Raw genomic sequence first — 57671 nt, forward strand, 5'->3', positions numbered from 1 at the left:
TTCCCTAATAGGCCGTGTCTGCCCATTGCTATACCATGGTCTGCCGTAAAGATGATATACGTATTATCCATCTTCCCAGAATTTTTAAGTGCTTCAATGATGTTGCCAATTTGCGCATCTACATGCGTGATGCTCGCGTAATATTCTTTCTTATGTGTTTTTATGGCCAATTCTGTTCTTGGAAACGGAGCCAGTGCCTCGTCTCTTAAATCATCACCATTAGCAATATCATGTCTGTAGGGGTACTCAGGTAGGAAGCTTTTGGGTACAGATAGATTTTTTAGCGCATACATGTCTTGATATTCTTGTGGAGCCTGTCTTGGATCATGTGGGGCGTTAAAGGCTAGGTACATGAAAAAAGGCTTTTCACTAGTTTTAGCCGTATTTATGAATCTAATCGCATCATCTTTTAGAACTTCACTCCAGTGTTGGCCATCTTTCCAGTAACCACCTTTAGTAGTGTCCGTAGGATTCCAGGTAGTGTCCGTTAAGGATAGTGGACGGTTATAGCCATTAGGCATAATGCTTTCTGATGTAGCATTAGGAATTTTTGAGAGCGAATCAAATTTAGCAACCATCGTGGCATGATCCCATGCATCTTTTGGCATGCCCGGTCTAATATGTGTGGTGTGTTCAAAAACTTTATGGGCCGGAGCATCTACATGCCATTTTCCGGTCATATAGGTTTCGTAGCCATTACTTTCAAGTAATTTACCCCAAGTTTTATCAATAGAATCGTTTTTAATCCAATTTTGCCTAAACTTATTAGCTCTCCATACTGATCTTCCTGAAATTAGCATAGCTCTAGAGGCAGCACACACTGCGCCACTCCAAGAACCCATATTGTAAGCATTCGTAAAGGTGGTGCCTTCATGAACCATGGCATCCATATTTGGAGTAATGATTTCCGAATTGCCTAAGGCATGAATGGAAGAATAGGTTTGATCGTCTGTAAAAATAAAAACGATGTTTGGTTTTTTAGGCTCAAGGTTTTGTTTTGGTTTGCTAGTGCAAGCAAGAAAAAAGCTTGTAGCTACAAATAAGTAAACTTTTGTTTTCATGTATAGGTATTCTTAAAAAATAATGCCCACCTGTTAAAGTGAGCATTAAATAATTAACTCAATAAATTACTTATGTACTAAAAATCACTATAAAGCAAAATTGAGATTTCTATTCTTAGTTAAGAATCACAGATGGTTTTTATAATAAAACAAATGTTTTAAGTTTACGATTCCTCAGTGGTGTCTTCCTCATTGTTCGTAAGTCTTATGTACTTACTAGGAATGACACCAAATTGTTTTTTAAAGCATTTAGAAAAGTAAGATGCGGTATTAAAACCAGTCATGTACATAATTTCTTTTACGGATAAATCACTTTTTTCAAAGAGCTGTACGGCTCTCTTTAATCTAATATTTCGTATAAATTCACTAGAAGAGAGTCCGGTTAATTCTTTTATTTTTAAGTACAAGTTACTTCTACTCATACTCATTTCTTTGACTAACATTTCTACACTAAATTCTGAATTCATCATATGCTTTTCTACAATTTCAATGGCATTTTGTAGGAAGCTCTCATCAGATGAGGTTACGGTTACTTCATTTGGTTGTAAGGTAATCTCTCGGTTGAATTTTTTACGTAGCTCATCACGATCTTTTAAAATATTGGAAAGTTTTAGTTCCAACAACTCCAAATCAAAAGGTTTTCTAATATAGGCATCTGCGCCTGTCTTTAGTCCTTCAATTTCTTTCTCCTGCGATGTTTTCGCTGTTAGCATTACTACAGGGATATGACTTGTTTCTTTGGCACTTTTAAGTTTATTACAAAGTTCTATTCCATCCATTACCGGCATCATAAGATCTGTAATTATGATATTAGGCATAAATTTATTTGCCAATTCTAAGCCCTTTTCACCATTCTCTGCCTCATAAATATAATAGCTTTCGCCCAAACCTCTTTTTATAAAAGATCTAATATCAGGATTGTCGTCTACAATTAATAGTAAGGGTAATTTAGACCTAGACCTTGTCATATTTTGGTCTATAATATCATCCATAAAGCTAATAGCATGAGAGTCAGCGTCAATTTTACTGATGAAGGTGTTGGGTTCAAAAACCTCATGAAAGTTTATTTCCTTGGTAGCTTCAAAAGTTTCTTTTTCTTTAGGAAGCCATACAAAGAAGGTAGATCCATTTTCAGAATCACTTTTTACTTTTATTATGCCTTGATGTAATTCTACTAAGTTTTTAGTAAAGGATAGCCCTATACCTGTTCCTTTCGTATTTACATGAGTAGTTAATCCGATCTCTGTATAAAAACGCTCAAAAATATGTTGTAATCGATGGGAAGGAATTCCGGGTCCAGAGTCTTTAACTTGTATGACAATGTATTTAGATTGATCAATGTCTGTTGCGATGTCATCTGGTTTTTTAAAATCTGTGCCGTCAAAAATGTTTAAAAGAATAGTTCCGTTTTCAGGGGTGAATTTAAAGGCATTTGATAATAAATTATTGATAATCTTTTCAACGGCATCAGGATCAAACCAAGAAACAATAGCATCCTTAGAGGTTTCAATTTTAAAATTGATTTCTTTTTTTCTACTTAAAAACTGAAAAGGTTCACTTACTTCTTTTAAAAAGCCAACAATATCACTCTTACTTAGGTTGAGGTTCATTTTTCCATGATCCATTTTTCTAAAGTCTAATAACTGATCTACAAGGCGTAATAGGTAATCTGTGTTTTTACGCATTAAACCATATTGATCCCTTGCTTCTTTGGGACTCATTTCTGATCCTTTTTTTATTAAATAATCTAAAGGGCCTTTAATAAGCGTTAATGGGGTTCTGAATTCATGAGAGATATTGGTGAAAAATTCCAGCTTTAAGCGGTGAATTTCTTCATTTTTGTCATTTTCTAAATGCTCTAATTCTAGCTGATGTTTTTCTGCAGATCTAATAATTGTAAATCTTCTAAAAGCATACAGTAACCCAATAGCCATTAATACGTAAAATATTTTAGCAAAAGTAGTACGCCACCAAGGTGGAGTTACATTTATTTTTAATTCTACTGGTGTTTCATCCCAAATAGTATCATTGTTGGATGCTTTTACGCGTAAAACATAGGGCCCTGGTTCAAGATTGGTATAGGTAGCAAATCTATTATCTGAAGTGGTATAAATCCAATCTTTATCAAAACCATCTAGTTTGTAAGCATATTTATTTTTACTAGACGCGGCATAGTGCAATGCTGCAAATTCAAAAGAAAAACTATTCTCACTGTATTTCAATTCAATTTCATCCATAGAATTTATAGATTGATCTAGAATTATGCGACCATTAATTTTTGCCCCAATTGCAACGGGTTTATTAAAGATTGAAAAGTTTATTAAAACAGTTTCTGCTGTAACTTTATTACTAATAATCTCCTCTGGATAAAAAGCAGTAAAACCATTAATGCCGCCAAAAAGCATTAAGCCATCTTTAGTTTTGAAAGCAGCTAACTCGCTAAATTCATTACTTTGTAAGCCATCATTAACATCATAATTTTGAAATTTTTCTCCTTCAGTATCAAATTTTGATAAACCTTTGTTGGTTGATATCCAAAGGTTTCCGTGGTCATCGTCTAGTATGCCTTTGATAACGTTGTTGGGTAGACCATCCTTTTCGGAATAGGTTTTAAAATGTTCGGGCTCATCTTTAGTTCCAGGGATTAATTTATTTAATCCACCACCAAATGTTCCAGCCCAAATAACTCCAGATTTACTTTCAAAAACGGTTAAGATGTAGTTGTGGCTTATGGTGCTTGTATCATTAGGAATATTCTTATAAACAACAAATTTTGGATTTTTTGAAGTAATTTGATCAGGAGGTAATTTGGCTAAGCCATTACCCGTCGCAAACCAAATGTTCCCCTTTTTATCCTGATAGATATCTCTGATAATATTGTTGGGTACGCTTGTTTCAATAGTTGTATTATGTTTTAAGCCATCTTTAGTAAAGGTGTCCCCGTCTTCATTAATTAACCAACGTTGTATACCGCCATTGTATGATCCTAACCAAACGTTGTGATCTTTGTCTTGTAAAATTGAAAAGACACTACTAGGTACTTCTGAAATTTCTTTAAGGTCTTTATCTGTGATTTTTTTAGGTGTATCTAGTTGTATTTCAAACAATCCGGGTGCATTTTCTCCACCCACAAATAATTTGGTAGAACTCTTTAGCTTTATTTCTTCTATAGCAAATACTTTATTGATTTTTGTAAAATGCTGAAACTCATTAAAATCACTAATTGTATTAGTTTTTCCTAGCAAATTTAATCCGCCACCTTCAGTTCCAATCCATAAGTTTTCATTGCTATCTTCAAGTATGGCTCTAATTTTATCATTGCTTAAACTGCCTAGTTCTAGATTCTTTTTGATATGTGAAAACTGCTTTCTTTGAGGGTCAAATTTATTAATGCCACCACCATTAACACCAACCCAAACAATACCGGTATGATCTATATGAAGTGATTTGACAGCATTCTTGCTTAAGCTATTGGTAGGGTTTTCTGGGTCATACTTATATAAGCCTACTAGTTTAGGTATTTTGTTTTCTGCTAGATTGGAGAATTCTAACAGTCCGTCATCTGTACCTGCCCATATATGAAAATTATTTATGGAAACGGTATTGTATGAGCCCTTGTAAATATACTGAAGTTGGTTCTCTTTTTTATTGGGAGCGTAGCGATATAGGCCAGAGCTTGTCGCTAAAATTAAATTGCCATAGCTATCTTCAATAATAGACTTTACTTGAACATTAGGTAAATTTATTTGCTTATTTACTTCTTGAAAGTACATATCGCCATTATTATCTCTAGATAATTTTGATAGTCCGTTGATGCCGCCAATCCACACTTGGTGCATACTATCCTCATAAAAAGTACTGGCGTTATTACTATTTCTTGTTGGGGAGTTGCTATTCTGATATAAGTTAAAATGTTCAAATTTTAATGAATCAGTAGACTTAGATAAATCGGCCATATCAATGCCTTTTGTCGTACCCACCCACAATCTATTATTACTGTCTTTAAAGACTAAGGTAATATAATCACTCTTTATGCTAAATTCATTTTTTGGATCGTTCTTAAAGCTCTTGAATTGTTCTGTCTTTTTATCAAAATAATTTAAGCCACCTCCAGTAGTTCCAATCCATAAGTTGCCTTGGTCATCATCAATTATCTTCCAAATTAAATTACTGCTAATACTATGAGGGTTTTCTGCATTAGGTTTGAAAACAGTAAAATTATAACCGTCATATCTATTTAATCCGTCATGAGTACCAAACCACATAAAACCATTGTCATCTTGAAAAATGGTATTTACATCACTTTGTGATAATCCATTCTCGGTATTTAAATGCTCAAACTTTAATGAATTTTGCGCATAACAAACAGGAGATATGAATATGAGAAGACTCCATATTAAATAGACAATGCTTTGTTTTGTGTTTGTAGTATTCAGCGTGTAGCTCATACTAACAAATATATCAAATTGCAGATATATATGTATCCATATCATTTTTGTATGTAGTGAACTCTTTTTGGTTTTAGACTTAAATAGCTGTTTATTAGTGTTTTAAAATATATTTAATAAGGCAGATCTGTTTCTTTATTCCATATGTTGTAGTCTTTTGAACATATGTTGTGTCCCTAAAAAATAGTTTGCTACAAACTAACTATATTTTTTCTTACCTCTGTACTTCAACTTATGAAAATCATTTTTTTAGGCAGCTAATCCATTACTTTTTAAAGTTTTAGTGGTTCGCGCAGCAATACAAAATAACAGATGCAAAAAGAACAAAGCAGCAAGAAAACGAATAAGAGATATGGTATTTTAGCCATGGTCTTTTTAACGGTAGTTATAAATTATTTAGATAGAAGTAACATTTCTGTTGCAGCTTTTGCCTTAAGTGAAGACTTAGATTTATCATCTGTTCAAATGGGATTTATTTTCTCTGCTTTCGCATGGACGTATGCTATTTTACAAATCCCTGGAGGATTTATGGCAGATAAAATAAAGACTAGAGTCTTGTATTCTGTGATTATGGCATTATGGTCTATAGCTACTTTGGTTCAGGGAATGGCTAATTCGTTTGGTAGTTTATTGGGGTTAAGGGCTACCATCGGTATTTTTGAGGCACCTTCATACCCTACCAATAATGTTATTGTTACGCGTTGGTTTCCTGAAAAAGAGCGCGCATCTGCCATCGCAATTTATACGTCAGGTCAATTTTTAGGGCTTGCGTTTTTAACACCAGTTTTGACGGCTATTCAGAGTTATCTAGGTTGGCGAGGATTGTTTTATGTTTCAGGAGCTATAGGTTTAGTTTGGGCTGTGCTTTGGTATGTTCTATACAGAGATCCTAAAGAACATTCAACCATGAATCAAGAAGAAATAGACTATATTGCAGAAGGTGGTGGGTTGATAGACGGAGTGTCTGATACGGATAAAAAAGAGCAAGTAGAAAAATTTAGCTGGTCAGATTTAAGGGAAGTGTTTTCTTATCGAAAACTTTGGGGTTTATATATAGGACAATTTTGCTTGGGTACTATTATCATATTTTTTTTAACTTGGTTTCCAACGTATTTAGTGAAATATAGAGGGTTAGATTTTCTCGAGTCCGGTTTTTTAGCTTCAATTCCATTTCTAGCAGCATTTTTTGGTGTGTTGTTATCAGGGTTTACTTCAGATTTTTTAATAAAAAGAGGCTATACTGTTGAGATAGCGCGCAAGCTACCTATCATATGTGGAATGTTGCTTTCTACGGCAATTATAGGGGCAAACTATACAGATGATACATTTCTGGTGATTTTATTTTTATCTATTGCATTTTTTGGAAATGGTTTGGCGAGTATTGCTTGGGTATTTATTTCATTAATGGCTCCCAAAAAGCTTATAGGCCTTACGGGTGGTGCGTTTAATTTTATAGGTGGTTTATCAGGTATTGTTGTACCTGTTATTATTGGATACTTGGTTAAGGATGGGGATTTTAAGCCCGCCTTGTTTTTTATCGGAGCTATAGCTTTACTAGGTTTTATAAGTTACACTTTTATTGTAGGCAAAGTTGAGCGTATTGTTCCTAGATCAAAGAATTAAGAATTTACAGTTATGAAAATAAAAGATATAAAAACCTATCCTATTAATGTAGGATCCGGTAGCCAATTGGTAGTTAAGGTTGAAACAGATTCTGGAATATATGGATGGGGCGCTTCAGGATTATCAGGACGTGAACTTGCTGTTGTAGGTGCCATTAAACATTTCAAAGCTTTTTTAATTGGTAAGGATGCGAGGCAAATTGGAGCCCTATGGCAAGAAATGTATAGAGGTCAATATTTTGAAGGGGGGCGCGTACTGGCTGCAGCAATATCTGCAATAGATATTGCTTTGTATGATATTAAAGGTAAAGCCCTAGGGGTCCCTGTTTATGAATTATTAGGAGGAAAACAACGCGATTATGTAGACTGTTTTGCATCTGTACGTTTTACCACGAAAGAAGAGTTATTTGATTATTCACTTCTTTTGGTCAAAGAAGGATGGACAATGCTTCGGTTGGCACCAGCAGAATTTGAATCACAAGAAGATAAAGGTCTCTTTGAATCCAGGAAATCAATAGCCCTATTATCAGAATGGCTCATCGATTTAAGAAAAGAGATTGGTTCTCAAATTACTTTAGGTATTGATTATCATACACGTTTAAATGCTGCAGAGACGTATTCATTTATCAGCAAGATGCCAGCGGGAACAATAGATTTTATAGAAGAACCTATAAGAGATGAGAGCCCAGAGGCCTATGAAAGTCTTCGTAAGCTTGTAACGGTGCCTTTTACTATCGGTGAAGAATTTTCAAGCAAATGGCAATTTGTACCATTTATAGAGAAGAATATTACGCAATATGTTCGCCTTGATATTTGCAATGTGGGCGGTATTACAGAAGCTATGAAAGTGGCAGCAATGGCAGAAGCTCATTATATTGATCTAATGCCACATAATCCGTTAGGGCCTATTTGTACGGCGGCATCAATTCATTTGGCTGCAGCTTGCCCTAACTTTAGTTGGTTAGAAGAGGTGAATACGCCAGCGCAATATATGGGCACAAATGCACCAGAGTATTACCCATTACAACATATTTTAGAAGGGCCTCGGTATAAAGTTTTAGATACGCCAGGTTTAGGTGTAGAATTCAATGAAGATTTAGCGGCACAATCAGAATTTATTCCTGTAGAAATTCCTAGACTACACCGTAGTGATGGTTCTTTTACAAATTGGTAATGTAATAAGTGTAACTAAAAATAGATCAAGTGTTTGCTAAAAGTATAAGTGTCTTTATTGTTGTCCTCATCCTATCTAGTTGTAAGAATGGAAAAGAAGCTATAGTTGTTTCTAATAGTGAGTTAACCGCTAAATTCTCTATTGAAATTTTGACCGATGAAGGTAATTTGGTTATAGATAAACACAGTAGTATCGAAATTCTGGCAGATGGCTTTACGTGGACGGAGGGGCCACTGTATATAGAAAATGGAGACTATCTTTTGTTTTCTGATATACCAAATAGTAAAGTTTTTAAGATTGATGCTCAAGGAAAAACGAGTGTCTATTTGCACCCGTCAGGAAATGATGTAAAGAATTATACAGGAAAGGAAGCTGGCTCTAATGCTTTGATGTATTATAAAGATCAATTAATTCTGATGCAACAGGGGGAGAGGCGAATTGCTAAAATGAAGGCACCGATAGATTCTCCTAAAGAAAGCTATGAGATGATTGTAGATACATATGAAGGCAAAAGATTAAATAGTCCAAATGATGGGGTGTTTGATGCGCTTGGCAACCTTTATTTTACGGATCCTCCTTATGGTTTGCCTAATGGAATAAATGATGTGACAAAAGAGCTAGATTTTCAGGGGGTATATTGTTTGCTGACTTCTGGAGAACTAATACTGCTTGACAAAGAAATAAAATACCCTAATGGCATAACGCTATCACCAGATGAGAAAACACTTTATGTAGCTGCCTCTGACCCTGAAAAAGCAGCTTGGTATTCCTATAAAATTGCGCAACCAGGAACAGTGAGTGATAAAAGATTGTTTTATGATGTTACGGCTCTAGATCGTGATAAAAAACACAAGGGATTGCCAGACGGGATGAAAACAAATCATGACGGATATCTATTTGCTACTGGTCCGGATGGTGTATGGGTTTTTAATCCTAATGGAGTTGCAATTGCTAGAATTCATACGGGAGTACTGACGGCAAATTGCGCTTTATCTACAGATGAATCTCAATTATTCTTAACAGCCGATGATTATATCTTAAAGGTAACTTTAAAATAAAGCACATGTATGCGCTTTTCGTTATTTTTTGAGCTTATGGATAGCTTTAATTATAAGCAGCTGCTTATTAGTGTTTTAAGGTTTAAAGGTCTGGTGTCGGATTAAAAATCTATACATATGTTCTAGCTTTTAAATCATTTGCTATCTTTAGAAAAACGGATATTATCGAACTTTACACGTGTTAAATCTGTACATAGAATTAACAAACTTTAAAGTAATTTCAAACACCTATAATACCGCATTAATGAAATATATCGTTTGTGAAAAACCAGGAGAATTTCTTTTAAAAGAAAAAGAGGCACCTGTTAGAAAAGAGAATGAAGCCTTGCTTAAAATAAAAAAAGTAGGAATTTGTGGTACAGATTTACATGCTTATGGAGGCAATCAAGCTTTTTTTACATATCCTCGAATTTTAGGTCATGAATTGGCTTCAGAGGTAGTGGAGATTGGTGCCAATGAGCGTGGAATTAAAGCAGGAGATAAGGTGGTGGTAATGCCTTACATAAGCTGTGGAAAATGTATAGCTTGCCGCAATGGTAAAACAAATTGCTGTACAAATATAAGCGTGTTAGGGGTGCATAGTGACGGAGGGATGCAAGAGATGATTACAGTTCCTACCAATATTTTGTTACTAGCAAATAATTTATCTGATGATCAGATGGCTATAGTAGAACCTTTGGCTATTGGAGCACATGCCATACGCAGAGCGCAAATAACTCCAGGAGAAACAGTGGCTGTAGTTGGTTGTGGACCAATAGGAATAGGAATCATGAAACTCGCACAGATTGCAGGAGCAAAAGTAATTGCCCTAGATATGAATGAGCAGCGTTTGCAATATGCTAAAGATAAGATAGGTGTAGATTATGTGGTAAACGTTGCTAATGATCCTGTGGCAAAAATTACTGAAATTACAAATGGAGATTTATGTACTGCAGTTTTTGATGCTTCGGGTCATAAAGGCGCTTTAGAAATGTGTCCTTCGTACATGTCTCACGGAGGTAGGTTTATTCTAGTGGGTTTATCTAAAGGAGAACTTACGTATACACATCCTGCCATACATGCAAAAGAAATGACCTTAATGTGTAGTAGAAATGCTACAACCGAAGATTTTGAGCATGTTATTAATGTTTTAGATCAATTTCCAACGGCATCATTTATTACACATTCTGTTCCGTTTACAGCAATGATTGAAAATTTTGATAGTTGGTTAAAACCAGAAACAGGCGTAATTAAAGCCACTGTAAATTTTAGTTAAATAGATGCAAAAAAGCTATGTTCAAATAGACTTGAAAGACAACATTATTGTTGCGATTACGAACCTAGAAAAAGGGCTAGTAACTTCCGTTGCAGGAACAGAAGTCACTTTAAAAGAACCTATAAAGCAGAAACATAAATTTGCACTTTATGATTTTAGCGTAGGAGATGAGCTATTCATGTACGGCGTTTTAATAGGTAAAGCAACCAAAGAAATTCTTTCGGGTACCGCTATTACCGTTGATAATGTCAAACATGCATCGGCAACATTTAGTGCTGCCAAAGAGCAGTTTGTTTGGCAAGCACCAGATGTTACTAAATTTAAGAATAGCACGTTTAAGGGGTACCATAGAAAAGATACTAAAGTAGGTACCGCAAACTACTGGTTAGTAATACCGTTAACTTTTTGTGAAAATAGAAATATAGATGTTCTCGAGGCAGCGCTTTCTGAGAAACTAGGATATCAAACTAAAAAAGATTTTGCCGTAGATACTGATGCCTTAATCCGCAATTACAAGGCCGGTGCTTCTAAAGAAAAGCTTTTAAATACTCCTATAATTGCTACCCATGAAGAAATGGCAAAAAAAAGGGTGTTCCCGAATGTCGACGGAATTAAGTTTTTAAAACATGACGGTGGTTGTGGAGGTATTAGACAAGATTCTGAAACGCTTTGCAAGCTATTAGCGGGGTATATTGCTAACCCGAATGTTGCGGGAGCTACAATTTTAAGTCTTGGATGCCAAAATGCCCAAATATCCATGTTGCATAATGCATTAAAATCGTTAAATATAGATGGTGATAAGCCTGTACATTATTTAGAACAACAAGGAAGTTTAAGTGAAAGACATTTTATAGAAGAAGCTGTAAAAGTTACTTTTTTAGGCTTGATAGAGGCCAATGAGATAGAACGAAAACCAGCACCATTAAGTAAGTTGGTGCTAGGATTAGAGTGTGGTGGTTCTGATGGTTTTTCAGGAATATCTGCAAATCCAGCGTTGGGGTATGCTTCAGATTTATTGGTAGCCTTAGGCGGTAGTCCTGTGTTAGCAGAGTTCCCAGAATTAAACGGGGTAGAGCAAGAAATGATTAACCGCTGCGCGACAGAAAAAGACGCGAAAAAGTTTTATAACTTAATGCGTGCCTATTCGGCTGCCGCTGTGGCTGTTGGTTCTGGTTTTGAAAATAATCCATCACCAGGAAATATAAAAGATGGCTTGATAACAGATGCCATGAAATCTGCCGGTGCAGCTAAAAAAGGAGGAACTTCTCCTGTTGTTGCAGTTTTAGATTATACGGAACAGGTGACCAAACCCGGATTAAATTTACTGTGTACCCCAGGTAATGATGTAGAGTCTACAACAGGTCTAGTAGGGTCTGGATGCAATATTGTTGTCTTTACAACAGGTTTAGGGACACCTACAGGAAACCCCGTAGCTCCTGTTTTGAAAATGTCTAGTAATACAAATTTATACGAACGTATGAATGATATTATTGATATCAACGCAGGTACTGTAATTAGCGGAGAAGATACCATAGCGACTATGGGTGAAAAAATATTAGAACATATTATAAAAGTAGCAAGCGGTGAGTTTGCGTCAAAAGCCGTACTACATGGGAATAACGACTTTATTCCTTGGAAAAGAGGAGTCTCTTTATAAATTATTTTTCAGTTTAAAGAAAAGTAAACGCACGATGATAGTAGAAAAAAAGGCAGTGAAAATGAAAATATTAGATAGAACTACAGCAAATAAACCAATTACTCACCCAGTGAAAGTACTACAATTTGGAGGAGGAAATTTTTTAAGAGCCTTTTGTGATTGGATGTTTGATGTTTTAAATAAAACTACTGATTTTAATGGAAGTGTTGTGGTGGTTAAACCCACAGAACGTGGTGATTATAAGGCGTTAAGAGCTCAGGATGGTTTGTTTCATGTTGCGCTAGATGGGGTCCGTAATGGAACGTTAGTTTCAGAAGTAAGCTTAGTAGAATCTGTGAGTGATGTTATCCAACCTTATACAGAATGGGATAAATACCTACAATTAGCTGAGCAACCAGAAATGCGGTTTATTGTTTCTAATACCACAGAGGCAGGAATAAAATTTTCGGAGAATGATAAACAAACAGATTTTCCTCCGCATGAGTTTCCTGCAAAATTAACACTATGGTTATACCACCGATTTAATTTTTTTAACGGCGCGGTAGATAAAGGCTGTATTTTATTGCCCTGTGAACTTATAGAAAACAATGGAGAGGCTTTGAAAAGTACAGTTCTCCAATATTCAAAACATTGGAATTTAGAAAAAGAGTTTGCGGCTTGGATAGAAAAACATAACTATTTCTGTAGTACTTTGGTAGATAGGATCGTTTCAGGTTTTCCTGAGGATCGTAAAGAAGCTATTGAAAACCAACTAGGTTTTAAAGATGAATTACTGGTAGCTGGTGAAGATTATCATAGTTGGGTCATTAAAGCACCATCTATAGTAAAAGCAGAACTACCTTTTGCACAAACAAATCTAAACGTACAGTTTGTAGAAGATTTATCGGCATATAGAGAAATGAAGGTCCGTATTTTAAACGGAGCACATACTTCTTTGGTGCCTGTTGGCTATTTAGCAGGCTTACGCACGGTAAAAGAAAGTATGGACGATTCTGTAGTTTGTAATCATGTGATGAAAGTACTTTCTACCGAAATAAAACCTACACTTAGCAATTTTTCTACAGCAGAAATAGATGCATTTATAAATTCGGTCATAGATCGTTTTAAGAACCCAACATTAAAACATTTCCTAATTGCAATTTCGCTGAATAGTACCTCTAAATTTCAAGCACGTTTGCTACCTGCTTTTATAGAGTATACGCAACTGAAGGGCGTTTTTCCAAAAAGAATAGCCTTTTCTTTAGCGTGTATGATACGCTTTTATAAAGGAGATTTTAAGGGCGATAAAATAGCAGTGAATGATGATGTAAAGGTTCTAGACTTCTTTAGCCAAGAATGGGGAAAGGTGACCAAAGAGGAGCAAACTATAGATGATTTAGTGCAGAATGTACTTTCTAATAGTGCTATTGTGGGAACAGATCTGAGCCAGTATCCTGGTTTGGTAAAGTATATTTCAGAAGCCTTATTAGCAATAGATAAAATAGGAGTAAAAGCGTATTTAAACACCTTGTAAGAAAGCGATATGATTATAGATTCACATCAACATTTTTGGAAATACGAACCAAAAAAACATAGTTGGATAGACGATGACATGGCCGTAATCAGAAAAGATTTTATGCCAGCAAGTCTTAAGAAAACCTATTTTGAAAACGGTATAGATGGGTGCGTGGCAGTTGAAGCAAACCAAAGTACACTAGAGACCGATTTTTTAATGGATTTGGCTTCTAAGAACGATTTTATAAAAGGAATTGTGGGTTGGGTAGACTTTAGAGCCGATGATATTGAAGAGGTATTAAAACATTACCATCAGTTTCCTATTGTTAAAGGTTTTCGCCATGTAGTTCAAGGAGAGGCAGATCATAATTTTTTATTGAGACCCGATTTTTTAAACGGAATTTTAAAATTAGAGCAGTATAATTTTACGTATGATATTCTTGTATTTCCTCATCAATTAGGAGCTGTTTTAGAATTTGTGAAAAAGTTTCCGAAAATCAATTTTGTTATAGATCATATTGCAAAGCCCTATATCAAAGATGGTTTTTTTGAAGGTTGGGCAGTGCTTATGGAGGCTATCGGAAAAGAGCCTAATGTGTTTTGTAAACTCTCAGGGATGATTACCGAAGCAGATTATAACACTTGGAAACCAGAACAATTACAACCCTATATGCAATGGGTGTTAGATGCTTTTGGAGCTGATAAATTACTGTTTGGTTCTGATTGGCCCGTATGTTTAGTGGCAGGAAATTATCAAAAGGTAAAAGAAATAGTGACCAATTTTATTGCGCAGTTGCCAGAGGAAGATCAGGTCAAAATTATGGGCTTGAATGCCATAAAGTTTTACAATTTATAAAATATAGCAGATGGATTTGAAGTTAAAAGATAAAATCATTGTAGTCACTGGTGCTGCAGGTATAAAAGGAAGCATAGGAGAAACTATAGTTCAACATTTGGCTGCAGAAGGTGCAATTCCGGTAATTGTTTGTCGTAATGATAGAGGGTTTGGATACGAGAAAGAATTACAAGAAAAGGGGATTGATGCGTTGTTTGTAAAAACAGATTTATCGGATGCTGTTCAGATTGAAGCAGCAGTTAAAAAAATAGAAAATAAATACGGTAAAATCGATGCGCTAATTAATAATGTAGGCGTAAATGATGGTGCAGGTTTAGATGCTTCTATTGATGATTTTATGTACTCTTTAAAGCTAAATATGGTAAGTTATTTTGCAATGACTAAATACTGCCTTCCGATGTTGAAAAAAACAAAAGGAAATATTCTAAATATAGGTTCTAAAGTTGCGCTTACGGGGCAAGGAGGAACATCTGGCTATGCCGCTTCTAAAGGAGGTGTTTTTGGTCTAACTCGTGAATGGGCTGTGGATTTAATAAAATTCGGAATTCGTTCTAATGCTATAGTTATTGCAGAAAGTTGGACACCTGCCTATGATGCTTGGATAAAAACCTTAGAAAACGGCGAAGAGAAATTGAATGCTATTGTAAAGAAAATTCCTTTAGAAAATAGAATGACCATGCCTGCGGAAATCGCAGATCAATGTTTGTTTACCATCTCAGAGAAATCATCACATACTACTGGGCAATTTATTACCGTAGATGGCGGATACGTGCATTTGGATAGATCACTACTCACAGAATAAGATTAAAAGACATTTGTGTTATGATTTAAGACGCTTATCGCCTTGAAGCACCCCTGTCATTTCTATTTTTGATTTTAAAATTAATCAACCCACATATGAGTCAGTCTAAAAATACGCCAGTTGTAAAACGAGAGTTATTATTTCCTTTTATTATCATTACTTCTTTATTTGCATTATGGGGTATTGCCAATGATTTAACGAATCCTATGGTTTCTGCATTTAAAAAAGTGATGCCCGAACTATCTAATATGCAAGCTTCTTTGGTACAATTTGCATTTTATTTTGGATACTTTTTTATGGCCTTACCAGCAGCGTTATTTATCAGAAAATACAGTTATAAAGCCGGAATAATTTTAGGTTTAACACTATATGCTATTGGCGCTTTCTTATTTTATCCGGCAGCAGCTCTTCAAGAATTTAATTATTTTTTAATATCGCTTTGGGTAATTACCTGCGGTTTGGCATTTTTAGAAACCACTTCTAATCCCTTAATTTTATCCTTAGGAGATAAAGAAACAGCAACGCAACGTTTAAATTTAGCCCAGGCTTTTAATCCTATAGGTTCTTTAATAGGGATGATTGTTGCGCAACAGTTTGTTATTTCTGCATTGCGTTCCGATGATAAAAATGAAGCAGGAGAATTGGTGTACGATACTCTATCTACCAGTGCAAAAGCTGTGGTGAGAGAAAATGACTTAAGTGTAATTAGTGTTCCTTATATTATTTTAGGTTTAGTGGTGTTGGTTATTATGGGAGTCATTTTATGTACTAAAATACCTAAAACAGTAGATGCAGATAAAATGTCACTTTCAGCATCGTTTCAAAAATTGTTTGCCAATAAAAATTACATTTTTGGGGTAGTGGCACAAGCATTTTATGTAGGGGCTCAAATTATGTGTTGGACTTATATTTTTCAATATGTAGATAATATCAATGAAAGTTTACCAGAAGATCAGGCATTAACGGCAACGTGGTATAATGTAGCCGCTATGATTATATTTTTATCAGGAAGATGGATAGGTACTGGATTAATGAAAACCATGAATCCGTCTAAGGTTCTAATGTTATTTGGACTTGGAGGGGTTGTTTTTTCTGCGGGAGCTATTTTATTGCCAGGAGAAATTGGGCTGTATTCTTTAGTAGGTATTTCATTATTTATGTCCATTATGTTTCCAACCATTTATGGTATCGCCTTAAAGGATATGGCCGACGAAGCAAAGATTGGTTCCGCAGGTTTAGTTATGGCTATTGTAGGAGGTGCATTAATGCCCGTTTTACAAGGGGGTATATTAGATTGGGGCGGTCCTGGTTTTTCAGACGTTCAAGTTTTAGGTTTTATTCCTGAAGTTAATTTTTCTTTTATTCTACCACTCATCTGTTTGGTTGTTGTGACCATCTACGGTTATGTAACTTTTAATGCATCAAAAAAATAGAACTTATGAGTGTAAAGAGATATTGTTATTCTTGCGATTTAAAAGATGATTCTAAATTAATAGCGGAATATAAAGCCTACCATGCGGAAGGAAAAGCTTGGCCTGAAATTACAAAAAGCATTAAGGACGCGGGTATTGTAGACATGCAAATCTATTTAACAGGCAATAGAATGTTTATGATTATGGAAGTGAATGAAACTTTTAATCCTGATAAAAAAGCGGCAATGGATGCTCAAAACCCAAAAGTACAAGAATGGGAAAATCTCATGTGGGATTATCAGCAAGAATTGCCATGGGCAGAAAAAGGCGAAAAATGGATGGCTTTAGATAAGATATTCCAATTATAAGATATAGTTAGTTTTAGTGTTAGATAGTTTAGAGTTTAGGAGTTTTATATAAAACGACTAAACTCTTTTTTTTAGTTCTGTTTTTGTCTAGTAGAGTCGTTCACGGTATGATTTAATTTTTAAGATCTTCAGTTGTTATAAAACTTAAGATGAAAAATAAAAATATCACGATGGGCAATGCTTTTAGGGTTTTGATAATAAGTATACGATACTTCTACGGAGGAGATAGATTATTTAGAAGCCTTCAGGACTAAAAGCAATGATTATTTCTAAAAACGCTTTCATTTGAGTCATCATGTTTTTATTCGAGAACCGTTTTAAGTTTATCAACCAACGTGTCCTGAAACTTGGTATGCCGACAGTAATAATACTATTTGGTCAGAAGATTATCATAAGTATGGAGTATTATGGGAGGACCCTTGGAATTTATTTTATTATGTAGATGGCGTTCAAGTACGTAAAACACCCATTGCAGAAATAGATCCTGAAAACTATACTAATGGAGCAGGTTTTACTAAGCCGATGCATATGATTATTAGCGCTGCAGCACAGTCTTGGAGAGAAACTCAAGGAATAAATTTTTTAACAGACCCTACGGTGACTAATGAAGAAAATACAATTATGCGTGTAGATTGGATTCGGGTTTATAAACCGGAATAATAAGTAATAAGAAAGCCAAATCAAAAATGATTTGGCTTTCTTTAAATAATGTTTTTTAAGGTAGGATTATGCTAAGCTATTGCTGTAAGCAACAATGACGATACCTATTACCATACAGCTTAAACCAACATATAAGAATTTCCGTGCCTTCGGCGAAGCTTTAACCCATTCCTTGGTGATAATACCACTGATAATAGCTGTTACCACACAAGAGGTATTAAATATGGCGTAACCAACGGTATTTCCTGATGCACCTAATTTATAGGCTGCAAATGCAAATAGGGCAGAAGCGGCATAATGAAAGAAGGCCATGACGAGTATAAGTACAAAGTTTTTGCCAAAAGCAGGTGTTTTAAAATCTCCCCATGCTTTTTTGGTCGTCAGTTGCCAAAGAAAATAGGCGGTCATTACTAAACCACCACTTATAAATATAGGAAACATTACGGCAACTGCGGTTACCCATTCTGCATTTCCTGCAGCCTGACTAGCTTCATGCAAATAAGGTCTACCCGCTGCGTTGGCATAACTGAATCCAGTGGCGAGTAAACCTCCAATAACTGCAATTAAAATACCAGTAGCCATGGAGCCTTTTTGTGAGCTATTCTCTTGGTTATCTTTTTCTACCTTTTCTCTAATAAAACCTGCTTTACCATTAGCAAATATTCCTATTAATACAACGAAGAGCCCTAATAGTATAGTTGTTAATTTGTTGGTAGGAGGCAAACCATCTTCAATAAATGGTAATACAGAGCCAACTAAAATAATAGTACCGATAAAAAGGGAGAAACCTAAAGAAAGACCAATATGATTAATGGCTTTACTCCACATCATAACCCCTACACCCCATAGAAAACTAGTAAGGCCCATTTTTATCCAGATGTCTGTAGGCATATTACTGAATATGGAAACAAAGCCATCAATTAAAGTAACCGATGCAATGATGGGTACCACAAACATGGTGAGTAAAAAGAATAAACTCCATGTGTTTTCATACTTAAAGCCCTTTGTAAACTTTTCAGGTAAGGCATAAAGCCCAAGCATTAGTCCGGCAAAAATTGCCAGTAAAACTCCTTCTGTCATAATTGGTTATTTTTTGAGTTAATTAGTTATCATTAAAATGAAAATTTGAATACCGTCGTGCTCGTGAAATTTTCGCCAGCTTTGGTAATCGATTTAGGAGAACCTTCAATATTAGGCCCATTAGGATATCGATGCGTTTCGCAACAGAATCCTCTATATTTTCCATATTGAATTCCATTTTCTCTTTTCAAATCATCTGAGGTGTATTTTCCCGTATACAAAAGCATACAAGGCTCTGTAGAATAAACATCTAAACGTACTAGTTTCTGACTATCAACAATTGAAGCTACTTTCTTTAGGGCTTCTTCTTCATCAAAAACATAAAAATGTTCAAAGCCATCATTTATGGCTTCGTGAACAGCTCCAATACGTTTTTCTTCTCGTAAATCATCAGGTTGCCCTTCTACATTGACTATTTTTCCCATAGCGGCACCAGTTTCATCCAACGCTAAACGCTTGTTGGTATACACTTGCGCGGTATGACTTTCTACGCTCTCAGAAAAGCCGGATAAATTAAAATAGGTATGATTAGTGAGCGATAACGGAGTATCTTCATCAGGTGTGGCCAAGTATTTAATTTTTAGCTCATTATGGTCTGTCAATGTAAACGAAACACTTATGTTTACGTTTCCTGGAAAACCTTCTTCCATAGTTTTACTCTGTAAAGACATCGTAATAGAAGCTGCATCGGCATCCTTGGTGGTGACACTCCAAATTCTTTTATCAAAACCAACAACGCCACCATGTAAATTGTTAGGTCCACAATTATCTGCTAAATCATATGTTTTACCATTTAGACTAAATTTAGCATCTTTTATTTGAGAGCAATATCGGCCCACAGTAGCTCCAAAATAAGGGGAGTTATTTTTATATGCTTCAGAAAAATAGCCTTCTAAGGAATCAAAACCACAAACAATTTCTTTCAGTGCTCCATGAGGATCTGGTAGCTGTATGGAGGTAATAGTAGCCCCGTAGTTGGTTATTTTGACTACCATACCTTTAGCATTTTTTAAAGTAAATAATGCTATTTTCTTATCTTCTATAACTCCAAAATCACTTTTTATCACTTTCATACGATTATTTTATTGTTGATATGGTGCTAGTTTTTCCCAATTAAAAACCACCCCTGTTCCAGGCTCGTTAGAGGCTACTGCACGGTAATTTTCTACTACGAGTGGTCTGGTGGTATATGCATCAATAGGGAAACTATGAACTTCCAACCATCCCGCGTTTGGTTGTGCAGAAACTAAACTTACATGTAGTTCTTGCATACCATGAGAGCAAGCAGGAATACCATGTTGGTCTGCCAAACGTGCGGCTTTAAGCCAACCCGTAACTCCACCACAATTAGAAGCATCTGGCTGAATAAAGGATAATTTTGCTTGATCAAAAGCATATTCAAATTCATGAATAGTATGCAGATTTTCTCCCATGGCTAATGGGAATCCCGTTTTCTCGGCTATTTCAGCAAACCCTTTATAGTCATCAGGAATAATGGGTTCTTCAAACCAAGTGATATTATATTTTTTAAAACCTTCAATAGCTTTAATTGCTTTTTCAATAGACATAGAATAATTGGCATCTACCATGAACGTTACGTCTGGACCAATAAATTCTCGTACCGCTTTAATACGTTCTAAATCTTCTTCTAAATTTTCCCTTCCTATTTTTATTTTAACAGCATTAAAGCCATTTGCCAAATAGGTTTTCATATTATTTAAAAGCTTAGGTATGGGAAATTGTAAATCTATTCCTCCACAATACGCTTTACACGTATTATCTGCGCCACCAGCCATTTTCCATAGCGGAAGTCCTGCTTTTTTACATTTGATATCCCAGAGTGCAATATCAATAGTAGCTATGGCAAAAGAAGCTATCCCTCCACGACCAACGTAGTGAATATGCCACTCCATAAAATCATAGATGCCATCTATATCTGTACCATCTTTACCTAAAATGGCCGCTGCGAAATCATGATCTATCATTGCTTTAATAGCATGGCCACCTTTTCCTCCGGTATACGTATAGCCGGTTCCTTCACTACCATCTTCCAAAGTAATGGTGGTGGTTATTAATTCAAAATGGGTATGGTCACCATGTTTTGCATCATTCAATACTTCTGGTAAGGGTACCTTAAATATTTTTGATATAATACTCTTAATTGCTGTGCTCATTTTTAGGTCTATAAATACAATTGATTATTAGCTAAGCTTTGTGTCTGATGTAAAATGTTTTCTTCTCCATATATTGTTCAAAGCCATACTTGCCATCTTCACCACCAGAACCAGATAATTTGTAGCCATTATGGAACCCTTGGTGCTGCTCACCATGACCACGATTTACATATATTTCACCGTATTCTAATTCATCATTACATTTCATAATGGTATTCATGTCATTAGTAAAAACCATTGCAGCCAAACCATATTCAGAATCGTTCGCATACCCAATAACTTCGTCAAAAGTTTTAAATTTTAATACGGGTAGAATAGGACCAAAAGATTCTTCATGAACAATGGTCATATCTTGGGTTACATTGGTTAAGACCGTTGGCTCAAACCAATATCCCTTTTCAAATTGAGTACCTACTGGTTTTTTTCCACCTGCAGCAATTGTTGCGCCTTCTTGTACACTAACGGCAACCAAATGCTCCATAGCTTTAAGCTCTGCGGCATTTACTTTAGGTCCCATATCAGTATCTTCTAACATTGGGTCACCCACTTTTATTTCACTGACTTTTTTAAGGAATTTCTCCATAAATACATCATAGATAGATTCCTGTAAATACATGCGTTCATTACAAGTACATACTTGGCCGCAATTATCAAAACGAGAATGCAAAGCCGCGTCTACAGCAGCATCAATATCGGCATCCTCAAATACAATAAAGGGCGCTTTACCACCTAATTCTAATTGAACATGGGTTAAATTTTGAGCGGCATTCCTAGCAATTTGTTGTCCTACAGGAGTAGAGCCAGTCATGGTGACCATTTTGGTAATAGGGCTTTCAACTAACGCATTACCCATAGCTCTACCTGGTCCTGTAAGAATGTTGATAACTCCTGCAGGGATACCTACTTTATTGGCAATAGTTCCTAACTCAAGTGTGGCTAATGGTGTTTCTGAAGTTGGTTTTATAACGATACTATTTCCTGCAATTAATGCTGGACCCAATTTTCTAGCAGCTAAGGCCAATGGAAAATTCCACGCGGTAATAGCAACAATAACTCCTCTAGGTATTTTTTGAATCCAAATTTGTTCGTTAGGATTATCAGAAGGAATAATATCACCTTCAATTCTACGAGCACCTTCACAAGCATATTCTATAAAAGAAGAGGCTACTGCAACTTCAAATCTCGCTACTTTAAGTAGTTTTCCCTGTTCTTTAACCAGTAATTGCGCTAAATATTCAGAATTAGCTTTAATCTCATTAGAAAACTTATATAGAAGATCTGCTCTTTCTTTTGCCGGTAATTTTTTCCATTCTTTTTGCGCTTTTTCAGCGGCTTGCAATGCTTCGATAGCTTCTTCTGTAGTTCCATTTTGAACGCGTGCCACGATTTCTTCTGTAGAAGGGTTTACAATAGCAATAGTTTCTCCTGATGTTGAGGTTCTCCATTCTCCATTAATGAAGAGCTTATATTCTTGTATTGATGACATAGTGTATGGTATTATTGTTTTGTATTCGTTTTTCTAAAAGCATCCATTCGTTTCGCAGCTTTTCCTTCAAATTCTCGGCGTAACTGCCAAAGAGGGCGCTCCAATGTTAATTCCCAGGTGAATAGTTGTTTGTAAAGTTCTCTGACTTTTTCCGGATGTGCCGCAGCTACATTATTAGTTTCAGAAATATCTTCCTGTATATTGTAAAGTTCAGCAGGCCGATCAGGAAACCGAATTAATTTCCAATCCTGATTTCTAATAGCAGCTCTGTTTTCTTTTTTCCAGTAAAGTAGCTCATGTGGTCTTTCGGTATTTTCTTCTTTTAAATAGGGCAAAAGGTTAACACCGTCCAATTCTTCCATCGCAGAACTATTTCCGCTTGCAGCGGATAAAAAAGTAGGGAAAAGATCTAAGGTGCTAATAGGGTAGTTGTAATTTTTATTTTTTTGTAATTGTTTGGGCCAAGACATTAAAAAAGGCACTCTAATACCGCCTTCTAAATGATTTGCTTTGGTACCACTTAACGGACTATTGTCAGAATCATTAGCGTCTGATGGTCCGCCATTGTCATTTGTAAAAACAATTAATGTGTTATTTGAAAGCCCTTGAGTTTCAAGTTCTTTTAAAACTGTACCAATAGCACGGTCCATGGCTAAGGTCATTGCTGCCAATGTTTTTCGTTTTCCTTTTAAATGAGGAAACTGCTCTAAATCTTCAGCAGTAGCTTCCATAGGAGTATGTACTGCATTAAAAGATAAATAGATAAAAAATGGATGTTTTTTATTTCTGTTGATGAATGAAATAGCTTCATGAGCCAGTTCATCGGTAAGATACCCTTCATGTTCTAAGAAGTTACCAAACCCTCTTTCTAATCGGTCTTCGTTTTTGCTCAATGGATTAGAATCATCGTAAGGCATATAACTACGGGCACCACCTCTAAATCCATAGAATTCATCAAAACCACGTTTTGTGGGATGAAAACGATCTGCATTTCCCTGATGCCATTTTCCGAAAAGTGCTGTTTTATAACCTAGATCTTGCAAATAATTTGCAATCGTAATTTGGTCTAAAGGCAAACCCATTTCATCGCCTACTAGACCGGATGTACTCATGTAACCAGGAACATTATTTTCTTCAAAGCCGAATTTTTGTTGGTATTTTCCAGTTAAGATGCCTGCTCTAGAAGGGCCGCAAACGGCAGCACTTACATACGCTTGAGAAAATTTGATGCTTTTTTTAGCAAGCTTGTCTAATTCAGGAGTTTTAAATTCTTTACTTCCTTGAAAGCCAAAATCAGCATAGCCCGCATCATCGGATAAGATAAACACAATATTTGGTTGCTGCTGAGCAGTCAAAAAACTCACCTTAAAAAAGCCTAGCAGAATTAGTATTATTTTTATGTACCGATGATGCACTGTATACCTTTTTTTTTAAATTAAATTTATCTTCCCATCCAACCCCCGTCTACAAGGGTAATAGATCCATGCATGTAGTCTGATGCTTTAGAGCACAAGAAAACAATAGGTCCTGCAAAATCTTTAGGTTCTCCCCATCTACCCGCAGGAATACGAGATAAGATAGATTTAGCGCGTTCAGGGTCATTACGTAAAGCTTCAGTGTTGTCTGTGGAAATATATCCTGGAGCAATACCATTTACATTAACACCTTTGCTAGCCCATTCATTAGCAAATGCCATAATCATTTGGCCAATTGCTCCTTTACTAGCTGCATAACCTGGTACCGTAATTCCACCTTGATAGGTTAATAATGAGGCTGTAAAAACTATTTTTCCAGATCCACGAGCAATCATGTCTTTGCCTATTTCTCGGGTTAAAATAAATTGGGCGTTCTGGTTAACTTCGATAACTTTATCCCACATATCATCTGGGTGTTCTGCGGCAGGAGTTCTTAAAATAGTACCTGCATTGTTGACCAGAATGTCTATGGTAGGATGGTTTTCTTTCACCTTCGCTATAAAATTATAAAGGGCTTTTCTATCTGAAAAATCACATTGGTAGGCGCTAAATTTTTGACCAAGTGCAGTAACTTCTTTTTCTACAGCACTACCACTAGCTTCTAATGTAGCAGAAACACCAATAATATCTGCACCCGCTTCAGCTAATGCTAAAGCCATTCCTTTTCCTATTCCTCTCTTACAACCCGTTACAAGGGCTACTTTGCCATTAAGGCTAAAACTCTCTAATATGCTCATTGTTTGTGTGTTATAATTGACAATCCATTAATACTTTTAAACCGTCAGGATTGTTATCTATATTTTCAAAAACTTGTTGAATGTTTGTTAATGGCTGCACATCAGTAATCATTTGTTCAAATGGCAGTTCATTTGCAGTGATGAGTTCAATGGCTTTTTCATAATCTTCTTTTTCGTATACTCGAGCGCCTATTAAGCTTAGTTCTTTCCAGAAAAACTTAAAGAGATCTACTGGTTTTTTCTCTCCATGGATGGCCACCATTAAAATTCTTCCTCTTATACCCGCTACTTCACACATGACATCTAAAGCAGGCTGCACGCCAGCTACTTCAAAAACCACATCTGCACGTCTGTTTTCTGTCTTGCTTTTTACGTATTCGACTAAATCTAATTCAAGAGGATTCACAGCATCAAACCCCAATTCTTTTGCTTTTGCAATACGTTTAGGGTTTACTTCAGATATAATTACTTGTGCACCTACTTCTTTAGCGACCATGGCTACTAATAAGCCAATAGGACCGCCACCTAAAACTACGGCAGTTTCTCCTTTGACTAAACCACTTCTGCGCACATCATGTGTGGCAACAGATAGGGGTTCTATTAAGGCTGCTAATTTTAAATCGGTCTCCGCTTTTAATTTATGAAGTACAAAAGCAGGAACGTTCCAATACTGTTGCATTGATCCCGGGCTGTCTATTCCAATAAATTTTAATTCTTCACAGATGTGATTAAATCCTTTATCAGATGCTTTTACTTTTCTATCATCTAAGGGGCGTACAACTACTTTTTCTCCAATAGAAAAGCCAGTAACATCTGCACCTACGGCATCAATAGTTCCAGACATCTCATGTCCAATAGTCTGTGGCATAGCAACGCGCTTATCCATCATACCATGGTAAATGTGCACATCTGTGCCGCAAACGCCTGAATACGCTACTTTAATTCGAACTTCATCATTGCTAGGTTGTTCAATTTCTTTGTCAATAACTGTAAAGGTTTTATTGCCTTCGTATATGGTTGCTTTCATTAAATTTATTGTTTCAAATAATAAACTAGTTTCATATTTGAAACAAATATACAATTATTTATAAAACAACAAGCTTATAAAAATGCATAGATCGTAGCTAAATTGTTAAAATTTTGGACGATGCTGTTTAGCCTTTCAAAACAGTTTAAAGAAAAGACTGATTTAAAAAGAAGTGTTTTTTAAAATAAGAGCCAAAGGGTTTGGCTTATGGAGTTTGCTTATTGAGAGATATAGCCCAATTTTATAGAGATATCTAGGGCATATTGCGCTATGATTTTTCCTTTTGAGTCAAATTCTTCATGCGGTAATCTCCCATGGGGAGCAGTAATCCAAAGTGCAGCAACAGGGTAACCAGATTCATTATAAATGGGGGCGCCAATACAATGAATACCTTGAATGTCTTCGCCATTATCAATAGCGTAGCCTTTTTGTTTTACCTCAAGTAAGGTACTTTTAAATTCTTTTTTTGAGGTAATAGTGTTTTTAGTAAATTTTGTCAGTGTTAGTTTCTTGAGAATTGCATTACAATCTTCTTGCGGCATATTGGCTAATATAGATTTACCGCCAACAGAACTATGTAGACTAAACTGGGTGCCTTGTTCTACAAATAGTTTTACAGGATAAGATGAAGAGACTTGTTCCAAAATAGTGCCTTTATCGCCTAGTAGTATCCCTAGCATTACGGACTCTTTTAATTCATCTCTTAGGGCGCGCATTACATCTATAGACATTTCAACGATGCTTTGCTCTGTCATTGCGGAAATACCCATAGTAAGCATTTTCCGAGACAAGGTAATTTTTTTTGTGGTCTCGTTTTTCTGGAGGTAATTTTTAAAGATAAGCGTACTTACCACTCTAAATGCAGATGTTTTGGTAAGCGCTAGCGTTTCTGTAATCTCAGCTAAGGTTAATCCGTTTTTTTTAGTGGCTAGTAATTCAATGACGAGTAATCCTCGTTCTAAATTAGGAACATTGTATTCAGATTTTAAATCGGCCTTAGGTTTAATCATCGAGAAACATTTGAATACAAAGCTACTATTATTTCGTTAATTATAAGGGGTAAAAAAAAAGAGGAACATTGTTAAATATGTTCCTCTTCATTTATAAATAATTGATATTATTTAGATTTCTCTCCTTTTGCTGCATGCGTAGTTTTTCTAGCAGACGTAAAACTCATGATGCTTTGGTAATCACTATTGTTATACACATGCGATAATCCCCATCGTAAGATTTCTGTAGGTTCTTTTTCGTTATCTGCCGTTCTATCTAAACCAATGGCATGCGCAGAAACACTTGGAATGACTGACATAATTTCAAAATTTATACCATCTGGTGCCCATTGTATGGTGTTTTTCTCAGGACCGTCTGTTGTAATTAAGGCAGCAATACCATCATTATACGGCCATACACAAATTTCATGACCACTATTGCTAATAGGGTTATAAGGAGATTTTACATAAGGACCTAACGGGTTATCTGCAATAGCGACACCATGGCGAATTTGTCTTCCTCCGAAAGTGATTTTTTCTCCCATTTGCTCTCCTTTGTAGTATAAGTAGAATTTTCCTTTGTAAGGAATAATGCATGGATCATGTACTTTATGACTATCAAAATCTCCTTTTTTCTCTACTAAGAATCTATTTTGTTCTTCCCCTTTCCAAATGCCATTATCTGCCGGACTCAAGATAGGTTCCTCGCTTTTTATCCAAGGGCCATTTGGCGATTCTGACCAAGCTAAACCAACTTGATTTTTAACTCGTACGTTGTAAGGCGATTTTACGGTTTGATAACATAAGTAATATTTGTTCTCATACTTCATGATTTCAACAGTAAATACAGAACGGTCATCATAAGCTCCTTTTTCTCCTCTAGGTACTGCTAAACCTTCTTCCTTCCAAGTTTCTCCGTCTTCAGAAGTGGCATACCAGATGTCACAACGATCCCAAGGGAAAACCTTATCGTTCTCTATATCTCCAGAAAAGCCTTGAGAAGGTCCTGTACTCTTACTATACCAAACATAGAATTTACCATCTTCTTTAATTACAGCGCTAGGGTCTCTTCTAACCACACCTTCTTCATAGGCCAAATCTCCTTTTAATGGCTTTAGATTAGAAAATTCTATAAACCATTCATTTCCAAGGTCTTTTGGCCATTGTAAAGCGCGTTTAGAGGCTGCACTTAGGAAGTCTTTGTTGGTGATTCCTAACTCGTCTATCTGTTCTTCTGTGATTGTGATTTCTTGTTCCTTCATGTCTGTTTGGGTTTCAGATTTTTTAGCATCTTCACATGCTGTGAATGCTAAACTACAGAATATTGATACTAAAAAAAAGGTGTTTTTTTTCATTTTATTGTTTGTTGTTAGATTGGATAGTTATTGTTATTTCGTTGCTCTCTAGTGCGCTAGAACTTGCTTTAATTAAAATATAGGTACGGTACTATTTTTTATAGATTGGATAATTAGTAGCGCGCGGCCTTTATCTGTTGTGATTTCGGTACCATTAAAATCTTGAGTACTGGTCATAGCGCCATTATCTACACCTAACACTTTTGCACCACCAGAGACGGTGAAACTAATTTTTTGATTTTCTGTTTTAATAGCGTTTCCGTCTTTGTCTGTAATTTGTAGTACAATATGGGCAGTATCATAGCCATCTGCCTTTAATTGGTGCTTATCTCCAACTAAAGTTAATGCTTCAGGTTTTGATGTTGTTCTTATAAAAGTTTCAACTTTTTGTCCATTTTTTAGACCAACAGCTTTTAAAGTGCCTTCTTTAAAGGGTACTGCCCATTTATATATGTGATCTTCAAATTCCGTTAGCTTCTTTATTCCTAAAGAGTCTTCGTTTAAGAAAAGTTCTACCTCTTCACAATTAGAGTAGATTTCTACAATGGTGGCTTGACCATTCTCGTAGTTCCAATGTTCATTTACTTCTTGCCATACCCAAAGTGCTTTCTTCCAAGCATCCTTTTTCTTTTCTATAGGATTCGCATTAGGTATAGTTTTATAGTTAGATTTTTCTTCTGTTTGTGTTGCAATGTAGATGGAAGGGGTGTCATTCCATAAAGATTTAAACATATAGTAAGAAGGTTTCTCAAAACCTGCAATATCTAAGAGTCCGCTTGGTGTTCCTTTTTTAGGCCATCCGCCATTAGATTCTCCCAAGTAATCAATTCCTGTCCATAAGAAAGTGCCAGAAATAAACGGCCTATCTAATACTGCTTTCCACTCATGCCATTGTCCCAAATTCTCAGTTCCCATAATGGGTTTGTTAGGATAGTTTTCGTGGCCATAATCATAAATAACCCTACGATAGCTGAATCCAATTATATCTAATGCATCAGCATAACCAGATTCATAACTAGAAGAAGGTAAAATACAATTTGCAATCACATAACGCGTAGTGTCTAATTCTTTGGTCCATTTTGCTAGTTTTTGTGCCGTAGCGCCAATATCATACTGCTCTTTAGGAAGGGTTTTTATTTTTTCTTTTATGACATCAATAGTGTTAGGAGGTACAGACCAAAAATAATTTCCACTCCAGTCCATATTGTTAAAGAAACCTGTTGCTTTTGCATTTCTAGGATAGGTCCATTCTATTTCATTCCCTATACTCCATTGAAAGATAGAAGGATGATTTCGGTGCGAAAGGATTGTATTTTTTAAATCTCTTTCTGCCCATTCTTGAAAATGCTCAGCATTACCTCGCGTAATGTAATCAACACTACGCTCATTCATGTTTTTTCTTTTATCCTTTGGGTTATCCCATTCGTCAAAGAATTCATCTTGAACCAAAAAGCCCATTTCATCACATAAATCTAAGAATTCATTAGACGCAGGGTTATGTGAAATTCTTATCGCATTACAACCTGTTTCTTTTAATTTTTCTAAGCGCCTTCTCCACACTTCTTTTGGTACTGCAGCACCTACCAATCCGCCATCGTGGTGTAAACAAACTCCCTTTATTTTTCTGTTTTTTCCATTTAAATAAAAACCAGTTTGTGCATCAAATTTTATACTACGTATACCAAATACAGTTTCTTCTGTTTCAATAATTTTACCATTTTCTATCACTTTAGTAACGGCTGTATATAGATGAGGTTGGTCTACATCCCATAACATAGGCTGGTCTATTTTTAAAGTAGCTGCATTTTTTTTAGTGCTTGATTTTCCGACATCCAGAGTGGAAGTTATGCTGCCAACTTTAGTTTGATTGGCATCTATTATTTCAGTAGTAACTATTATGTTTTTTGACTCCTCATAATTGTTTTTAATACTGGTTTCAATCTGTATAGTGGCAGATTCTTTTGTAGCATTAGGGGTGGTAATAAAGGTTCCCCAAACCGGAATATGCAATTTGTTTTTGGTTATTAATGCTACATTTCTGTAGATTCCAGAACCTGTATACCATCTACTATCTGCATATCTGGTGCGATCTACAGTTACATTTATAGTATTCATTTCTTTTTTTAGAGATGAAGTAATATCATAATAAAAAGGGGAGTATCCATAAGGATGATCGCCAAGCTCAGTATTGTTTAAGCTAATTGTAGCATTATTATAAACACCATCAAATACGATATAGGCTACTTGATCATCATTTAGATTCAGCGTAAAATCTTTTTTATAATGCCCTATGCCTCCTAAGAGATATCCAGTTGCTCCTTCACCATGTATAGAATCAAGAGAATTCTCAATACTCCAATCATGTGGTAAATTAATTTTTTGCCAATCTGTATCATAGGTGTTGGATACAGAATCTTCTAATTTAAATTGCCAATCAAAATTAAAATCTGCGGTAAGATTTTGAGCAACTTTGGTTGTACAACTTGTTGCTAATATTGAGAAAAAGGCAAGAATGATTATGATGTATTTCATAGGGATGGTATGCGTTACTAATAGTTGTTTTTTTTAACTGATTTCTATTTTGAGTGATGTCATCGAACTAAACATGAGATTTTAAACTGGTTCTGCACAATTTCCTTTTTTTTAGTTCTAAAATTGATTATGAACTTTTCTCTACATCTTTAGGGAAGTAGTATATAGTTCTCAATTTCCTTTAAATGTTACTATTTCATAATTTTGTACGTTTAAAATTTATGATATCTTAAAAAATAGCGACAATCTATGTTTCATTGATAATCACACAAATATCAAGTTATTAAAGGATTTAAAGATATCATCTAACTAGACAAAAACTCAACAGACATTAATTTGTGCTAGTTTTAAAAACATTTGAACTAGACATTGCATATATTCAATCAATTTTTGAATCTAAAATTTCTATCAGCAGGTATATTATGATGAATTATCTCCTCAAAATGAAGAAAAGCTATTTTAAAATACTGATAATTACATGTGTTTTAAACGGTTTTGGTTTTGTTCTTAACGCTCAAGAAGTTGTTAAGTCCGATTCATATTTTGAAAAAGCAGAACTATTAAAGGACACAGATACAGATAGCGCTATTCTTTTGTATAAGAAAAGTATATCTTATAATAGGAGTACAAATGATACTACCAATTTAATAAAAAGTTTATACGAATTATCTAATCTTTATGCGCATAGTTTAGATTATGGAAATGCCTATGATGGGTATTGGGATGCTTTATTATTATCCGAAAAAAAAGGAGATAATTTTGCACGCGCAGAAATTTATCAAGCTTTGGGTTGGTTGTATTTATTTTATAGGAGAGACAATGAAGCGATAAAAGACTTTAATCATTCCATACAGCTTAAAAAAACACTCATTGAAAAAAACGAGCTTAAAGAATACTATCTCCTCTCAGATTATTTCTCATTAATTAATTTGTTTAGAACCAATGGTAATAATGTAATGGCACGAAAATACATTGATAGTAGTATCATTATCCAGAAAAAATTTCAAACAAAATCTAGTTATTTAGATGCTGAAATTGGATATCAAGATGCCGTTGATAAAAAGTATGATTTAGCTATTGATCGACTACATAAAGCAAGAACAGTTTTTGAAAAGGAAAACCCATCTTACCTTATTATTATAAATTATTTATTGGGTGAGGTTTATTACATGATGGGAGATATGACCACTAGTAAAAAGTATTTTAAAACCTCATTGGCACTGACGGAAGTGCATACCAATCACTCCAACTACAAATTAGTGGACCAGGAAGCTTTGGCGTTAATAAGTAAGAATGCAAAAGATTATAAAAGTGCATTTCTTCATTTAGAGGCAGCAAACCAATTGGACAAATCTATTTTTGGTAGGCAAAGTAAAAACAATCAACATCTTTTTGAAATTAATGACCGCTACAGAATTCAAAAAGAAAAAGAAAAAGAGCTTATAAAAGAACAGCATATAACCAACTTAGAAAATGAAGAAAAGCTTTGGGTGCTAAAGTCATGGCTTATGGTTGTGGTAATTTTTTCAATTTTAATTCTGAGTTTTCTTTTGATTAGAAATATCAGGCGTAAACATACCTTAGAGAAACAATCGTTGGAAGAAAAAAGAGCGGTTGAACTGCAAAAAGCGAATGAAATTTTAGAGCTAAAAAATAATGAGTTAACATCTTCTGCTTTGCAATTAATAGAGAAAGAAGAGTTTATTAAAAAGATGAAGGATACTATAGGGAAGAGTAAAGAAAACCTAGATGTGCCAGCAATCAATAGAATCATTAGTTCTGCTCAGGGGAGTCCAACTAGTAACTGGAAAGAATTTGAAGCTAGGTTTACAGCTATCAACCAAAGTTTTTATAAAAATTTAAAGGACAACTACCCCTCTTTGAGTCAGACAGATCTTAAATTGTGCGCATTAGTAAAGCTTAATTTCTCCAGTAAGGAAATGTCTTCCTTATTAGGGATCTCTATAGAAAGTGTCCATACTTCACGTTATCGTCTAAGAAAAAAACTAAACCTAGAACGCAATGACAACCTTACTGAGTTTATTGCTGAAATTTAAGCTTCCAGCATTGTAAAATGTCCTACAAAGAAGTTTTTTTTAAAATGCTGATTTCATTCTTTAAACACGAAATTCATAAATAGTATTCTTCTATTGAATTTTTAATAAAATATTGTCTAGTTGTGTTTGATTTCGCTTGAAACACTATTAAATAGCTTCTTTTTTTTGGTTTTGTTCAGTTTTTGTCTAGTCTATTTAGTGTGGGTAACTATATTAAATTGATAATTTAGTGCCGATAAAATTATTGTTTATCTAATATATCTATTTGTAAATAAGAATTTATTAAAAATAACTCACCAAAACTTGTTTAATACTAATTAACTCAAACAAATTTATGAAGAAAAAAGACAAACTATGGAGACGAATACTTTCAGTATTCTCTCTATTAATGATCTTGGTGGTACAGCAAGGTTACGCCCAAGGTGCTATTACGGGAACGGTAATAGATGAGCAAGGAACTCCAGTGCCAGGAGTATCTATTCTTAAACAAGGAACTAAAGAAGGTTCTGTGGCAGATTTTGACGGAAATTTTGCAATTAATGCATCTAAAGGTGAGGTTTTAGTGTTTTCTTCCATTGGTTTTAAGTCACAAAAAGTGACGGTTGGAGCTGCCTCAAATTTAAGAATAGTATTAATTGAAGATACAGAACTCTTAAATGAAGTGGTAGTTGTAGGGTATGGAACACAGAAAAAGAAAGAGATTACGGGTTCTGTAGCCAATGTTAGTTCTGAGACTATTGTAAAAACGGCAACATCAGATTTAGGAACGGCGCTACAAGGAAAAGTTGCAGGGGTAAATATCCAGGCAGGAAGTGGTAGACCAGGAGAATCAGCCAACGTACAAATTAGGGGTTTAGGTTCTATTAGTTCTGGTGGTTTAGGTCCATTATATGTTGTAGATGGTATTCCTTTTGATGGTAACCCTAATATAGCACCGGAACAAATTGAATCTATAGACATTTTAAAAGATGGTGCATCGGCAGCAGTTTATGGGGTGAGAGCATCTAATGGTGTTATTTTAATTACGACCAAAAAAGGAAAAGCGGGTAAAATGAAAATTGATATCTCTACCTATACAGGGATTCAGAATATTACTTCGGGTACTCCTTTAATGAATACTACAGAACAGCTATACGAGCTAGAGCAAAAAACAGAATTACTAGGTACAGAACCATTAACATTTTTCTTAAATGCAAATGTTCTAGACTACGATTCTAATTTTGTTGAAGAAGTGCAGAATGATAATGCTGTTATTCAAAATTTAGATGTAAATATATCTGGAGGTGTTGAAAATTTAACCCTAAATTTTAATACCAACTACTTTAAGCAAGAAGGGGTTTTAATTAATTCTGGTTTCAATCGTTTAACAAATAGATTTACAGGCCAGTTCACAAAAGGAAAATTTAAAGCTTTTGCTTCAATGGGATATTCCGTTGAAAATAGAGATCAAGAGCCTTTTGCACTTTATGAATATGCCATAGCACAAGCACCGTGGAACAAACCTTTAAAGGATATTCCTTCTGTAGGACAAAATTCTGTAGAGTTGGATGTTGATAATGATATACTTTTTAGCTTTTTATCACGCCAATTAGATAATGTAGATGAACGAGAAGTAAAGTCTGACAACATAGCCTTAAGCTTAGAATATGAAATTATTGATGGGTTAAAGTATAAAATTAACCTAGGGAGAAATAGTTATAACTACTTCAGAAAATTTTTCAAACCACAATATTTAGCATTTACAAATCAAGGAGTACTTAATGCTACTGCCTCTAATATACAAGCTTCTTTGAATGAAGATTATACGTTTTCTAAAAGAGAAACAATAGAAAATATTGTAACCTATGATAAGAGCTTTAACAAGCACAATTTCAACTTTACAGGAGTAATCTCTTATGAAGAATTTAATTCAAGAGCATTAGGGGTTGGTGTAATTTATAGTGAAGATGCAAGTAATGATTTACAAACTTTAGGTTCTGGTGCAGAAGGCATTAAACCAAGTAGTATTAATGTAAATAGTACTCTTGCCGGGAAACTAGCTAGATTGCAATATAACTTTGACGAAAAGTATTTGTTTTCTGCCAGTATCAGACATGATGGTTCTTCGAATTTTACAAAAGATAACAGATATGGATCTTTCCCGAGTGTTTCTATTGGTTGGAATATAAGCGAAGAGAATTTTTTCAAAAATATCACCAGCGTTAATTCTTTAAAAATTAGAGCTAGTTGGGCAAAATTAGGAAATCAAAATACAGGAGCGGCATACTCAGCCATTCCTATTATAGAATCTGGTGTTAATTATCCATTTGGTCCCAATGAAGAACTAGGTTTTGGAAATGTGCAACGTAGGTATACTAATAGCGATTTAAAATGGGAAACTACAATCTCTAAAAATATTGGTATTGATTTAAGTATGTTCCAAAATAAGCTAAGCGTAACCGCAGATGTTTATGAGAACAATAAAGAAGATATGTTATTGCAGGAAAGGTTACCAGCCTCTTCTGGTACCTACCAACCAAGAGCTGCAGATGTTTATAGTGTTAGAACCGTAAACGCGGGGAACATGGTGAATAAAGGTCTTGAAATAGCAGCAAGTTATAAAGACAGAATTGGAGACGATTTTAAATATACTATCTCAGGAACATTTACTAAAAATAAGAATGAGGTATTAGATTTAAACGGAGTGGAACGTGGGTATGCCAATGGTAGGCCAATTGTATCTCAGGGAACTAATGTTGATTATACTACATTTTTAGCAGAAGGATATGAAGCAGGTGCTTTTTTCTTAGTGCAAAATGATGGTGTGATTAAAACTCAAGAACAATTAGATACCTACAAGCTTATTGATGGTGGTGCTCAATTGGGAGATTTAATGATGATTGATCAATTGACAATAGATTCTGATAACGATGGTATTGCAGATCAAGCAGATGGTAAAATTGATGATAATGACCGAGTTTATTCGGGTTCTGGGCAAGCAGATTTTGAAGCAGGTTTAAACCTTAGTTTAGAATATAAAGGCTTTGATTTTTATGCACAAACGTATTTCTCTTATGGTGCAGAAATCTACAATGGAGCAAAATTATACGCTTATGGTGGTGGTAGACATAAAGATTTATATTCTATGTGGACACCTCAAAATCCAGATTCAGATATCCCAACAGATAGACAAAATGCCTTTCATAATAATGTAAGAGCTAGGTCTGATTATTTCTTGGAAGATGGTACTTATTTTAGAATTAGAACACTAACACTGGGCTATACTATTCCTGGCATTACAGAGACCTCAGGAATTGAAAAAGTAAGGTTGTATTTAACTTCCGTAAACCCATTTACATTTACAGATTATACCGGATACGATCCTGAAGTTGGAGGAGATGGTATTTTTACAAGAGGTGTAGATAGAGGTAACTACCCTGTTACAAGACAATTTATGTTAGGTGTTCAATTAAGTTTTTAAAGCTAGAAATATGAAAATAATTAAATATAAAATATACATCATCCTTATAGGCAGCCTATTGCTATTTGGATGTAACGAGGATTCTTTCTTAGAAGAGATAAATCCTAATGCAATAACGCCAGATACCTTTTGGGAATCGGAGCAGCAATATACTAGTGCACTTACCTCTGTATATGGTGCATTGCAATTTCAAGATATAAGTGGCGGAGAATTGCAGTATGAAATGATTTTAGGAGATATAGCAGGAACAGAATCTTGGTATAGACCTGCAGCTTTTAGAAATTTGACGTATAATGATGGTACGTATCACGTAACCGATAAATGGGACCAATTGTATATAGGTATTTTTAGAGCCAATCAAGTAATTCAAAATATCCAAAATGCCGATAGTGCCATTTTTAGTGAGGATGCTAAACTGCAAATAGAAGCACAGGCAAAATTTTTAAGAGCTTTCTTTTATTTTCAATTAGCTCATAATTATGGAGGTGCTGTAATTCATACGAGTGTAGCAGAAACAAAAGAAGAATTATCTAAACCATTTTCCTCTATTGCAGAAGTTAATAGCGCTGTAATTTTTCCAGATCTAATTTTTGCAAAAGATAATTTACCACAAACTTGGGATGCTAAGAATATAGGTAGAGCAACATGGGGAGCGGCAAAAAGCCTTTTGGGGAAAGCATATTTATTTGATGAAGATTTTTCTAAGGCGGCATCAGAATTTAATGATGTGATCCAATCCAACGTGTATAGCTTAACCGCAAATATTTCTGATAATTTTCAACATGAAAATGAGTTTAACTCAGAATCTATTTTTGAAGTAAACTATTCGTTTGATTTAAGCCCTGGAGTTCCTGGAGCTGTTGTAGATGATAACTCTAATGAAACAGGAGCAGAGTCTTCTACCATGGCAAATGCCGTTGGTCAATTAAATTATGGAGGGTTCAATACCATATTACCTAGTTATAATTTACATGAAATGTTGGTTAATGATCAAGTAGATCCAGCCAATGCCATAAATGACGGTAATAGTGAGTCTAAAAGAATGACCGCTACCATCGCTACCAGAAATGGAGAGGGCTTATATTATCAGCAAGAATATTCCGCTATTCGTGGTTTTGCCTTCGGACAGAGTGCTTACGTGAAAAAACATTCAAACTGGTATCATTTAGAGGCAGAACCTGCACAGAGTAGATCAGGTATTAATTTCAGACATATTAGATATGCTGACGTTTTATTGATGTATGCAGAAGCGGTTATAGAGGCTAACAATGATTATGAAACCGCCATTGATTATATCGATATGGTAAGAAGTAGAGCAGGTGTGGTTACACTTCGCCAATATATGGCCGATAATGCAGGTATGTTTCCGCAATTACATGTAAGTAAGCAAGTACATGGAGATTTTCCAATGGTAGCGGCTTCATCAGAAACGGTTATGAAACATTTACAACGTGTAGAACGTCCTATAGAACTATGTTTTGAAGGACATAGATGGAAAGATTTAGTGCGTTGGGGTATTGTTCAAGAAGTTTTTGATGATTTAAGAGCAGATGAAATTTGGAGAGAAGCAAATAAAGAAACAGAACTTAAAGTAAGTGATGGCGGAGTAGCTCCTTTATATATAATTGAAAGAATACGTCCCGACTTTGTTTTAGCTGCGGCAAATTATAACCCAGCGAAGCATAATTATTTCCCGATACCAACTCAGGAAGTACAGACTAATGATAATTTATAATATACTATTATGAAAAAAATAAAATTATTTGGCTTTGCCATTGTTTCATTGCTAGCATTTTATGCCTGTACAGAAGAAGATGAGGTAAAGCTTACTGAAGCCAGCCATAGGGCTATTGTAACTTCAGAAATGAATTTCGAAAATAAGATTAATGTAGGTGGGCATATAGATTTTGGTGATATTTCATCGGGTGTTGTATCTCGTACTTGGACGTTTCCTGAAGGTGTTGCAGATGTATCTACTTCTTCTGATGCTGTAGTTAAAGCTACATTTAGTAAAGTAGGAGTGCATAATGTAACGCTGAAACAAACATTTGCAAATGAAGCCTATGCAGATGAGCGTACAACACCTAGTGGCGCTACGGAGTTAGACACGACTATTGTAGTGACGGTTTTAGGAGATGTAACGGCACAGATTCAGGCAAATTACATCAATGCTGATGGCTCTTTAGGAGCAGAATTATCATTAGTAGATAATGCAGAAAATGTAATAACAGCAAGTAACTATATTAGATTGAGCTATACCGCAGAAGGTGACCCAATCAATTTTATTTGGAACTTACCTAATGCTAAGCCAAACACATTGCAAAATCCAGAGGGAGATGCAGATGTAAGGTATAGTAAAGTAGGTATTCATGATTTAGAATTTATTGCCTCTAGAAGTAGACCCTTTGGAGGTGATACTATATCTATTAAAAACTTTATAAAAGTAATCCCGTCTACCGATCCTGTTATTCTAGACGCGGTCTCTGATAAAGAGGGTAAAGTTGCTTTGGAATTTAGTAGAGATATGGATGCAGCAACTGCAGCTAAAACAGACTTTTCTATTTCAATTGAAACAGCAGGTGGAGCTATAATTTCTCCACAAATTGCATCAATCACAACAGATCCTGTAGATGAAAATATTCTTTTATTGGAATTAGAAGGAGAAAGAGTGTATAATAATGATAAGGTCATGGTTTCTTATACGGCAGGCGAATTAAGCACTCTAGATGCTGTAGCGGCAACATCTTTTACAGATGAGGTACTTGTATTCAATACCGTAAATATGCTAGAGAATAGCAATTATGATTATAGTTTTGAGAATACAACCAATACCAATTGGCCTTATCTATTTTGGGGAGGAAATTGGGGTGAGTATGACTTTAGTTTATCTTCAGTACGAAGTCAAGACGGGAGTAAAAGTGCCTATGTAGAATTTAGACCTGAAGGTGGTATGGTAATTAGCCATACAGATATGCTTGGGGAAAATGCAATAGTTTCTTTGGTAGCAGGAACCACATATGAAGTAGGGGTGTGGATTTATATTGATGGCCCCTTCTTTACAGCTCCTTACCCAACCAGTGGTAACTTTGTGTCAGATTTAAGATTTTACCCTAGAAGCTATGGTTTTGAAGCAGTAACTACATTTTTTACAGAAGATTTTCCTGTGAATGAATGGGTGTACACTTCTGCCTTTATTACGCCAGGCGCAGACGAAGATGTAAATTTTGTCATTCGCGGTTATAATGTCGGCAATGGTCAAACTTTAAAATTTTATATGGATAATATCAGCGTTGCAAAAGTTGAAATTAGACCATAATAATTAGTTAGTTGAGTTTAAATTAAAGGTGTTTAGAGAAATCTAAGCGCCTTTTTCATTTTCTCTTAGACAAGGATTTAGGTTTTTGAGGGTAGTAGTGTTCTGTTAAAGTAGATATCCCTATTTTTACAGCATCAACTACTTAAAAAAGCAAAAGGTTTTTTATGGATTTTGAGATCCTTGTTGTACATTTAAAATAAAAATACACTTATGAAATATATTTTAACTTCTATTTTTTTAATGCTAACGATAGGGATACACGCACAAAGTGTTACCGGTAAATGGCAAACAATTGATGATGAAACTGGTAAGGTGAGATCTGTCGTGGAAATTTATTCAGACAATGGAAAAGTGTTTGGTAAAATTATAGAGATAACAGATAAGTCTAGGCAAGACCGTGTTTGTGAAGCTTGTACAGGCTCAAATAAGGATAAACCTATTTTGGGTATGGTTATTATCAAAGATTTAGAGAAAGATGATGACGAATGGGAAGATGGAACTATTTTGGATCCAGAATCAGGAAAAGTCTATAAATGTTATATCACTTTAGAAGAAACAAATAAATTAAAAGTACGTGGCTTTATCGGGTTTTCTTTACTAGGGAGAACACAATATTGGACTAGAGTGCAATAGCATACATTTTACAATTTTAAAAAGGCATCAAACTAAAAAGTTTGATGCCTTTTTTTATTGGCAATTTTTAGGTTACTAAATCATAAAATTTAAGGAATTAAGAGGGGAAGAATTTTTATTGAGAACTGTTTTTTTTTAGTTTAGAAACTATACTTCTGTTAGGTAGATAGGTAACAATGCTCATAATCAAATAGCTTATAATTATCATAAGCGTATTCTAGCATGTCTTTTTTTGTCAAATGTCAAAAAAAAGTAGGGTCATTTTATAGAATGAAGCGATAACAGCATACTGTTAACCTAATTTTAACAGATAAATTAAACTCAATAAAAACTAAACTAAATTATGAATAGAAGATTTTACAAGTTCTTTTTGATCATGTTATTTGTTCCATTATGGGCTATATCTCAAGAACAAATTTCAGGATTAGTTACAGATCAAGCTAGTGGAGATCCATTACCAGGAGTCAGTATTATTTTGAAGGGAACTACAAAAGGTGTTTCCACAGATTTTGACGGTAATTTTACTATTGAGGCAGCTCAAAATGATGTACTGCAGTTTTCTTATATCGGTTATACGTCTACTGAAGTTAAAGTGTCTGGTACGACTATGAATGTTTCATTAGAAACAGATACACAATTGTTGGAAGAAGTGGTGTTAATTGGTTATGGTACTGCCAAAAAAGAAGATCTGACCGGCTCAGTGGATGTATTGTCTTCAAAAGATTTTAATCAAGGCTCCGTAGTTTCTGCTGATCAATTGTTAACCGGTAAAATGGCAGGGGTACGTATTACCTCTAACGGCGGGCAACCCGATGCAGCTCCAAACATTAGAATTAGAGGAGGCTCTTCTTTATCAGCAAATAACAGTCCGTTAATCGTAATAGATGGTATTCCTGTAGATAATACAAACCCTGCGGGTGTTGGTAATCCATTATCATTGATTAACCCAAATGATATAGAAAGTTTTAGTGTCTTAAAAGATGCTTCTGCGACTGCTATTTATGGATCTAGAGCATCTAATGGTGTGATTATTATAGCTACTAAAAAAGGAACATCAGGCGATGTTAAATTCAATTTCTCATCAGACGTTTCTGTAAGCAATGTGGCTAGTACTATAGATGTAATGGATAGTAATCAATATGTGAATTTTATTAGTACCTACCATCCATCTTTTACAAATTTATTAGGAGTAGATGACCCAAGTACTACGGCAGTAGACAACCCATTAACAGCAGCTATAGAAGGCAGAATTATTGGTGACACCAATTGGCAAGATGAAATATTTAGAACAGCAATTTCTGCCAATACTAACTTTAGTGCAAGAGCTAATTTAGGAGGTAAAATACCATTTAGAGGTTCTATTGGGTATACAAATACTGGGGGTGTAGTTAAAACTAACGATTATGAAAGAGTTACTTTGTCGGTTAAGTTAACTCCGACTCTTTTAGACGATCATCTGAAAATAAATGTAAATGCAAAAGGCCTTTTTTCTGATAAAAATGCTATAGATGAAGGTGGTGCATTAGGAGGTGCTATTAATATGGACCCTACTAAACCCGTTCTTGATCTTGATCCTAACAATAGGTTTGGTGGGTTTTACCAAAATACAATTGTAGATGGTAATCGGTTATTATTAGATGGTCAAAGCAATCCATTAGCTTTACTTAAACAAAGAGAAAGACCAGAACAAGTTGCTCGTATATTAGGGAATATAGAGTTAGATTATAAATTACATGCTTTACCAGAATTAAGAGCGGTAGTTAATCTTGGTTTAGAAGCTTCAAAAGCTACTATTGAAGAAAAATATTTTGATAATGCTATAGCTACCTATAGATTTAATAATGCAGATACCGATATTAATACCAATTATCTGTTTAATCCTGGGGTGAACTACACAGAAGACCAAGAGATTACCAATACAACTTTAGATGCCTATTTAGTATATACTAAAGAATTGGAAAGTTTTGTGAAACGCTTAGAGGTTCAAGGCGGTTATTCTTATCAAAACTTTGAAAATGATGGTACTTCTGTAAGATATAGATACAACGATGAAACAGGCACACGTGAAGAACTTATAAATGAGAATAACCTCACCAATAGATATTACAATGTTTTAAATCTGCAGTCTTATTTTGGAAGAACGAATATTGATTTAGCAAACCAATTTTTAGTAACATTATCTTTCAGAGCTGATGGTTCTTCATTATTTACGAAAGAGAACAGATGGGGATACTTTCCTGCAGCAGCGGTAGCTTGGAAAATTGGCAAGGCTGGTTTTGTAGCAAATTCAAACGTAATTAATGATCTAAAACTTAGATTAGGTGCAGGTAAAACGGGGCAGCAAGATATAACAGGAGCTGTTGGTTATTACCCATCATCACCTTTGTTTACCATTGGCTCTACAACTAGTCAGTATTTAAACGGAGTAAACTTATATTCTGCTAAGGCATTTAATCCAGATTTAACTTGGGAAAAGACCACAACCTTCAACGTTGGTTTAGATTTCGATTTATTTAACAATGGAATTGTTTCTGGTTCGGTAGATTTTTACCAAAAAGAAACCAAGGATTTGTTGGCAAGAACCGCTGTACCACCAGGGCAAGCATTATCCGATGCTTTTGTGCAAAATGTAGGGGAGACAGAAAGCAAAGGTTTTGAGGTTAATTTAAACCTTAGACCTATTAGTACAGAAGATTTTACATTTGAATTCAATTCTAATATAGGGTACAATAGAGCTGAAGTTACGAGTTTAAAAGATGTAACGAGAATTACAGCGGCTGAATCTGGCCTGCCTACAGGAACAGGAGTTAGTTTGGCATACCATGCTGTAGGATACCAGCCGTATTCTGCTTGGGTTTTTAAGCAGGTGTATGATACCAATGGAGATCCTATTTCCAATGCTTTTGTAGATATTAATGGAGATAATAGTATTGATAATGATGATAGGTACTATGAAACCTTAAGGCCAAACTGGACTTATGGCTTTGGACTTAATTTTAATTACAAAAATTGGGACTTAAGTTCTAGCTTCAGAGGTCAAATAGGTGGACAAGTATATAATGCAAGGAGGTTAACTTCTGGTTGGATAGATAGAGCAATACCAAACAATAGCAATAGCTTAAGTAATGTTTTGGATTTCAATTCTGATGCCGCTACTACATCATTTGTAAATGTACAGGGGAATATCCCGTTTTCAGATTATTTTTTAGAAGATGCCTCTTTCTTAAGAATGGAAAATATAGTTATTGGTTTTAGAGTACCTAACTTCTTAAAAGAGACTTCTTTGAGAATTTACGGAGCAGCCAATAACCTTTTTGTAATAAGTGATTACAGCGGGCAAGACCCTGAGAATTTTAACGCAATAGATAACAATTTCTACCCAAGACCTAGAGTATTCACCTTGGGATTAAACTTAGACTTTTAGGATTATGAAGAAAATTATAATAACCTTTTTTGGTGTGCTCTTGTTAGGTAACATGAGTTGTACCAATGATTTAGATACAGATCCAATAGTAGAATTAACTTTAGAAGAATTACTAAATAGAGACCCAAATGCCGTACAAGGTATCGTTTCTAGATTGTATGGATCTTTTGCGCTTTCAGGTCCCGATGGGCCAGAAAGCTCAGACATTAGTGATGATGCAGGGGAATCTCCTTTTTTAAGAGGAATCTTAAACCTTCAAGATTTTACAGCAGATGGCATTAAAAATAGATGGGGAGATGATGGTCTAGATCAACTGACAACAACAGCTAACTGGGATGAAAATAACAAATTCTTTAGATATTTATACAATAGAATTTACTACACAATTCCCCAATGTAACAACTTGCTTTCTGTTTTAGACAATGTAGATACAGAAGCTAAGGATGAAGTTATAGCAGAAGTACGTTTTATAAGAGCTTTAGCATATTATTATCTCATAGATACTTTTGGAAAAGGAGTATTGGCTACTGAAGAAAATTTTGGAACCTCGGCACCATTACCTGAAGCCACAAGAGCAGAGTTATATGCTTATGTGGAATCAGAATTACTTGCTGTTATTGAAACGTTACCGAATACAAATGATTATGGTAGAGCTAACAAAGCAGTTGGTAATATGCTATTAGCCAAGCTGTATATCAATGCAGAGGTTTATACAGGAACAGGTAAATATACAGAAGCACTTTCTGCTATAACTAAAGTAATTACTGAAGGTGGTTATACACTAGCAGATAGTTATGTAAGTGTGTTTTCAGGAGATAATAACACATCGTCAGAAATTATTTTTCCGCTAATAGCCGATGCGGTAACTAGTCAAAGTTTTGGAAACACAACATATATCGTTAACGGTTCTAGTAGTTCTGAAACAATGACCTTAGCAGAGTATGGTTTAACAGAAGGTTGGGGAGGCCACAGAGCATCTAAAGGTTGGTATGGTTTGTATGGTGATTTGGAAACCACTACAGATGATAGAGCAGCTTTGTTTTTTACCGAAGGTCATTCGTATGAAATGAACGATTATAAGACTTGGACAGATGGTTACCCTTCAATAAAATTTAGAAATACGAATGCTTTGAGTTCGTCTTCTGCCCCGACACAATTTTCAGGAACTGACTTTCCATTATTTAGATTAGCAGATGCTTATTTAATGTTCACAGAGTGTGCTATTAGGACAAATCAGAACTTAGGAGAAGCTTTAGATTACCTAAATCAGGTAAGAGTAAGAGCAAACGCAACACCCATAAATACGGGAGATCTTACCTTAGATTTTGTCTTAGATGAACGTGCTAGAGAACTAAACTTAGAAGGTCATAGAAGAACAGACTTAATACGTTTTGGAAAGTTTACAGGCAATACGTACGTATGGCCTTGGAAAGGCGGAGTAGCAGCAGGTACTGCAATACCAGATACTTATAAATTGTTTCCAATTCCTTTACAGGCATTAGAAGCAAATCTTAACCTAAAGCAAAATAACGGATACTAACGAACTTAAACCATAACTATGAAAAATATAAAAATTATAGGATTATTCATCTTAGCTACATTAAGCTTAGCTTCTTGTGAGGACGATGACAACTTAGTATACACAGCGCAAGCACCATCAGAAAATGTTGCATTCACCAGTACATTTTTGAATGAATATATCTTAACAGATGCCACAAAAGCAAATATAGCGGAGCGTTTTGTTTGGAATTCTCCTGATTTTGGTATAGCATCACCAAATGCATATGATCTCCAAGGATCTGTTACAGAAGATTTCGCAGAAGTAATCGCCTTGGTTAGTACTACTCCAGAAACTAATTTTGGAGTTACAGTCGATAAAATGTTAGAACTGGCGACAAGTGCAGGGTTAGACAATGACCCAAGTACTGCAGATATGCCAAATACGGGCGTATTGTATTTTAGAGTTAGAGCATACCTTGGGGATGGCGCCGAAAATGCACCAGAAAGTTTTTCTACTGTTACAGCATTAAACGTTGTTTTACCAGAAGAAACAGAAGCGGGTAGCGGTGTAGAATTATCATCTTGGGGTATTGTAGGTTCTGCAACACCTAATGGTTGGGATGGCCCAGACGTTCTTTTTTATGTGACAGAAGACCCTAATATTATAGTTTCTTATGCCAACCTTGTTCCTGGAGAAATTAAATTTAGAGAAAACAATACTTGGGGTGGCGATTTAGGAGATGCTACCTTAGATGGTATTTTAGATGCTGATGAAAACAATAATATTGTAATAGCAGAAGCGGGTTCATTTAAAATCACTATTAATTTGAGTGATAATTCTTATACCATGGAAGAGTATTTCTGGGGTATTGTGGGAAGTGCTGCTCCTAACGGTTGGGATGGTCCAAATGTAAAGCTAGCCTATGATTATACTACAGATACGTTTAAAGCCGTAGTGCAACTCGTTGATGGGGATATGAAAGTTAGAATGAATGATCTCTGGGATACTAGCTATGGAGATGGTAATTTAGACGGTATTCTTGATACCGATGCAGATAATAATATTGTTGTTACTGCTGGCTATTATCTATTAACGGTTGATTTTAATAGTTTAGCCTATACATTAGAAGAAACTACAATTTGGGGCTTAGTAGGTTCTGCAACACCTAATGGTTGGGATGGTCCAGACACTAAATTTAGTCCAGATTTTACAAATCCTGGGGTGTGGACAATAGCTAGTATAGATTTGGTAGCTGGCGAAATAAAGGTCAGAGCTAATGATACTTGGGATGCAAGTTACGGTGATTTAGAAGCAGACGGAATATTAGATACAGAAGATGATAATAATATAACTGTTGTAGCTGGCACTTATAAAATAACAATTGATTTTTCTGATGAAGCTTCCCCTACAATTGTAATTGAATAAGGAAAAAAATTAAAAGGGTTGCACATCGTGCAACCCTTTTTTAATACTACATTATGAAAAAAACAGTACTACTTCTCTTTTTGATGAGTGCAGCACTAGGTTTTGCACAACAGCAAAATGTAAGCTATGCTATTGCTCCAGAAGCTTTTGCAGAGAATGAAGAAATTACGATCACAGTTTCCGATTTAGAGGTGTCTACTTGGGGTGTTTCAGAGGCATATCTTTGGGCTTGGTCTTTAGATGCTAATGGGGAAAATACCGTAGACTCTCCAACCAATGGGAGCTGGACAAGTTCTAACGAAGACCAGAAACTTACGGATAACGGTGATGGAACTTTTAGTTTTACACTAACACCTGCTACTTTTTTTAATAGAACAAATATTGGTAAAATAGGCATATTAGTAAAAGCTAAAAATGGCGATGGCGATAAAAAAACACAAGATTTTATTTTTAATGTAGGCACATTTCAATTTAATCTAATTACACCTACAGAAACTACCACTGTATTAAATGCAGGAGAGGCTTTAGCTATTTCAGCTACTGCATCGCTAAACGCAACTTTTGTTTTAAAAGCCAATGGTCTCACCCTAGATACACAAGCTGCAATTACGGAGTATAGTTATGCGCATACCGTTTCGGGTACTACAAATTTTATTTTAGAGGTTACGAGTGGTACAGAAACAAAATCAAGGTCATTTACAGCAATAGTAGCTCCAACAGTAGAAGAAGCACCAGTACCAGCCAATGCATTAGATGGAATTAATTTAGACCCGACCGATGCTACAAAAGCAACCTTAGTGCTATATGCGCCGGGGAAAGATTTTGTGCACCTTATCGGCGATTTTAACAATTGGCAGGTTTCAGATGCGTACCTATTAAAAAAGGATAGTTCAAAAGATAGGTTTTGGATTGAATTGAGCAATTTAACAGCCCAAACCAATCATCTTTACCAATACCTTGTGGAGTTTGATCTGAAAATTGCAGACCCTTATTCCACCTTAATTTTAGATGGGTATGGAAACGATGCTTTTATTGATGAGGTAACCTTTCCTGACCTTCCATCGTACCCTGCGGGACAAACTGATGCGATTACTGTTTTAAGAACTGGAGATCCAGAATTTGTTTGGGAGCATACCAATTTCATTAAACCAAAGAAAGATGATTTAGTAATCTACGAGCTATTGGTTAGAGATTTTGATGCACGTCATAGTTTTGATGCGGTAAAAGAACGCTTAGATTATTTACAAGACTTAGGGATCAACGCTATTGAGTTGATGCCTGTTAATGAATATGATGGGAATGAAAGTTGGGGGTACAACCCAGCTTTTCATATGGCTTTAGATAAATACTATGGTACCAAAGACGCTTTAAAAGCATTAATAGACGAATGTCATGCTAGAGGAATAGCCGTTATTATAGATGTTGTTTATAACCATGCATCAGGTCAGCATCCCTACTATAGAATGTGGAATACGGATAACGGAGGTAGTGGCGGACAAGCAGCTATGGATAATCCATTTTTCAATCAATCAGCCACGCATTCCTATAGCGTTTTTAATGATTTTAATCATCAGAGTCAAGCTACTAAAGAGTATGTAAATAGAACGCTAACATATTGGATTGAAGAGTTTAAGATAGATGGAATGCGTTGGGATCTTACCAAAGGATTTACGCAAAACTGTTCCGCCTCAGATGAAAATTGTACCAATAGCACCCAACAAGATAGAATAACCGTTTTACAAGAGTATGCAGATACGCAATGGCTATCAGATGATAATTTTTATGTGATTTTTGAACACTTGGGAGCACTGCAAGAAGAAGAACAGTGGGCAGATTATCGTATAGATGAAGGTAAAGGAATATTGCTTTGGAACAAACAAACGGAAGCTTACAATGAGGCAACTTTAGGTTTTAATAGTAGCTCTAATTTTTCCGGAGTTTCCTATGTCGAAAAAGGATTTAAGCAACCGTCGGCAGTATCTTTTATGGAGAGTCACGATGAAGAACGCTTGATGTTTAAAAATTTAGAATTTGGTAATTCTAATGGTAGCTATAAGGTAAAAGATATACCCACAGCCTTAAGCAGAATGGAAACAGCAGGTGCTTTCTTTTTTACCGTTCCTGGTCCAAAAATGATATGGCAATTTGGAGAGTTAGGCTATGACGTTTCCATTGATGAGAACGGTAGGGTAGGAAATAAGCCTATTCGCTGGGAGTATCTTGCAGATGCGAATAGAAAAGCATTATATGAAACATGGGCAAAATTAATCGACTTAAAAGTTAAGGAGCCAATTTTTGAAACAACAGATTTTGAATTGGATTTTGGTAGTACTACGGGTTTAAAGAAAATTCACCTTGCACTAGCGGGAGCTGCACCTGATGAAATTAAATATGTAACCATTATAGGCAACTTCGGAGTTACAGCACAATCCATTATTCCTGAATTTCAGGAAACGGGTATTTGGTATGAATTTCTAAATGAAAATTTAAAATACGTGGTAACAGATACACATGATCAGATTGTATTGGCACCGGGTGAATACAGAATATTTGGTGATAAGCCAACGGCGCTATTCCCGAATAGCAATTTACCAGATCAAGATCATGATGGTGTGCAAGATGCAGATGACGTATGTCCAGACACGCCTCTTGGAGCTACTGTAAATGTAAAGGGATGCGTGGTATTTATACTGCCCGCAACTAATTTTCAATTAAAAATAAAGGATGAAACCTGCAGCGAAAGTAATAATGGGAGTATAACAATAACTGCGGTAGAAAATTATGAATATACGGCTACCGTATCAGGAGACGCAACAGGCAGCGAGGCATTCAATACATCAACCTCTTTTACAGATTTAGCTGCGGGAAATTACACGATTTGTATACGGGTTGAAGAAGAAAATTATTCCCAATGTTATGAGGTAATGATTGGGGAGCCAGAAGCTCTGACTGTTTCTTCTAAAATAAATACGGAAAATAGTACCGCTACTTTGAGTTTAAAAGGGGCAGATACCTTTTACGTAACCGTAAATGAAAAAACATTTACAACTCAAAGTAGTGAAGTAATCATTGCTTTAGAGGCTTTTGAAAATGTGATACAAGTTAAAACAGCTAAAGATTGCCAAGGATTATATGAAGAAACAATAGTGGTTCAAAATCAATTAACCATCTATCCCAATCCTGTCGTAAATGATATTTTACATCTTAATTTGAAGACTAAAAAGGTAGAAGAGGTAACCATAGCAATGTATGCATCTAGTGGAGCACAGGTACTCTATGCTACGTATCCTGTAGTTAATAATGTGGTTGAGGTAAATGTAGCTAAGCTCCCAAAAGGAGTTTTTTATATGCGTGTTGATTTAAGAAATGAAGCATTGAACTTTAAAATTTTAAAATAATGAATAATCCTTTTAACTATATAATGCTCCTTTTTGTTAGTGTTTTCTGCGCTTCATGCGGGGGAGGAGATAGTTCAGAAACGCCCACAAATCCTGTTCCCATACCAACTGCAGCATTACTCGTTTTTCCCGAGAATAATACCGAATGTAATGAAGGAGAAATTTTATCTGAAACAGAGAGTCTGGTGGTCTTTAAATGGAATGATGCTGAAGACACAGATAGCTATACCGTAAATTTAAAAAATCTGAATACTGGCGCAACAGCTAATTTCAATGGTGATCAGAATGAATTACCAATTACTATACAACGAGGAACACCTTATGAGTGGAAAGTAATCTCTAAAGCTAACGGTACGCAAGAAAATACAGAAAGTAAAGCTTGGAGATTCTATAACGCCGGGTTAGCTGTGGAAAGTCATACGCCCTTTCCTGCAGAGGTAGTATTTCCTAAAATGGGATCAATGATTTCTTCTGGAACAGTAGCATTGCGCTGGGTAGCAGAAGATGTAGATGATGATATAACTTCTTATAGCGTAGTAATAGATGAAAATAGTGTGCCCATTACTGTAATTGGTGAAACAAACGAAATGACTTTAGATGCTACAGTACTTGTAAATCGTATTTATCATTGGCAAGTGACCACATTAGACGCTCAAGGCAACACTTCAAAATCGCCAATTTTTGAGTTCAGGGTTAATTGAGAATTTTGTAACAGATGAAATAGAAAAATTAAAAGAACACTACTAGTTGAGTTGGTTTTAAGCCCTGATCAGATTGTATTAATTTGATTGGGGTTTTCTTATATTCGCAAATGAATGCAAAGCAGTATAAAATTTTTAGTTTTTGAAAGCTTTAGATTGTAGTATACATTTGGTACATTCGTTAGAATACCACGGGTAGGACAAATAGTTTTTCTTTGAATTAGAATTTATATATGTTTAAAAGTATAAGTTTTTTTACGTTATTTTTAATAGTAACATTTTTCAATTGCTCCTTATTTCTGAATGCGCAAACTACATTTGTATTAGACGATGTAGCTCCAAGCGGCATTGATGAGCCTACCTACTATCTTTCTGGCAGTTTTAATGAATGGGAGCCGGGAAACACTCGATACAAATTTGAAAAAAAACAAGACGGAAAATATTACACCAAACCGCTAGTTTTTGAGGATGCCACCATAATGTTTCTGGTGACTCGTGGAAGCTGGGAGACAGTAGAAGTAGAAGGTGACGGATTGCCAGTGCTCACTAGAAAAATATCATTCGCACAACCTATAGATTCGCTACATTTAAAAATTTCGGGTTGGGCAGATATAGAAGGGCGTGCTATTAGCGCAAAAAAGATAACCGTTAAAGTAACTGAGATACCCAAATCTACACCACCAGATGCCCCTATCTACATTGCGGGTAATTTTAATGGATGGGTTCCAGGAGATAAACGGTATAAATTGCTAAAGGCTGATGATGGTTCTTACCACATTGATGTACCCTTGTATTATCCAAGACTAGCCTATAAATTCACACGGGGTAATTGGTATACGGTAGAAGGTAAAGCTTATGGTAGACCAAGAAATGATCGTTTTAAATTAATATCAAATGAAACTTTAAATGAACCCTTAATAGAACAGATATCGTATTGGGAAGATCAATCTTCAGGATTGTTTAATCCGTATACTTTAATCCTTATACTTGCGGGTATTCAGGGTATATTTTTGATTTTCATTATCAATTCTTATGACAATAACAACCGGATAGCGAACCGCGTTTTAAGTGTTTTACTATTATTATTAGCCATTATATTGCTTACTAGAGTGTCTTTATATGATCGAGATATCTATAATAGTTATCCACGCCTCTCACTATTCCAAGATTTGGTGTATTTCTTGTACGCGCCTATATTTTTTATCTATATCAAAAAATTATTGAAAATACCTTCAAATCCTAAAGCACCAAATCATTGGTGGTACTTTGTACCCTTTATGGTTCAGGTGATTGTATATCTATTATTTTTCTTTGAGCCATTACACCAATTTATTGATAGAGCTGTTTCTCGTTTTTATCCATCAGAGATCTATATTACTATAGGAGGTATTGCCCTATTGTTTAATATTTGGTTCTGGTTTAAAATTAGACAGGTCATAAAAAACTATTTAAAAAATATAGAAAACACCTATTCTTATGATCAGGATATAAATTACTTAAATACTATTATGCTCTTAAAAGGGGGCTGCCTATTGCTATGGGTGCTTATATTTATTGTAGGTGGTTATGGGTATATTATGACGAACAGTTTAAGTACCCTAACCTTATTTCTTGTAGATAGTATTTGGATTTTATTTTCCTTAACTGTTTTTTTATTAGGGTATTATGCCATTAAGCAACCAGCAATTTTTAAAATTCATGAAGTAAAGGAAGTAATTCCTAAGGCAAACACGAACGATAACGAATTTCTTCAATTAAAGGAGAAGCTCATACAGTGTATGGAAATAGAAAAAGTATTTTTAGACCCTGCGCTTAGTCTTCCTGAGCTCGCACAGAAATTACAGACGAATGTGCATTTACTTTCAAGAACTATCAATGATGGATTTGATAAGAATTTTAGAGATTATGTTAATGAATATAGGGTAACCACCTTTATAGAAAAAGTAAATAAAGAAGGATACAGAAATCACACTTTCTTAGGTATAGCCTTAGATGTTGGCTTTAATTCAAAATCGTCTTTCAATAGATCGTTTAAAAAAATTACAGGTAAGACACCACGAGAGTATTTTAAAGCATAGCTTATTGTTGATTCCCTTAGTGTAAATTAAGGTCAGTTTATAAATTGGGGCGATACCATGTGGGTAATAGTATAATTTGGAGGCACTTTTATTAATGTGTTAAAAAAAATATTATGCTTCGTTTTACCTTGTTCCTATTCACATTTTTTGTGGTTACTTCTCAATCACTATATTCTCAAAATCGTATAGAACGTATGGAGCCTCCAAATTGGTGGGTAGGTATGGTTTCAGAAGATCTTGAAATCATGGTCTATGGCAAAAATATTGGCTTGTGTGAAATTCGTTTGGAAAAGTATGACGGTGTGGTTTTAAAAGAGGTAAAGAAGGTACAGAATAGTAATTATGTGTTTATTAGCTTGACCATAGCGCCTCAAACGGTACCCGGAAATTTAGTATTTACTCTAAACAGCGAAAAAGAAGCGCAAGTAGATTTTACCTATCCATTATTGAAAAGAGAAGGAAATAAACAGCATACGGTTGGTTTCTCATCTGCTGATATGGTCTATTTAATTACTCCGGATAGGTTTGCTAATGGAAACACTTCGAATGATAATGTAAATGGCTTTGCAGATAAAGTAAATAGGAAAGACAAAGGGGGTAGACATGGAGGAGATATTCAGGGGATAATTAATCACTTGGGGTATCTATCAGATATGGGATTCACATCGCTTTGGATTAACCCAACGCTAGAGAACGCCATGCCAAAGAATAGCTATCATGGGTATGCTATTACAGATTTTTATAAGGTAGATCCAAGGTTTGGATCTAATGAGCTTTATAAGGTTATGGTTAAAAAAGCTAAGGAGAAAGGTTTGACTGTAATTATGGATATGGTAGCTAATCATATTGGTCTAAAACATTGGTGGATGAAAGATTTGCCATCACAAGATTGGATTAATCAATGGCCAGAATATACTGAAACCAACCATAGAAAATCTATCATTTTAGATCCTTATGCCGCAGCGGTAGATAGGAAAACGTTTTTTGATGGATGGTTTGTACCTACCATGCCAGATTTGAATCAAAAAAATCAAGAATTAGCAACTTACTTAATTCAGAATGCAATCTGGTGGATAGAATACTCTGGAATATCGGGTATTAGAATGGATACTTATCCCTATCCGGATATGGAATTTATGAATGATTGGTCTAAAGCAATTTCCGAAGAATATCCATTGTTTACTATCGTAGGAGAAGAATGGTCTACAAATCCTAATCAGGTTGCGTATTGGCAACAGGGAAAGAAAAATTATAATAATTATGAATCGCACTTAAAGAGTGTTATGGATTTTCCTTTACAAAGTGCCTTAGTAAATTCTTTGAATAGTGAAAAAACATGGGCTTCATCTTGGATAGAGCTTTATGAAACTTTGGCTCAGGACTACGTGTATGCAGACCCAAATCAATTAATGATTTTTTCTGATAATCATGATATGAGTAGAATGTATACCCAGCTCAATGAAGATTTTGATCTTTATAAATTGGCTTTAGTATACCTAGCTACTACACGCGGTATTCCACAACTATATTATGGTACCGAAATTTTGATGACCAATCCAGGAACAGATGATCACGGAATTATACGTTCAGATTTTCCAGGGGGTTGGGAAAATGATGCTATAAGTGCCTTTACAGGACTTGGTTTGTCATTAAAGCAGAAAGAAGCTCAAGAGTTTGTAAAGAAGCTGCTAAATTGGCGCAAAGGCGCAGCGGTAGTTCATGATGGAGCCTTAAAACATTTCGCTCCAAAAAATAAGGAGGAGGTATACGTGTTATTTAGATACAACGATCAAAAGAAAATTATGGTAGTCCTAAATAAAAATACCAAAAGTGTACGAGTGGACCTATCTACTTATAAAGAAGTTCTAGGAGAGGAATTAATAGGGACAGACATCTTAAGTGATGTTAAAATTAAGGAGGCATCTGAGTTGACGATAAAGGCGAGAAGTGCCATGATTATAGCGGTAGAATAAATAACTTTTAAAAGCGATAATGCCTTCTTAAAGCAGGTAAAAGCTGGTCTAATGAAATCGTATCTGTATTTAATTAAACCAGCTTTTTTTGAGTCTAAAATAAACCTTACTTGATTTTTACACACAAGTATACGATGTCCTAAATTCAAAAAGCCTTTCGAATCTTTGATTCAAAAGGCTTTTTTTGTGACCGGGCTGGGGCTCGAACCCAGGACCCTCTCCTTAAAAGGGAGATGCTCTACCAACTGAGCTACCAGGTCATTATTTCAGTACTTAGCTATAGAGAAATATTCCCCGTTTGCGGGTGCAAATATACAACCTTTATTCATATATCCAAGCGAGAAAAGTCCTTATATATTAGAAAAGGATTAAATAATACTGGAGATGCTATAAATGCAAAAAGCCTTTCGAATCTTTGATTCAAAAGGCTTTTTTGTGACCGGGCTGGGGCTCGAACCCAGGACCCTCTCCTTAAAAGGGAGATGCTCTACCAACTGAGCTACCAGGTCATTATTTCAGTGATTTGCTATAGAGAAATATTCTCTGTTTGCGGGTGCAAATATACAACCTTTAGTCACATATCCAAACCTATTTTTAAAAAATTTTATTTTTTTTTGAAATCACCTTATTTTGGTTCAAATTTACACAAAATAAGAAAATGAAAATAGTACTTATTGGTTACATGGGTAGTGGGAAAACAACCATTGGAAAATTGCTTTCTAAGAAATTGAATATCAATTTTATAGACTTAGATGCGTATATAGAATCTAAACTAAATGCAAGTGTTTCTGATATTTTTAAAGAGCGTGGAGAGCTCTATTTTCGGAAAATGGAGCATACATATGTTCAAGAACTAATGGAAGAAAAAAAATCATTTATTTTATCTACAGGAGGAGGAACACCTTGTTATGCGGATAATTTAGGTTTGATTCAGACGCATACAAAACACGATTTTTACTTGAAATTAACTATTCCTAATTTAGTAAAACGTTTAATTATCGGAAAAGAAAGCCGACCGTTGGTTCAGAATATTGCAGAAACCGATTTACCGGAATTTATCGGTAAGCATTTATTTGAAAGGAATAATTTTTATATGCAAGCCAATACAATCACAGTTTGCGACGATAAAACTCCTGAAGAAATTGTAGCCGAAATTATGCAACAACTAAAGTAAGTACACTTTATCGCTATTGGTTTTAAATTCTACTTGTATCTGCTCGTGTAAAGAAGTTGATAGCGATATTCCTTTGTAATCTGCCTTGACGGGGTATTTTTTATGGTTTCTATTTACGAGTACTGCTGTCTTTAATTGTTTTAGGGGTACGCGTAAAAAATGATGAACGCCATAGATGAGTGTTGTTCCAGAGTTCAAAACATCATCTACCAAAACAACAGATTTGTTAGCATAGTCTATTTCTTTAATAGAGGTAGATACACCAGATTGCAAAGGATTTTTTTTATCCATGCTAACTTTACAAATGTTTATATCTGCTGTAGTAATTTCTTTTAAAACCTTTACAATTTTTTTTGCAAAATTTAATCCGCCACCTTCTATTCCAGCAATGATAATTTCTTTTTCATCGACATTAGCTTCATAGATTTGATAGGCAATCCTATTAATCTTGTATTGGATTTCTTTATGAGATAAAATTTGATGTGGCATGCGGTTTAAATTTTCAATTCAAAGATAAAGAAACACTTCTTTATTCTTCATTATTTTTAGTTTCAGAAGTATCATCAATATATCCATCAATATCTCTTCTGTCTTTTTTAGTAGGTCTTCCTGTTCCTTTCTTTCTATAGTAATCTTTAGAATACTTAAGTAGTTCATTGTTTTCAAAAGCAGCAGCGGGCGTGGTATCTTTCCGGTACATATCAACCAGTTTAGCGCCAACTCTGTTTGGAGGAACGTCTAAAACGGTAAGCTCATAGTTAATTTGGTTTTTGCGTACAATTATTTTATCCATCGGTAAAACATCTTTAGATGGTTTTGCTGCAGCGCCATTGAGTTTAACATGGCCTTTTTTACAAGCCTCTGTTCCTATATTTCTGGTCTTAAAGTATCTAATACACCATAGGTATTTATCTATACGCATAAACAGTTATAATTCTTTCTTAATCTTTTCTACAAAAATAGGGGAAAATTGTATCTTGCGAGACTTAAAATTAAATGGATGAACATCAAAAGTATATTTTATTTTTTAGCAATTACCTTAATTTTCATTTCTTGTAAGAAAGATGATGATGCTATCGTTGTTGCTCCACCAACAGATCTTAGTGAGATAATTGTAGATGATGAAGCAGCACTTCAGGCCTATTTTTTAACGCATTTTTATAACTACGAAGATTTTGAAAATCCTGCGGAAGATTTTGATTACGAAATAGTAATTGATACAATTTCAGGAGGTAACAGTACTAAGACGTCATTACTAGATAGTGAAGGTTTTGGTTTTAAGACGGTTACTGTAAAGTCTGAAAATGTCGGAATTACAGAGGGTGATGAAGAAATAGATCATAAGTTGTATTATTTAATTGCTAGACAAGGATCGGGTCCATCTCCTACTTTTGCAGATTCTACCTTTGTAAGGTATCAAGGAGAGCTGCTAGATGGGACTATTTTTGATTCTTCTACGGCACCAATTTGGTTCAATTTACCAAGTTTAGTTACTGGTTTTTCTCAAGGTATTACAGCATTTAAAGCTGGGGAGCAAGGTTTTGTAAATGAAGATGGTACTGTCGAGGTCGCTAATTATGGTATTGGTTTAATTTTTATGCCTTCAGCGCTTGCTTATTATTCAGCTCCACAAACGAACATACCAGCATATTCTCCAATCTTTTTTAAGATTGATCTCTTAGCGGTTAATCAGACAGATCATGATAATGATGGTATCCCATCGTATTTAGAAGATGTAGATGGAGATGGTAGGTTAAATAATGACAATACAGATTCAGTAGATGAAGAAAAAGCTTTTGTGTTTATACC

39 protein-coding genes and 2 tRNA genes (2 of these 41 cut by a window edge) are annotated in these 57671 nt (G+C 35.2%); 25 read left to right on the forward strand and 16 right to left on the reverse strand.

What is annotated here, in order from left to right; translation table 11 throughout:
• Both CELAL_RS12435 and CELAL_RS12440 read right to left on the reverse strand, forming a co-directional pair.
• On the reverse strand, positions 1 to 1061 hold the 5' portion of the coding sequence (locus CELAL_RS12435) for a sulfatase-like hydrolase/transferase (protein WP_013551261.1). 457 nt of this gene lie to the left of the window's left edge; only the first 1061 of its 1518 coding nucleotides appear in the window; the start codon lies at positions 1059 to 1061; its stop codon lies off the left edge, out of view.
• Positions 1062 to 1225: 164 nt separating this feature from the next.
• Positions 1226 to 5509 carry a two-component regulator propeller domain-containing protein gene (locus CELAL_RS12440; RefSeq protein ID WP_245529627.1) on the reverse strand — a complete coding sequence of 1428 codons (4284 nt, stop codon included), beginning with the start codon at positions 5507 to 5509 and terminating at the stop codon, positions 1226 to 1228.
• A gap of 312 nt (positions 5510 to 5821) precedes the next feature.
• Here CELAL_RS12440 and CELAL_RS12445 point away from each other — a divergent pair, with 312 nt between their 5' ends.
• The 11 genes from CELAL_RS12445 (at position 5822) to CELAL_RS21895 (ending at position 17867) form a co-directional block, all read left to right on the forward strand.
• Positions 5822 to 7132, forward strand: a complete 1311-nt coding sequence (locus tag CELAL_RS12445) for an MFS transporter (protein WP_013551263.1) — start codon at positions 5822 to 5824, stop codon at positions 7130 to 7132.
• 12 nt (positions 7133 to 7144) lie between these two features.
• Positions 7145 to 8305, forward strand: a complete 1161-nt coding sequence (locus CELAL_RS12450; protein WP_013551264.1) for a mandelate racemase/muconate lactonizing enzyme family protein — start codon at positions 7145 to 7147, stop codon at positions 8303 to 8305.
• Positions 8306 to 8334: 29 nt separating this feature from the next.
• Positions 8335 to 9363 carry an SMP-30/gluconolactonase/LRE family protein gene (locus tag CELAL_RS12455; RefSeq protein WP_013551265.1) on the forward strand — a complete coding sequence of 343 codons (1029 nt, stop codon included), beginning with the start codon at positions 8335 to 8337 and terminating at the stop codon, positions 9361 to 9363.
• Between the two features lie 244 nt (positions 9364 to 9607).
• Positions 9608 to 10618, forward strand: a complete 1011-nt coding sequence (locus CELAL_RS12460) for a zinc-binding alcohol dehydrogenase family protein (RefSeq protein WP_013551266.1) — start codon at positions 9608 to 9610, stop codon at positions 10616 to 10618.
• A gap of 4 nt (positions 10619 to 10622) precedes the next feature.
• Positions 10623 to 12275, forward strand: a complete 1653-nt coding sequence (locus CELAL_RS12465; protein WP_013551267.1) for a UxaA family hydrolase — start codon at positions 10623 to 10625, stop codon at positions 12273 to 12275.
• Between the two features lie 61 nt (positions 12276 to 12336).
• Positions 12337 to 13788, forward strand: coding sequence for a tagaturonate reductase (locus CELAL_RS12470; protein WP_041558133.1), 1452 nt, complete (start codon positions 12337 to 12339; stop codon positions 13786 to 13788).
• A 9-nt stretch (positions 13789 to 13797) separates the two neighbouring features.
• Positions 13798 to 14625, forward strand: coding sequence for an amidohydrolase family protein (locus CELAL_RS12475; RefSeq protein ID WP_013551269.1), 828 nt, complete (start codon positions 13798 to 13800; stop codon positions 14623 to 14625).
• Between the two features lie 10 nt (positions 14626 to 14635).
• Entirely contained in the window at positions 14636 to 15427 is a 792-nt protein-coding gene (locus CELAL_RS12480; RefSeq protein ID WP_013551270.1) for an SDR family oxidoreductase, read from the forward strand.
• 95 nt (positions 15428 to 15522) lie between these two features.
• Positions 15523 to 16860: an L-fucose:H+ symporter permease gene (gene fucP, locus CELAL_RS12485; protein ID WP_013551271.1), complete on the forward strand. Its 1338-nt coding sequence runs from the start codon at positions 15523 to 15525 to the stop codon at positions 16858 to 16860.
• A 5-nt stretch (positions 16861 to 16865) separates the two neighbouring features.
• Positions 16866 to 17207 (forward strand): L-rhamnose mutarotase, encoded by a 342-nt coding sequence (locus CELAL_RS12490; protein WP_013551272.1) that lies wholly within the window; start codon positions 16866 to 16868, stop codon positions 17205 to 17207.
• 372 nt (positions 17208 to 17579) lie between these two features.
• A complete protein-coding gene (locus CELAL_RS21895) occupies positions 17580 to 17867 on the forward strand; it encodes a family 16 glycosylhydrolase (RefSeq protein WP_083807792.1) in 288 nt (95 codons plus the stop codon).
• A 66-nt stretch (positions 17868 to 17933) separates the two neighbouring features.
• Here the strand turns inward: CELAL_RS21895 and CELAL_RS12495 are convergent, their stop codons facing one another.
• The 10 genes from CELAL_RS12495 to CELAL_RS12540 all read right to left on the reverse strand — a co-directional run bounded on the left by CELAL_RS12495 (position 17934) and on the right by CELAL_RS12540 (position 30722).
• A complete protein-coding gene (locus tag CELAL_RS12495) occupies positions 17934 to 18947 on the reverse strand; it encodes an L-rhamnose/proton symporter RhaT (protein WP_013551273.1) in 1014 nt (337 codons plus the stop codon).
• A gap of 32 nt (positions 18948 to 18979) precedes the next feature.
• Positions 18980 to 20020 (reverse strand): aldose epimerase family protein, encoded by a 1041-nt coding sequence (locus tag CELAL_RS12500; RefSeq protein ID WP_013551274.1) that lies wholly within the window; start codon positions 20018 to 20020, stop codon positions 18980 to 18982.
• A 9-nt stretch (positions 20021 to 20029) separates the two neighbouring features.
• On the reverse strand, positions 20030 to 21121 hold the full coding sequence (locus CELAL_RS12505; RefSeq protein WP_013551275.1) for a mandelate racemase/muconate lactonizing enzyme family protein: 1092 nt from the start codon (positions 21119 to 21121) through the stop codon (positions 20030 to 20032).
• Between the two features lie 31 nt (positions 21122 to 21152).
• Positions 21153 to 22607, reverse strand: coding sequence for an aldehyde dehydrogenase (gene aldA / locus CELAL_RS12510; protein WP_013551276.1), 1455 nt, complete (start codon positions 22605 to 22607; stop codon positions 21153 to 21155).
• An 11-nt stretch (positions 22608 to 22618) separates the two neighbouring features.
• Positions 22619 to 24022, reverse strand: a complete 1404-nt coding sequence (locus CELAL_RS12515; protein WP_013551277.1) for a sulfatase — start codon at positions 24020 to 24022, stop codon at positions 22619 to 22621.
• A gap of 26 nt (positions 24023 to 24048) precedes the next feature.
• Positions 24049 to 24813 carry an SDR family NAD(P)-dependent oxidoreductase gene (locus CELAL_RS12520; protein ID WP_174260391.1) on the reverse strand — a complete coding sequence of 255 codons (765 nt, stop codon included), beginning with the start codon at positions 24811 to 24813 and terminating at the stop codon, positions 24049 to 24051.
• 16 nt (positions 24814 to 24829) lie between these two features.
• Entirely contained in the window at positions 24830 to 25846 is a 1017-nt protein-coding gene (locus CELAL_RS12525) for a zinc-dependent alcohol dehydrogenase (RefSeq protein WP_013551279.1), read from the reverse strand.
• Positions 25847 to 26064: 218 nt separating this feature from the next.
• Positions 26065 to 26856, reverse strand: coding sequence for an IclR family transcriptional regulator (locus CELAL_RS12530; RefSeq protein WP_013551280.1), 792 nt, complete (start codon positions 26854 to 26856; stop codon positions 26065 to 26067).
• Positions 26857 to 26963: 107 nt separating this feature from the next.
• Complete coding sequence (locus CELAL_RS12535) at positions 26964 to 28190, reverse strand: glycoside hydrolase family 117 protein (protein ID WP_013551281.1); 1227 nt, start codon at positions 28188 to 28190, stop codon at positions 26964 to 26966.
• A gap of 72 nt (positions 28191 to 28262) precedes the next feature.
• Positions 28263 to 30722 carry a glycoside hydrolase family 2 TIM barrel-domain containing protein gene (locus CELAL_RS12540; protein ID WP_013551282.1) on the reverse strand — a complete coding sequence of 820 codons (2460 nt, stop codon included), beginning with the start codon at positions 30720 to 30722 and terminating at the stop codon, positions 28263 to 28265.
• Positions 30723 to 31165: 443 nt separating this feature from the next.
• On the opposite strand from CELAL_RS12540, the gene CELAL_RS12545 reads away from it, so the two are divergent.
• The 12 genes from CELAL_RS12545 to CELAL_RS12600 all read left to right on the forward strand — a co-directional run bounded on the left by CELAL_RS12545 (position 31166) and on the right by CELAL_RS12600 (position 54688).
• Positions 31166 to 32779, forward strand: a complete 1614-nt coding sequence (locus tag CELAL_RS12545) for a tetratricopeptide repeat protein (protein ID WP_041558134.1) — start codon at positions 31166 to 31168, stop codon at positions 32777 to 32779.
• A gap of 334 nt (positions 32780 to 33113) precedes the next feature.
• Positions 33114 to 36239 (forward strand): SusC/RagA family TonB-linked outer membrane protein, encoded by a 3126-nt coding sequence (locus CELAL_RS12550; protein WP_013551284.1) that lies wholly within the window; start codon positions 33114 to 33116, stop codon positions 36237 to 36239.
• A 10-nt stretch (positions 36240 to 36249) separates the two neighbouring features.
• Positions 36250 to 37974: a RagB/SusD family nutrient uptake outer membrane protein gene (locus tag CELAL_RS12555; RefSeq protein ID WP_013551285.1), complete on the forward strand. Its 1725-nt coding sequence runs from the start codon at positions 36250 to 36252 to the stop codon at positions 37972 to 37974.
• A 9-nt stretch (positions 37975 to 37983) separates the two neighbouring features.
• Entirely contained in the window at positions 37984 to 39555 is a 1572-nt protein-coding gene (locus tag CELAL_RS12560) for a carbohydrate binding domain-containing protein (protein ID WP_013551286.1), read from the forward strand.
• Positions 39556 to 39765: 210 nt separating this feature from the next.
• Positions 39766 to 40188 carry a DUF2147 domain-containing protein gene (locus CELAL_RS12565; RefSeq protein WP_013551287.1) on the forward strand — a complete coding sequence of 141 codons (423 nt, stop codon included), beginning with the start codon at positions 39766 to 39768 and terminating at the stop codon, positions 40186 to 40188.
• 343 nt (positions 40189 to 40531) lie between these two features.
• Positions 40532 to 43612 (forward strand): SusC/RagA family TonB-linked outer membrane protein, encoded by a 3081-nt coding sequence (locus CELAL_RS12570; RefSeq protein WP_013551288.1) that lies wholly within the window; start codon positions 40532 to 40534, stop codon positions 43610 to 43612.
• A 4-nt stretch (positions 43613 to 43616) separates the two neighbouring features.
• Entirely contained in the window at positions 43617 to 45152 is a 1536-nt protein-coding gene (locus CELAL_RS12575) for a RagB/SusD family nutrient uptake outer membrane protein (protein ID WP_013551289.1), read from the forward strand.
• 18 nt (positions 45153 to 45170) lie between these two features.
• On the forward strand, positions 45171 to 46538 hold the full coding sequence (locus tag CELAL_RS12580) for a SusF/SusE family outer membrane protein (RefSeq protein WP_013551290.1): 1368 nt from the start codon (positions 45171 to 45173) through the stop codon (positions 46536 to 46538).
• A gap of 53 nt (positions 46539 to 46591) precedes the next feature.
• A complete protein-coding gene (locus CELAL_RS12585) occupies positions 46592 to 49936 on the forward strand; it encodes an alpha-amylase family glycosyl hydrolase (protein ID WP_013551291.1) in 3345 nt (1114 codons plus the stop codon).
• A complete protein-coding gene (locus CELAL_RS12590; protein ID WP_013551292.1) occupies positions 49936 to 50637 on the forward strand; it encodes a hypothetical protein in 702 nt (233 codons plus the stop codon). Before CELAL_RS12585 ends, CELAL_RS12590 begins: the two co-directional genes overlap by 1 nt.
• 233 nt (positions 50638 to 50870) lie before the next feature.
• Entirely contained in the window at positions 50871 to 52715 is a 1845-nt protein-coding gene (locus tag CELAL_RS21530) for a helix-turn-helix domain-containing protein (protein WP_013551293.1), read from the forward strand.
• Positions 52716 to 52828: 113 nt separating this feature from the next.
• A complete protein-coding gene (locus CELAL_RS12600; RefSeq protein ID WP_013551294.1) occupies positions 52829 to 54688 on the forward strand; it encodes a glycoside hydrolase family 13 protein in 1860 nt (619 codons plus the stop codon).
• Between the two features lie 187 nt (positions 54689 to 54875).
• Here the strand turns inward: CELAL_RS12600 and CELAL_RS12605 are convergent.
• Together CELAL_RS12605 and CELAL_RS12610 are read right to left on the reverse strand one after the other, a co-directional pair.
• A tRNA-Lys gene (locus CELAL_RS12605) sits at positions 54876 to 54948 on the reverse strand.
• Positions 54949 to 55124: 176 nt separating this feature from the next.
• A tRNA-Lys gene (locus CELAL_RS12610) sits at positions 55125 to 55197 on the reverse strand.
• Positions 55198 to 55346: 149 nt separating this feature from the next.
• Here CELAL_RS12610 and CELAL_RS12615 point away from each other — a divergent pair.
• Positions 55347 to 55862 (forward strand): shikimate kinase, encoded by a 516-nt coding sequence (locus tag CELAL_RS12615; protein ID WP_013551295.1) that lies wholly within the window; start codon positions 55347 to 55349, stop codon positions 55860 to 55862.
• On the opposite strand, the gene CELAL_RS12620 is transcribed toward CELAL_RS12615, so the two are convergent.
• Positions 55854 to 56351 (reverse strand): phosphoribosyltransferase family protein, encoded by a 498-nt coding sequence (locus CELAL_RS12620; protein WP_013551296.1) that lies wholly within the window; start codon positions 56349 to 56351, stop codon positions 55854 to 55856. The genes CELAL_RS12615 and CELAL_RS12620 overlap by 9 nt on opposite strands.
• A 40-nt stretch (positions 56352 to 56391) precedes the next feature.
• Positions 56392 to 56784 (reverse strand): RNA-binding S4 domain-containing protein, encoded by a 393-nt coding sequence (locus CELAL_RS12625; protein ID WP_013551297.1) that lies wholly within the window; start codon positions 56782 to 56784, stop codon positions 56392 to 56394.
• 78 nt (positions 56785 to 56862) lie between these two features.
• Between CELAL_RS12625 and CELAL_RS12630 the strand changes: the two genes are divergently transcribed.
• Positions 56863 to 57671 carry the 5' portion of an FKBP-type peptidyl-prolyl cis-trans isomerase gene (locus CELAL_RS12630; RefSeq protein WP_013551298.1) on the forward strand. It continues 136 nt past the right edge of the window, so 809 of the gene's 945 nt are visible here — the first part of the coding sequence; the start codon lies at positions 56863 to 56865; its stop codon lies off the right edge, out of view.

Origin of the sequence: Cellulophaga algicola DSM 14237 (assembly GCF_000186265.1) — a bacterium.
GTDB lineage: Bacteria > Bacteroidota > Bacteroidia > Flavobacteriales > Flavobacteriaceae > Cellulophaga > Cellulophaga algicola.

Bases quoted from the DNA above. Each gene is read 5' to 3' on its own strand.
- CELAL_RS12535 (WP_013551281.1), bottom strand. From the start codon at position 28,190: ATGAAAAAAAACACCTTTTTTTTAGTATCAATATTCTGTAGTTTAGCA.
- CELAL_RS12445 (WP_013551263.1), top strand. From the start codon at position 5,822: ATGCAAAAAGAACAAAGCAGCAAGAAAACGAATAAGAGATATGGTATT.
- CELAL_RS12615 (WP_013551295.1), top strand. From the start codon at position 55,347: ATGAAAATAGTACTTATTGGTTACATGGGTAGTGGGAAAACAACCATT.
- CELAL_RS12580 (WP_013551290.1), top strand. From the start codon at position 45,171: ATGAAAAATATAAAAATTATAGGATTATTCATCTTAGCTACATTAAGC.
- aldA (WP_013551276.1), bottom strand. From the start codon at position 22,607: ATGTCATCAATACAAGAATATAAGCTCTTCATTAATGGAGAATGGAGA.
- CELAL_RS12530 (WP_013551280.1), bottom strand. From the start codon at position 26,856: ATGATTAAACCTAAGGCCGATTTAAAATCTGAATACAATGTTCCTAAT.
- CELAL_RS12575 (WP_013551289.1), top strand. From the start codon at position 43,617: ATGAAGAAAATTATAATAACCTTTTTTGGTGTGCTCTTGTTAGGTAAC.
- CELAL_RS12540 (WP_013551282.1), bottom strand. From the start codon at position 30,722: ATGAAATACATCATAATCATTCTTGCCTTTTTCTCAATATTAGCAACA.
- CELAL_RS12545 (WP_041558134.1), top strand. From the start codon at position 31,166: ATGAAGAAAAGCTATTTTAAAATACTGATAATTACATGTGTTTTAAAC.
- CELAL_RS12475 (WP_013551269.1), top strand. From the start codon at position 13,798: ATGATTATAGATTCACATCAACATTTTTGGAAATACGAACCAAAAAAA.
- CELAL_RS12505 (WP_013551275.1), bottom strand. From the start codon at position 21,121: ATGAGCACAGCAATTAAGAGTATTATATCAAAAATATTTAAGGTACCC.
- CELAL_RS12555 (WP_013551285.1), top strand. From the start codon at position 36,250: ATGAAAATAATTAAATATAAAATATACATCATCCTTATAGGCAGCCTA.
- CELAL_RS12460 (WP_013551266.1), top strand. From the start codon at position 9,608: ATGAAATATATCGTTTGTGAAAAACCAGGAGAATTTCTTTTAAAAGAA.
- CELAL_RS12525 (WP_013551279.1), bottom strand. From the start codon at position 25,846: ATGAAAGCAACCATATACGAAGGCAATAAAACCTTTACAGTTATTGAC.
- CELAL_RS12565 (WP_013551287.1), top strand. From the start codon at position 39,766: ATGAAATATATTTTAACTTCTATTTTTTTAATGCTAACGATAGGGATA.
- CELAL_RS12480 (WP_013551270.1), top strand. From the start codon at position 14,636: ATGGATTTGAAGTTAAAAGATAAAATCATTGTAGTCACTGGTGCTGCA.
- CELAL_RS12450 (WP_013551264.1), top strand. From the start codon at position 7,145: ATGAAAATAAAAGATATAAAAACCTATCCTATTAATGTAGGATCCGGT.
- CELAL_RS12490 (WP_013551272.1), top strand. From the start codon at position 16,866: ATGAGTGTAAAGAGATATTGTTATTCTTGCGATTTAAAAGATGATTCT.
- CELAL_RS12585 (WP_013551291.1), top strand. From the start codon at position 46,592: ATGAAAAAAACAGTACTACTTCTCTTTTTGATGAGTGCAGCACTAGGT.
- CELAL_RS12550 (WP_013551284.1), top strand. From the start codon at position 33,114: ATGAAGAAAAAAGACAAACTATGGAGACGAATACTTTCAGTATTCTCT.
- CELAL_RS12465 (WP_013551267.1), top strand. From the start codon at position 10,623: ATGCAAAAAAGCTATGTTCAAATAGACTTGAAAGACAACATTATTGTT.
- CELAL_RS12570 (WP_013551288.1), top strand. From the start codon at position 40,532: ATGAATAGAAGATTTTACAAGTTCTTTTTGATCATGTTATTTGTTCCA.
- CELAL_RS12590 (WP_013551292.1), top strand. From the start codon at position 49,936: ATGAATAATCCTTTTAACTATATAATGCTCCTTTTTGTTAGTGTTTTC.
- CELAL_RS12470 (WP_041558133.1), top strand. From the start codon at position 12,337: ATGAAAATATTAGATAGAACTACAGCAAATAAACCAATTACTCACCCA.
- CELAL_RS12495 (WP_013551273.1), bottom strand. From the start codon at position 18,947: ATGACAGAAGGAGTTTTACTGGCAATTTTTGCCGGACTAATGCTTGGG.
- CELAL_RS12620 (WP_013551296.1), bottom strand. From the start codon at position 56,351: ATGCCACATCAAATTTTATCTCATAAAGAAATCCAATACAAGATTAAT.
- CELAL_RS12600 (WP_013551294.1), top strand. From the start codon at position 52,829: ATGCTTCGTTTTACCTTGTTCCTATTCACATTTTTTGTGGTTACTTCT.
- fucP (WP_013551271.1), top strand. From the start codon at position 15,523: ATGAGTCAGTCTAAAAATACGCCAGTTGTAAAACGAGAGTTATTATTT.
- CELAL_RS12625 (WP_013551297.1), bottom strand. From the start codon at position 56,784: ATGCGTATAGATAAATACCTATGGTGTATTAGATACTTTAAGACCAGA.
- CELAL_RS12440 (WP_245529627.1), bottom strand. From the start codon at position 5,509: ATGAGCTACACGCTGAATACTACAAACACAAAACAAAGCATTGTCTAT.
- CELAL_RS21530 (WP_013551293.1), top strand. From the start codon at position 50,871: ATGTTTAAAAGTATAAGTTTTTTTACGTTATTTTTAATAGTAACATTT.
- CELAL_RS12560 (WP_013551286.1), top strand. From the start codon at position 37,984: ATGAAAAAAATAAAATTATTTGGCTTTGCCATTGTTTCATTGCTAGCA.
- CELAL_RS12500 (WP_013551274.1), bottom strand. From the start codon at position 20,020: ATGAAAGTGATAAAAAGTGATTTTGGAGTTATAGAAGATAAGAAAATA.